Below are 56,519 nucleotides of genomic sequence, written 5' to 3' on the forward strand. Positions count from 1 at the left end.
GGGCGTCCCGACGTGCTCATCACCCCGCACGTCGCGGGCGTCGGGCCGCACGCCGAGGAGCGGCGCTTCGCCGTGTTGCTGGAGAACGCCCGGCGCTTCGTGGGCGGGCAAGAACTGATCAATCTGGTGGACAAGTCGGAATGGTACTGAGCATGAGCGAACTCTCGGATCGGGATGCCCGCCACGTGAACCGGATAGCACACGTCGAGACCTTCACCGTCGCCCTGCCCTCGCTACGCGACTTCTCCGTCGCGGGCGGAGCCGTCGTCCAGGGCGGCCGCCCGGCCATCAGGGTCCTGGTGAAGGTCACGGCCGACGACGGCGCCACCGGGTGGGGCGAGGCCACCCCGATCCCCTCCTGGACGTACGAAACCACCGAGTCCATCGTCTCCACCATCGAGGGATACCTGGCCCCGGCGGCCGTCGGCCGTCCCCTGTGGGACCTCGACGGGCTCTGCCGCACCTTCGACCGCACCATCAGCAAGGGTTTCTCGATCGGCATGCCGCTGGCCCGCGCGGCGGTCGACGTGGCCTGCCACGACGCCTTCGCCCGCAGCCTGGACCTGCCCCTGGGCGAATTGTGGGGCCGGCGCCGGCGCGACACCATCGACCTGGCCTGGATCGTGGCCACCGAATCGGCGGAGGTGGCCGCCGACTCCGTGGCCGAGGGCCGTGCGCACGGCTACCGCCACGTCAAGGTCAAGCTCGGCCTGCACACCGAGGACGAGGACGTCGCCATCGTGACCGCCGTGCGCGCCGCCGCCCCCGACGCCGTGCTCTGGGTGGACGCCAACCAGGGCTACACGGCCGCCGCCGCGCTCAGGGTGGCCGGGCGCCTGGCCGACCTGGACGTCGCCGTCTTCGAGCAGCCGCTGCCGTCCAACGACGTCGCCGGCCTGCGCCGCCTGCGTGACGCCAGCCCCATCCCGGTCGCCGTGGACGAGAGCCTGCGCCACCCGAGCGACCTGGCGACGTTCGTCCGGCTCGACGCCATCGACGTCGCCGTCGCCAAGGTGCAGCGCTGCGGCGGCCTGACCCTGGCCCTGCGCCAGTGCCAGCTAGCCGAGGACTGCGGCCTGGCGATCATGGGCTCGGGGCTCACCGAGTCCGACGTCGGACTGGCTGCCTCGCTGCACCTGTTCGCCGCGTTCGGCGTGGACACGCCGGTCGACCTCAACGGCCGGCAGTTCATCACCAGCCCCTACACCACGGATCCGGTCATCACCGTCGCCGACGGCGTCGCCCACGTGCCCACCGGCCCCGGCCTGGGGATCGGCGTGGACGAGGACGCGGTCCGCGCACTGGCTCTCTGAGCGGCCGGAGTATCAGGACCGGGCGACCTCGGCCCTGCGCTGCCGGAGGAACGCGCGCGTCTCCTCGATGAAGTCCCGCCGCCTCCTGGCGCAGCCGCAGCCGGTGGAGAAACTTGACGAAGACACCCAAGGAGGTGTTGGCCCTGCCCGTCTGAGGCTCCTCGCCTTGATCAAGCACCGGTCAGCTAGGGTCACGGCTGAGCGGGGGCGTATGGTGCAAGACCGTCGCCGAACGGTGTCTTGCCCGGAGAACCATCCCACCATTGAATGGGGACTTATGTTGCTCCGCAGCCCCAGGTCCCACAAGGGCCCCCGCTCCACCGAGATCCTGATCGGGATCGGGTTCTTCGTGGCGATCGCCGCGTGCGCGATCACCGCACTGCTGGTCCCGGCCGCCCAACTCGAGACGCGGTTCGCCGTCATGGGGGTGGTCGGCTGCCTGTACGCCGTGGTCGCGGCCGACCTGTGGGCCGCCGCGGTGATGGGCGTCCTGACCTGGATGCTGGCCACCGGCTTCCTCGTTCACCCCGCCGGCGAGCTCACCGTGACCGGCGGCTCCGACGCGATCCGCCTCATCGCCATCGTGGGCATCTCCCTGGCCGGCGGGCTCTACGGCATCTCCCGCCGCCGCCGCGCGGACTAGTCGTCGTCGGGTTCATCCGAGGCTTCCTCAAGAAGCCCATGAAGCCCGAGGGCGTCCGCGGCGGTCATCGCCGCACCGGCTGACCGAAACGAGGCGAGCGGCCGTCACCCGAAGGGTGGCGGCCGCTCAAGGTTCTCCGGACCGGCCGTCATCCGGGCCGGCGCTCGGTGGTGACGGGTGCGGGGAGCAGTTTGCCGAACGGGACGGCGCGCAGGACCCGGAGGCGTTCGGCGGCGCGGGGGTGGCCGTGGTCGGCGGCGAGCCGGTAGTAGAACCTGGCGATGTCCTGCTTGGCCGGGCCCTCCTGCTCGTAGGCCTGGCCATAGTCGAAGGACAGGTTCGCCGCGAACTCGATCGGACGCCGATTGACCGCGAAGGCTTCGGCGTCAGGGTGACGTCGCCGGTGTGCGGCGTGGATCCAGTAGCGGGCCGCCGCGGAGTCGCCGGTCAGCACGTTGATGATCGCCAGACGGAAGGCTGCCTCGGCGTCGCCGTCGCCCGCCAGGCGGACCAGGCGCGCGGTGGTTCTGTTGGTGCGCCGCTCGGCCTCGTCGGCGGGTGTCGTGTAGAGGTCGAAGGAACCGGTGGCGTGTTCGTTCCTGGCGGCGCGCCAGCGGACCTGCCACCGCTCCACGGTGCCGAGGGCGTCCGTGGGCAGGCCGGTCTGCTCGGCGTGGCGATGACAGACCATCACGAACGAGGCGACCAGCTCCCAGTCGGGCAGGCGTTTCCGCTTGCCGTTGAGGATGTCGCTGAGGGTGCTCTCAGGCAGTTCCTTGGGGATGCCCGGCGCGCGCGACAACCGTTGCATCCGGGAATAGCTCGGCTGGCCGGCCGATTCCCGCAGCTCAATGAGCGCAGCTATGAAGGGGGAAGGGGATCCTGCCCTGAGAGTGTCAGTCATCGTCCTTGGGGGAGTCGCTCGCTAATCAACCAATGGCGACATATTTTCAGAAAAATTCTCGCGGTCCACGACAAATCCCAGATTCCATCTCATCCGGTTGCTGTGGTCACTTCAGATGATCTTTAGCTCATCAGCCCCAGGAGCAGCGCCGGGCGTCGATGTGGGGGCCTACCAGCGCTTATAGCCGCCTCTTTCCGGATAAATCCGGATGAAGCCGGACGATGTCGGAAGGTTGCGGAAGTTTACGTCCCGGCGGTTCATTTCCGGTCTTGTTCGGTCCCGTCCGAGCACGTTTGGACCGCTGGCTGACGGCCCTGCCAAAGACGCATGGTTGGGCACATTCATCGCCGCTCTTCGGGAGGCCATCGCCCCATGCCGTTACTCACGGCCCGTCCGTCAAGCATCGTGTACCGCGCCGACGCTGCCTGCCTGGCAGACGAGCACCTGCTGGTCACGCTCTTGACGACCTGGGTGCTCGCGACGGGACGCACACCGCCCGCCCTGCGCCCCGGCGACCTCACCCCCGAAGAGCTCATCGACTTCTGGGCCGACGACCGGATCTGAAAGAAGAGGACCCATGTTCACCACGCACCAACTGCTCACGCTCACCCTCACGATCATGATCGCCGCGATCACCTGCGCGCTCGTCCTGGCCACCGGCGCGGAGTGGCCGTACGCACTGCTCAGCGGCGGCGGCGCGGGCGGAGCGACACTGGCGGCCCTGCCCAAGCTGCTGAACAGGCGCGACTCGTGACAGCGAGCGGCCCCGGGCCACTGGACCCGGGGCGCCCGGAATCAGGAGGTGCGGAACGTGGTCAGGACGGCGGCGTGGTCGGAGGACCAGGCGTTGCCGCGGTGGTTGGGAACGGCCGTCGGCGTGCCCTCGACCAGGGCCTTGGAGTCGGTCACGTGGAGCGGGCCCGCGTAGTAGACGAAGTCGATCCGGTCCTGCGGCTCGGGCTCGCCCTTGTGCGGGTCGTAGCCGTAGCCGCCGGTGAACACCGGATAGATCGGCGACCAGGTGATGCCCGGCGAGGTCACCGGGTTCGGGTGCGCCACCCGGTAGGAGTCGCGCAGCCCGGCCTGCGTGGGCAGCACCGAGGTCGGCCACGGGACCGTGGTGTAGCCGCACCGGCTCGTGGCCTTGGTCCAGTCCAGGTGGGAGGGGGCGTTGAAGTCGCCCGTCAGCAGCACCGGCGTGCGCCGCGCCGCGGCCAGGTCCGGACGCATCTCCTGCAGCACGGCCTTGATCTGGGGCGTGCGGCCGGAGCGCTCCTCCTTGGCGAGCAGCTCTTCCTGCGTCAGCTTGCCGAAGCACGCGTCGTACGGGCCGTACGGGTTGTAGCCAAGGTGGACGTTCCACACCACGACCTCCCGGCGCTCGTCGAGCCGCACCCGGACCTTCGTCGCCACCGACAGCGGGCCGCTGTCCACATGCGCCTTGCGCTCGACGATCGGGTACCGGCTGATCACGCCGAGGTCGGTGCCCGCCTGGTGGTAGTCCCAGCCGAGCGACTCCGCCAGCTCGCGGGTGGAGACGGCATTGGTCTCCTGGAGGCCAACGACGTCCACGTCGGACTGAAGCAGGAACCGCAACTCCTTCTCCCTGCCGCCGTCGACCTGGCTGCCGCTGTGCCACAGGTTGAAGCTCATCGTCTTGAGTTCTGGCACCAGGTCGTGGCCGGGCCGCCGGACCTCGACGCCGATCGTGGCCGTGCTGGTCTCGGCGCGCGCGTTGCGGGCCTCGACGCGCAGGGGCGCGGGGCGCAGCGAGTCGGTCACGTGTGGTGTCCCGGTGACCTCGCCGTCGGCCGACACGTTGATCCACTTCGGCCCGTCGACCTTGCGGAAGGTGAGCCCGTCGGTGTCCCCGCGGACCAGACCCCCCACCTTCGCCTGGTACGGCGCGAGGGCGCGGGCGTTGCGCAGGTCGAAGGCGTCGGCGATGAAGTGCAGCGGCGCGTCGCTGATGACGCGTACCTTCACCGGCGTGGCGAGCCACTGGTAGCCGTCCTTCGCCAGGGCGAAGACGACGTAGTCACCGGGCTCCAGCCCGTCGGTCGGCAGCGTGGCCTCACCGCTTCCGCCGGTGATGTAGGTCCATCGCACCGACGGGCCGACGTACTTCTCCTCCACCGGGCCGTCACCGGGGTCGGTGTAGAGGCCGAGCCAATTGGTGGGGTCGGGGCGCGGGGTGCTGTAGGACAGCTTGATCGGCTCGCCGCCGCGCACCGTCGCTGAGGCGACGCTCAGCGTGCCGTCCGGCGCGGCGGACGCCCACGCCGGGATCACGCTGGTGAGCAGGACGAACATCGCTATGACGAGCGACTTGAGCCAACGCATCCGCGCCTCCTTGACCGACCTCGTGCAGCCTGGACGGGATTGGTGACGAACATGTGTACGGATCGTGGCAACTCGCTGGCGGCCGAGGGAAACCCCTGGGTTAAGCAACATGGGTTGACTAAGCTGAAATTAGTCAACTATGGTTGCTTGCAACGATCCGCTGACCATAGAGGGCTGTGATGACGACAGACAGGCAGGTCGTGCTCGATGTCGAGGGCCTGCGCATGCGCTACGGCACGACCGACGTCCTGCGCGACGTGGGCCGTGCTCGGCCTGATCCTGGCGCCGATCGTGCTGCGCGGGATGGCGCGCAGGGAGTCGGGCTCCAGCGTGGCCGCGCGCCGCGAGAAGGCCCTCCAGCGCATCGGATGACCTGACCCGCCAGGCGCCGCTCAGAAGTCGGAGACGAACAGGGTCTCCTCACCGGACATGATGGCGCCGAACGGATAGCCCTCGGTGAGGAAGTCGTGCAGGAACTCCGACAGGCTGACGCCGAAGTCGGAGAATTCGAGGTCGCGGCCCTTGTGGAGCATGATGGTCCAGGCGTCGGGGTCGTCGGTGGCGGCGAGCCAGTAGCCGGTGTCGCCGTTGTCGGTGATCAGGCAGGGATAGAGCAGGCCGGGAATCGCGGCGTCGTCCAGGTGCTCGTGCTCGTGCTCCCACACGGTGCCGTCGGCCATCGCGTGCACCGTGGCGATCAGCTCGGCCTCCCTGCCGAGCAGGCTGGCGCCATCGGCGCCGAGCGGGTGCTGCAGCCACAGGAATTCGTGGAAACGACCCGGCGGCACCTGGTCGCACAGCCGCTTGTAGTCGGCAGGCAATCGGTGGCCCAGCTCGGCCTCTATCGCGTTCCAGTCGATCGTCCAGAACGAAGGGCGCGGCAGACTGGGGGTCAGGAGCGCGAGGACCTCGTCGATCATGCCGGCTGACAGTACCCGACAATTACCACAATCGCCGATTAATTTGCGCGAAGTCACGAAGACACCGGCGGCCGGCGGGTCGTATCGTCCAAGGACCTGATCGCCGGAGGGTGCTCGTGGACGATTCGACGGGGGACAGCCGCGCGCGGCGGATCGTGGCCGGGAAAGCGGACGAGCTGCCGGGCTGGCTGCTCGACGGCATGTTCCGCCTGCGCCACACGGTGTTCTACGAACGTCTGCGCTGGGACGTCCACAGCCTCCACGGACGGGAACACGATTTCTACGACGACTGCGACCCGGTCTACGTGATCAGTTACGACCGCCGGGAGGTCACGGGCTGCGTCCGGTTGTTGCCCACCGACGGTCCCTACATGCTGCGCGACGTCTTTCCCGAGACGTTGCGCGGCGGCCAGGCTCCCCGCGATCCGGCCGTCTGGGAGGCCAGCCGCCTGGCCACCGGCCACGCCTGGTCCCGTGCCACGACCGCGGGTTTCGGGTCCCTGGCACGCGCGCTGGTCTGGGAGGTCTTCCGCTGGGTCGATCGGCACGGCGACACGGTGGTCGCGGTCTCCAGCGTGGCCGTGGAACGCAACCTGAAGGCCATGGGCGTACCCACCCGGCGCCTCGGCGACGGCGGAGTCACGCGGGTGGGAACGCTGCTCTGCTCCGCCTACACCATGTCCACCAGGCAATTCCTGGCGAACGCCGGTTCGGCGCCGGATGGGTGAGTGGCGGACTAGGCCGGGACCAGCGTCGTCCTGCTCTCGGCGTTGCGCTCGACCGCGGCGCGGCTGTAGAGCAGCGGCGCGTAGCCGTCGAGGAGGTCGTCGTAGTGGGGGCTGGCGGGGTCGCCCGACTGGCCCGGCGTGTTGGTGAAGCGGGAGGCGTCCCAGTTGCCGACGTCCAGGACCATCTTGAACGTCGCCGCCGTCGTCGACCGGTAGGCAGGCGGGCTGTACTGCGAGGCGTCGACCGTGTACGGCGAGCCGCCGCGCGGGAAGGGCCCGACGTTCGCGCCGAGCGGGTGGGTGAACAGGACGTGGTGCAGTCCGCCCCACCGCCAGGCCCCGGGGTCGGCGCCCAGCTTGGCGCGCACCTCGGCGTAGGCGGCCTTGAGCGTGTCGAGCAGCAGTTCGTCCCTGACCTTCGTCCCGTCGGGGCCGAACCACAACTCGGGCGCTTCCACCGCCTCCATGAGCAGCATCACGTCGGAGCGCGGGACGTTCGCGGCGAGCTCGGGAGGCAGCACCTTGGCCAGGAACCCCGGCGTCAGGTGGCCGGTGAACCACGGCTCGAACAGCGCCGCCCCGGCCGAGCCCGCGCTCACGGTGCCGTCGTAGCCCCGCAGCAGCTCCAGCGCCCGCCGGGTGTCGGGATCGTCGCTGGTCAGGTTCTTCAGCACGGCCAGCACCCGCCGGGCGGGGATGGACACCTGGTCGCCCTGCAGCCGCATCGCGTCGTCGAGCGAATGCCGGGGATCGGCGGAGAGCACCTCGTCGATCCGCTGCTTGCGGTAGGGCGCCTCCCATTCGAAGCCCACCCGCGGCGTGGGCGGCAGGTTGAACTCGTTGGCCGAGGCCACGAACCCCTGCCGCGGATCGCGCACCCGTGGCAGGCGGGAGCCGTCCAGGAAACCGCGCCATTCGTAGCGGCCGTCACCGGGCACCGGCAGCAGCCCGTCGTAGCCGGACCGCAGGGGCGCCATCCCGCCCGGCACCCAGCCGACGGTTCCCGAGGTGTCGGCGTACACCTGGTTCTCCGGCGGGCCACCCCAGGTGCGCATGACGTCGGCGAACTGGGAGAAGTTGCGCGCCTTCATGTACCGCAGGCTCCCGAAGTACGGGGAGTTGCCGGGCTCCGTCCAGGTGGTGCGCAGCGCGAAGGCGAGGTTGCGGGCCGCGTCGATCTTGATCACCGGTCCGTGCCTGGTGAACGTCAGCTCGACCTCGCGCGGGGCCTGCCCGGCGACCGGCACGCTCTCCTTGACCGTGGTGAACGGCTCCCAGCCGTCGCCGTAGCGGTACCTGCCCCGGTCATCGGGGTCGAGCCGGTAGACGTAGAGGTCCTCCTGGTCCACGCTGAACACCGTCAGCCCGAACGCCGCCTTGCCGTTGTGCCCCATGGAGATGCCGGGCAGCGCGGGCTCGCCCGCCCCGATGACGTCGAGGCCGGGCGCGGACAGGTGGGTGACGTAACGCAGTGACGGCGCGGCCACCGACCGGTGCGGGTCGGCCGCCAGGATGGGCCGCCCCGTACTCGTGCGGTGCGGCGCGACCGCCCACGCGTTGCTGCCCTCGGCGGCCGGCGTCTGCGGCGGCACCGTGCGTACCCGGCCGTTCTGGAAACTCACCCTGGTTCTGGCCAGTTGGTAGGTGTTCAGCACGTTGGGCGGCACGGAGCAGGGGTCGAGGCCGTCGGGAACCTTCGTGGTCCACTCGGGCTGGTGCTTGACCAGCGCCTTGGCCGCCTCGATCCCCGCCTCGCAGACCACGATCGACCGGGCGACCTCGGCGTAGAGGTTCACCGCGAGCCCGTTGCTGCGGATCCTGACGACGTCCTCCGGCTTCCAGCGCGACGGCCGGTAGCCCAGCGTGCGGAACTCCTGCGGCAACCGCGCGGGGTCCAGCGCGTCGATGTAGGCGTTGATGCCCTCGGTGAACTTGGTGGCGGCGCGGCGGGCGTCGGGGCCGTAGGCGTCCCACTCCTTGCGCATGTCGCCTCGGTAGAGGAACAGGCGGGTGGCGCGGTCCTGCTCCACGTAGGAGGGGCCGAGGACTTCGGACAACTGCCCGAGCCCGCGCCTGCGCCACAGGTCGATCTGGAACAGCCGGTCCCTGGCCGCGTTGAAACCCTGGGCGAGGAACAGGTCGTCGGTGTCGCGGGCGTACAAGTGCGGCACGCCCCATCGGTCGATCACCTGCTCGACGGGGGCGCGTAGCCCCGGGACGACGAGCTTGTCTCCCGCCTGCGGCGGCGGGGTCTGAAGTGTGGCCAATAACATTCCGGTCGCCAACACCCCGTGCGACGCTTTCATGATCCTCCTCGTCGAAGGCGGGCCCCCTTGTGGCGAGGAGATCACTCGGCGTTGAACCGGTCAACCCTTGAGTGACCGGCGGCACGACGTGTACGAAGCGTTATGAGATGCGGGCGGCCGCGGCGCTATCCTGGAGCTGAGTCCGGCACACTGTTCCTGTGCCGGACTCAGCCCAAGACGGCCGGCCGCGACGTCGCCGGAGCCTGCTGATCGGGTGATCTTCCACCGGTCGGGGTGCTTCGGCAGCGGCCGGGCCATTGCGTCCGTCCGAGCACCGTGGCCACCTCCCGCTGACGCGGAAACGGCCGGACCGGCAGCGTTCTGTCCCCAATGTCGATCACCCGGCAGATCACCGGTTCCTAACGCTTGCTCCAGATCGAAGCGATGATGCCGTTCTCGGCGCTCAGAATCTGCGGGGTGTAGCCCAGCGCCTTCATCTGAGTGGCCTTGACCGTGTAGGTCACCTGCGACAGGTTCAGGTACTCCTTCAGGCCGGTCGAGCTGCCCTTGCTCCACACGGTGGTGTAGAGCTTGCCGGGCTCGACGGCCATGGCGATCGGACGCAGACCCTCCTTGGCCTTCGCCAGGAGTTCCGTGCCGCGCTGCTCCACGGTCTGGCCAAGGGTCACCTTGACGGACGCCGCGGCGCCGCTGGCCACCCAGACGGCCGCGTAGATCGGCCGCTCCGCCGTGCCGTACACGTCCAGCGATGCGACGCTGTAGCCGGCGGCGGTGAGCTCGGTGTTGACCTTGGCGAAGGTCTCCTTGGTCATGCTGAGCTGCGACTTGGCCAGCTGCGTGGTCTTCTCGAAGACCACGGCGAAGATCGCCTGCGGGCCCGTGCCGGTGCCGCTGATCAGCTTGGGCTGGAAGCCCAGCTTGGCCTGCTCCTGGATACGGGTGGGCAGGTCCGTGACCGACAGGCCCTGCAGCAGGTTCACCTTACTGGTGGCGTCCTTGACCCACGTCGTGAGGTACTGCGGGTTGGCCGCGTTGGTCACGTTCAGGGACGACGGGACGTAGCCCTTGCCCAGCAGGTCCTTGGCACGCTGCAGCAGCGCGGTCCCGCTGAGCGCGTCAAGGGAGAGCCAGTCCAGCGGCAGGTTCTGGGCGATCTGGGTGGTCTTGGTGGGCTGCGCGGCCATCGCAGGGGATGAGAGGGCGAGCAGCGGCACCGTGGCAGCCGCCAGAGCCGCGGTCAGGGCGACGGCTTTCTTCGTGCTCCGCATGTTCCTCCTAGGGAAGTAAAGGGCGTCCCAATAACGGACAAGACGCGACCATAACAGAGCATGAGGGATAAGCAACCTTGCGTTACCGCGATCGTGACAAGGCTGTGTCAAAGCTCCCGACTCATGAGGGCTACTCACCTTCTGCGGACGTCTCGGACGCTCTCACGCCCGTGGAATTACGTATGCTCCAGTGCGGCGCCCGGGTGCCGAACACGCGGAGCGAGGCTTCCGTGCGGCTGGTCGCGCCGAGCTTGGCGTAGATGTGCTCCAGGTGCTTCTCGACCGTGCGAGAGCTGATCCGCAGCACGTGGGCGGCCTGCGCGCTGGTGCGGCCGTTGGCGACCAGCCAGAGCACATCACGCTCCCGTGAGGTGAGACCGGCGTCCGTGATGGCCGGCGGAGCCGCGGAGTCCGTCTCCGACAGCAGCAGCGCGGTGCTGGTGTGGTGGTCGAACGCGCTCACGGTCAGATGCCGGGAGCCGCGCGAGACCCGGTAAGGACGCCCCGGCTCGGAGCGCTCCACGATGGACGCGCGGCGCTGCGCGGCCAGCCAGGAGGCCAGGTCGTCGGGGAGGGTGTCGCCCTCCCGGCCCGACCTGCGGAAGTAGGTGTCGAGCAGCAAGCGCGCCGACCTGTTCATGATCCGGACCTTGGCCAGCGGGCCCAGCAGGATCACGCCGTAGGAGGTGTCGTCGATGGCGTCGAGCGCGGCCAGGGCGGAGTCGAACCAGTAGTGCGCCTCCGAGGTGGCCAGCAGGTTGGCCAGGTAGGGCCTGGCCAGGAGGAGGAGTTGCCGCTCCGCGTGGGTGAAGTCGGGCAGCCCGCGGTTGAACACCAGGATGTTCATCACGCCGAGATCTGAGGTCAGCAGGCAGGCCATCTGGTGATGGATGCCGAGCGGCCGGTAGAAGTCCTGGTAGATGCCCAGCCGGCGCAGCTCGCGCCGGCTGACGACGTCGCTCGTCCTGACCGAGTCGCCGTCGCCGGTGCGCAGGAAGTAACGCAACAGCGGATGCTCGGGCAGATGCCGGCTGAAGGCCTGCTCGAACTCGGCGGTCTCCCACGAGTCGGGGTCGGCGAGCTGCTCGCTGCGGCCCGTGGCGGGGTCGATGGCCTGGAAGGCGATGATGTCGCTCGGGACGAGCTTGGCCACGATGGCGATGAGCTGCTCGCGGACGTCGCCGGACGGGTTTTGTCCGGTTTCACGAATTGCGCGGAGGAGCTGTTGGACCTGGTTTTCGCGGATCCGAACCACAGGCCCACATTAGACAAGTGGATCTTCGGTTTCTTCTACGTAATTCTACGAATCCTGGCCCCAATTCTTGGCAGACATACTGTGCGAAGATCCTGCGGAATAATCCTTTGTGTCCGTATTCGGCGTGCCAGCCAGGAGGCAACCGGATGGCGAATACCGGAGTCACGCAAGGGCGGCCGATCCGCTTCGCGGCCCTCGCCCCGGCGCGGTCGCCGGCCCCGCCTGGTTCGCCACGTTCGACCGTGCCAGGTGAGGAGTCGTAGATGGGTGTGGAACTCCGAGTTCTGGGCCCGTTGCAGGTGCGGGTTCCCGGGATGCGGGTCGACGGAGGCCCGCTCAAGCAGCGGCTCCTGCTGGCGATGCTGCTGTGCCGGGCGAACAACGTGGTGTCCAAAACAACGCTGGCGGCCGACCTTTGGGACGAACTTCCGCCCGCCAGCGCACGCAAGAATATTCAGGTCTACGTCTCGCAACTGAGAAAGGTGCTCGGCGACCGAATCCAAAACGCGGGTTATGGTTATGCCCTTTCCGTGCAGGCCGACGAACTCGACCTGTTCAGATTCGACAGCCTGGTGCTCGCCGGCCATAAATGCGCGCGGGCAGGCCGGGTTGCAGCCGCGGCCAAACTCCTGTCGGAGGCGGTGTCCCTGCGCACGGCCGAGCCGCTCGCGGACCTGCTGCAGAACTCCTGGGCGGCGGCGGAGTCCGAACGGCTCGAACGGCGGGTGGTGACCGCCTACGAGGACTGGGCCGACCTCGCGATCGAACTCGGGCAGTACGAGAGCGTACTGACCGGCGTCGACGACGTTCTGGTCAGACATCCGCACCGCGACCGCGTCCGCGCCGCCAAGATGGCGGCCCTGGCCGGTGCGGGGCGCGCCCAGGAGGCGCTGTCCTGCTACGAGGAGCACCGCCAGAAGCTCGCCCACGACCTCGGCCTGGATCCCAGCCCCGCACTGCGCGCCGTCTACGACAAGATCCTCTACCAGAGCTTGGGCCCGGCGAAGCCGGCGCGGGCGGACAACCGCACGCTCGACCCGGTCTACCTCCCGCCGAAGAACGCGGACTTCGTCGGCCGCGCCGCCGAGACCCAGGCGCTCGCGGCCTTTCTGGACAGCCGTTCCTCCTCGGCCGGCCCGGCCGTCATCACCGGGCCCATCGGCATCGGAAAGACGGCGCTCGCCGTTCACGTCGCGCACATGATGCGCGACCTCTTCCCCGACGGGATCGTGGTCGTCAAACTGCACGACGCCGCCTCCCACCCGCTGCCCGCCTCCGAGGTGCTGCGGCAACTGCTGCACGCCGTCGGGCTGGAGGAGTGCGAGAACGTGGACAGCGCCATCGCGCTGTGGCGGTCGTGGCTGGCCCAGCAGCGCATCCTCGTCATCGTCGACGACGCCCCCGACGAGGCGAGCGTCAGGTACCTGCTGCCCAGCTTCGGGGCCAGCAGGGTCCTGGTCACCAGCAGGATGCGGCTGAGCACGCTCGACTCCGTCATGCGCCTGGAACTGGCCGTCCTGTCCCCGCAGGAGGGCCTTGAGCTGCTGGGCCGGATCATCGGGCTGCACCGGGTGATGCGGGATCTCGACGGAGCCGAGCGGCTGCTGCGTGCCTGCGCCCTGCACCCGCTGGCCATCCGCGCCGCCGCCGCGCGCCTGGTGGCCCTTCCCTACCTGTCCTGCGACCGGCTCGCCGCCCGCCTGGAGGCGGCGCCGGAGTTCGATGACTTCGACATCGGGGACATCTCCGTCGGCACGCTCTATTCGAGTGGATTGCTGAGGCTTCCTCCCGCCTGGAGAGAGGCCGTCAGGGGGCTGGCGGCCCTTCCCGGCCGCACGTTCACCCTCGACGCGGTCGGCTCGCACACCGACGTGTTCGAGGCGCTCATCGAGGCGAACATCGTCACCTGCCCGTCAGGAGACGTGGGCGCGCATTCGGTAATGTTCTCGATGGCGCCCCTGGTCCAGCGGTACGCCCTGCTGCTGCGCGAGACCTAGTCGGAGCCGGCGCGGTTGCGCAGGGTGCGGCCGACGATGCCGGCGCCTTCGAGGATCATCCGCGCGAGCGGCCCCGGAGGGTTCCGCGCCGCCAGGTAGTCGTGCGCCGCCCGGACGGTCTCCGGCTCGGCGACGAACCTGGGGAAGCAGCCGAGCGCGAAGGTCTGGGCCGCGTCCGGCTCCCATTCACGGTAGATCCGGCCGACCGCCGCGAAGTAACGTTCCCGATAGGGGGCCAGGAGTTCGGGGCGGTGCGCGTCCTGGAAGCCGTCGACGGTGTGACGCAGCACGTCGCCGGCCAGGGCCCCGCTCACGATCGCCGCCCACGTGGCCGCCTTGGCCTCGGCGGTGGGCACGGCCGCGCGGCACCTGGCCGCCCAATACGTTCCTGTCGCGGTGGGATCGCGGCGCGATTCTTCCGCGATGTCCGCCTCGCCGAGACGCCCGCCGCCGACCAGGGCGCAGAGCAGCCTCCAGCGCAGGTCCGCGTCCACCGCGAGCCCGTCGGGCACGGCGGCGCCGCTCCAGATCCCGTGGAGACGTTCCAGGTCCAAGGGCCTGATCGCGACCGAGGTCAGGGCCCTGACGTAGACGAGTTGCCGGTCGCTTCCCGGCTCCGCCACGGCCAGGGCGGCGTGCAGGGCGTCCGCGAGCCGGGCCAGGCACCGCCGGCGCCACGTGGGGCCCTCGTACATCACCGCCGCGTTGCGGGCCTGGGTCAGCAACGCCTCCAGCACGGCGACGTCCAGGCCCGCGCCCGGCGCGGCGCTGTTCATGCCCGCTTCCGCGCCCAGGCCGGAGACGACCAGGCTGACGTAGTCGCGGGCGCGCAGTTCGCCGTCGCGGGTCATGTCCCAGGCGGCCGACCAGCACAGAACGCTCGGCAACGGGTCCTCGAAGGCGTTGACGCCACCGCCGAGCAGCGTGGCCAGGGAGCCCTCGTCCAGGCGGATCTTGGCGTAGCCGAGGTCGTCGTCGTTGAGCAGCACCAGGTCGGGCCGCTCGACGCCCACCAGCTCCGGCACCGCCGTACGGGCTCCCGACACCTCCAGCTCCACCCGTCGTGTCCGTCTGAGCACGCCGTCCCGCGCCGTGTACAGGCCGATGGCGATCCGGTGCGCGCGCAGAGCAGGCCACTCGGGACGGGCCTCCTGGAGCACCGCGAACTCGCTGAACCTGCCCTCCAGGACGGCGAAGTCCGGGCGCAGCGTGTTGACGCCCGCGGTCTCCAGCCACTGCCTCGACCAGGCGGACAGGTCGCGCCCGCTCGTCCGCTCCAAGGCGCCGAGCAGGTCGGGCAGGGAGGTGTTGCGCCACTTGTGGGCCTCGAAGTAGTCGCGCACCGCGGCCAGGAAGTTCTCCTGCCCCACGTACGCGGCCAGCTGCTTGAGCACGCTGGCGCCCTTGGCGTAGGTGATGCCGTCGAAGTTGACCTCGACGGCGCGCACGTCGGGGATGTCGGCGGCGACCGGGTGCGTGCCGGGCATCTGGTCCTGGGTGTAGGCCCAGGTCTTGCGCACCTTGGCGAAGGTGGTCCACGCGCCCCTGCCCCAGCGGGTGGCCTCCGCCAGGCACAACACGCTCGCGTAGGTGGCGAACGACTCGTTCAGCCACAGGTCGCCCCACCAGCGCATGGTGACCAGGTCGCCGAACCACATGTGCGCCAGTTCGTGCAGGATCACCTCGGCGCGGCGCTCGACGTCGGCGTCGGTGACGCGCGAGCGGAAGAGCAGACCCTCCTGGAGGGTGACGCATCCGGCGTTCTCCATCGCCCCGGCGTTGAACTCGGGCACGAAGAGCTGGTCGTACTTGCCGAACGGGTACCAGATGCCGAAGATCTTGTGGAAGAAGTCGAAGCCCTGCCGGGTGAGCTCGAAGACGTCGCCCGCGTCCAGGTGCCCGGCGAGCGAGGCGCGGCAGTAGAGGCCGAGCGGGATGCCGGCGTGCTCCGACCTGACTTCGTGGTAGGGCCCCGCGCACAGGGCGGTGACGTAGGTGGAGATGGCCGGGGTGGGCGGGAAGTGCCAGCGGCCGTCGCCGACGTCGTCGGGCGCGGCGTTGGAGACGACCTTCCAGTCCTTCGGCGCGCGCACGGTCAGTTCGAAGGGGGCTTTGAGGTCGGGCTGGTCGAAGCAGGCGTACACGCGGTGCGCGTCGGCCGTCTGGAACTTGGTGTAGAGGTACACCTCGCCGTCCAGTGGGTCGACGAAGCGGTGCAGGCCCTCTCCCGTGCGCGAGTAGGCGCAGGTGGCCTCGATGCGTAACTCGTTGTCGTCCGCGATGCCGGGGAGGGGGAGGCGGCCCTTCGCCGGGTCATATGCCGAAATATCAAGGTCTGCGCCGTTGAGCGTAGCCTTGTGGATCTCCGCCCCGTGAAGGTCGATGAAGACCGTCGCGCCGGGCCGGAACCCGGAGAACCGGACCGTGGTGACGCTGCGGAAACGGGTTTCGCCAAGGCGCAGATCGAGCTCCACCGCGTACGACGCGACCCTCAGCGACCCGGCCCGCTCCCGCGCCTCCTGCCTGGTCAGGTTACCGGCCATGCTGCCCGCCGCCTCCCGCGAGGAACGTCACCACGTCGACCGTCGTCTCGGGCGCGTGACGGGCGCGGATCATCCGGACGGCCGCCCGCGTGACCGGCCCGGCGCCGGACTCCAGCCACCTCCAGTCGCCGTCCGGATTGGCTTCGAGAAAGACCGGCTCCTGCGCGCGGACCAGGAAGTCGAAGGCCGCGTAGACCAGCCCCCACTCGCGGGCCAACGCCAGCGTGGCGGCCCTGACCGCCGGCGGTGCCTCGACGAGACGGGCGCGCACGCCGGCCGTGTCGCGCCACGGGTCGGCGGGCGCGCGCTTGTCCACCTGGTAGGCGACCAGCTCTCCGGCCAGGTGGTACACCCGCAGCTCGCGGTCGTGCTCGACGTACTCCTGGAGCAGGACGGGGGCGTCGAGCCGGTGCCCCGCCCTGACGAGGTCCGCCCGCTCCCGGACGTCGGCGAAGATCCCGTTCAGTATCCCGGGCGGCGACTCGACGAAGTGCCGGTCGAGGCTCTTGAGCACGACCTTGGCGCCCGCCAGCGCCGAGGCGTCGGCCAGGCAGGTGGTGATGAGGGTGCGTGGCGTGGCGATGCCCAGCCGGGTGGCCGTGGCCAGCTGCTCGGCCGCGCCAGGGCCGCTCGACCCGATCAGGGTCGCCGACACGCAGGCGAGCTGCCGGGGGAGGGCCGACCACGACTCCCGCCGCCAGTGGGTCCGAACCGCCGAGTGCCGGCCCGCCAGCGCCTCCCCGCCGAAGTGCCGTATCCAGGTCACGGTGGGCCTGAACAGGGCGGCTCCCAGGCGCACGGTGCCCGCGGCGAGATCCACGCTCAGCTCCAGCGCCTCCAGATCGTCGGCGTCGAGGCGGACCACCGGGATCCCGACCTGGCGCAGGGTGTGCTGGAGCGCGCCGAGCTCCAGGTCGGCCGACCTGCTGAGCAGCAGCACCGCGGCGGTCGGGCGGGCGTCGGGGGAGCTCGGTGGCGCCGCGCGCACGACGGGCGCGCGCGGGCGCAGATCGAGCTGGAATCTTCGCGCCTCATCGAGCTGGCCGACGAGCGGGATGCTCATCGCCGCTGCGCCAGGAGCTCTTCGGCCAGGGCCAGGGCGCGCAGCGCGGCGTCGTCCACCGGCCCGTCGGCGTGCGCCGCGATGCGCTCGATCACCGTACGGGCCTGCGTGGCGGCCGTGTCCCGGCCGCCGCGCACCCGGAGCAGCAGTTCGAGCCCCAGCGCCGCCTGGGTGGCCAGCAGGGACAGCAGCTCGATGTCGGCGAGCTGGCCCCGGCCGCCGACGCCGCTGTCCAGCACCTCCAGCACGCCGATGCACCGGCCGTGCCGGATGAGCGGCGCGGCCATGATGCTGGAGGGCAGGAACCCCGTGGAGGAGGCGGCGTCCTTGGCGAAGGCCGGGTTCTTGGACACGTCGTCGACCATCATGGGCTGACCGCTGATCGCGACCCAGCCGACGATCCCCGTCCCGGCGGGGAAACGGCTGCCGAGCAGATGTTCCTCGCCTTCTCCCGCGACCGCCTCGAAGATCAGGTCACCGCTCGTCTCCTCCACCACGAAGATCGACGAGGCTGCCGCGGCGAACACGTGCCGCGCCACCTCCACGATCGACTGCAGCAGTTTGGGCTCGGACATGTCGGTGTCGCGGCCGTGCAAGGGGATCTCGCTTGACATGTGCACCTCCTGTCATAGGGCGGCCAGCCTGGCTCTGGCCGACCGGGCGGGCAGTTCGGCCCCCTTGCCGGCGTAGTCGGCCGTGGCGCGTTCCGCCGCCGCGCGGGCCTCGGCGGTCATCCCCAGGATCTGGTAGGCGTGGGAGAGCTCGATCAGGACGTCTCCCAGCAGGCAGGGATCGTCGGTCATGGCCAGCAGGTCCCCGGCCTGCGCCGCCCGCGTGACGGCCTGCGCGCGAGGGCCGGTGAGCGCGGTGCACCGGGCGCCGAAGGCCGCCATGATGAGTTTCGCGCGTACGTGTCCGGCCGCGCCCGCTTCGAGCTGCCGGAACCGCTCGACGGCCGCCTCCTGCCTGCCCTGGGCCATGAGGCCGCGTGCCGCGTAGACGTCCAGGACGACCGCCGTGTCGGCCATGCCCGCGGCGCGCAGCGCACCCGCCGCGCGGTCGAAGCACGCCACCGCCTGCGCGTTGCGGCCGTCCAGCCAGTCCAGCAGGCCCGCGACCTGGTCGACGGTGATGATGGCCCGTTCCATGCGCAGGTCTGCGGCGTGCCGCCTGGCCACCTCCACCAGGGCGCGGGCCGCTCCGGTGTCCCCGGACAGAGCGGTGAGGCGGGCCCGGGTGAGCAGCACGGGAACGAGCATGCTGCGGTCGGCGGCGAACCGCTCACCGAGGTGGGCGCAGAGCTCCAGCCCCGCGTCGAGGTGGGTCGGCGACCACTGCGCCAGCTCGCACAGGGCGACCAGCAGCCGATCCTGCTCGTAGGCGTCGCCGGCGGCCCTGGCCAGTTCCAGCCCTTCACGCAGCGACCGCTCGGCCAGCCCGTACTCGGCGCGGCTCAGGTGGCGCAGGCCGCGCAGGTAGCACGCCCGGCCTCGGCCCAGCTCCCCGCCGGTGCCGTCGTCCGCGGGCTCCGCCGTCTCGTCGAAGTCGGTGTCGGCGAGCACGGCGACGATGCCACGCTGCGCCGCGCAGGTCAGCGTGTCGGCCTCGGCGGCCTCGGCGGCGTCGAGGGCCGCCAGCCCTCTGCCCGGCTCGCCAAGACCTACCGCGATGTCGCAGATCAGCACGGCCAGCCTGTCGTGTTCCCGCCGGCCCGCCGGCAGCAGCTCCTGCCCGCGCTCCAGGAGCATGATGGCGGCGTGCAGGTCCTTTCTGCCCAGGACGCGGGCGCCCGCCTCGATCAACGCCAGTGCCGCCCTGGTGGCCAGACCGGGCAGCGCCGGATCGTCGGGCCGCAGCTCCTTCCTGAAGACGTAGGCCGCCTCCAGGTGATCGACCAGGTCGGAGCTCTCGTGGAGGGGGTGCAGGTCCGCCAGGGTGAGATGCCAGGCCGCCCGATCCGCCTTGCTGGTCAGCGCGTACGCGGTGTCGCGGAAGAGCGTCTGGGCGAAACGGTACGCGCCGGGCGCGCCGGCCCGGCTGATCAGCCGCGAACGCAGCAGCCGGCGCAGCCGGGACTCGATCATCTCGCCGGCTTCCTCGTCGTCGAGCAGCGGCCGCAGGTCGTCCCTGGTGAAGGCCAGGCCCACGGTCGCGGCCCGCTCCAGCAGGTCGCGCTCGCCCCTGCCGAGTTGGTCGAGGCGGGCGGACAACACCGAGCGCACCGTCATCGGCACGGAAGTGGCCGAGTCCGTCAGGTCCCCGGTCGCCAGGACCATCTCGGCGAACAGCGGGTTGCCCGCGCAGACGGTCAGGGCCCGCTGGGACAGCTCGTCCGCGCCGTGCGCGGTCACCTCGCCGGTCGAGACCATCCTGGGCACGAGGGCGGCCACCAACTGGGCGCATTCCGCTTCGTCCAGGGGTTCGAGCTCCAGGGTCGTGCTGCAGGGCAGGCCGCCGCCCCAGCCGGCCCGCAGCTCCAGGAGGTCGGGACGGGCCAGGCACAGGAGCAGCACGGGCACGTCGGCCAGCCAGGCGGCGACGTCGTTGATCAGGCCGAGCAGGCCGGGCTGCGCCCATTGCAGGTTCTCCCAGACGACCACGAGCGGACGCTCGGTGGCCAGCGCCTCGAACAGCAGGCGAACCGCGTAGGAGACCTCCTCCACGCTGACGGGCTCGGCCGGCTGCGTGAGCATCGCCGACAGGCCGCGCACCACGCGCTCCTCCTGCTCCAGGCCGGCGACCGCGGCCCGCCAGTCGTCTCCGAGCGATTCGAGCATCTCGGCGATCGGACGGAAGGCGGCGGCCCGCCCGTAGGAGCGGCAGACGCCGCCGATGACCCGGACGTCCGGGCCGCAGTTGGTCTGGACGAACTCCCGCACCAGGCGTGACTTGCCGAGCCCGGCCGCGCCCAGCACGGTCGCGATGCAGCAGCGGCCCGCCAGCACCCGCCGGTAGATCCCCGCGAGCTGCGCGAGCTCGCCTTCCCTGCCGATGAAGTCGACGAGTTCGGCCTGGTACTCGGGATCCTCCCGTTCGAGCGAGATCAGCCGGTAGGCCTGGGTCACCCCGCTCTTGCCCTTCAGCGTCAGCGGTGTCGTCGGCTCCACGCTGGCGTACGGCCTGGCCATGGCGGCCACGTTCACATCCAGCAGGATCTCGCCCGCCGCGGCGGCCCCCTGGAGGCGGGCCGCGGTGTTGACCACGTCGCCGATGACCCGCGGATCGACGTTCCCCGAAGAGATCACGACCGCCTCGCCGGCCGCGATCCCGCCGTGGATGTCCAGCTCGATGCCCCACGAGGGGCCGGGTTCCGCGCCGAGCCCGCGCACCGCCGTGCGGATGGCCTCGGCCGCCCGCACGGCGCGAACCGCGTCGTCCTCGTGTGACACCGACGCGCCGAACACGGCCATCACGGCGTCTCCGATGAACTTCTCCACGGCGCCGCCGTACTCGCCGATCGTGGCCGTGCATCGGCTGTAGTAACGGTCGAGCACCCGGTGGAGCAGTTCGGGGTCCAGCCTTTCCGCCAGCGCGGTGGAGCCCACCAGGTCGACGAAGAGGATCACGACGTTCCGCCGGACGGGCCGGGCAGGCGGATCCTTCATGCGATCTTGACCTCGTGTCCTTCCACTTCGGGCGCGACCGTGTCCAGCCGGGCCTTGATCGAGTTCAGCACGGAGACCTCGGCCTCGGTCAGCGTGGCGAACACCGCTCGCTGCGCGTCCGACAGCAGGTCGATCGGGTGGCCCATGCTCCGCAGGGCGTCCAGGGCGTCGAAGGACATCGTCACTCCCCGATCTCGGCGATCCCGAGTTCGTTCAGCACCAGCCCGCAGCAGTCCACCTCGTAGACGTCCTCGCCGCTGATGCCCTTGGGGTGCACGGTCGGGGGCGCCTCGAAGGTGGCCAGGTCCAGCGGCTCGGGGTCGTCGTCGAACCAGACCCGCGCGCCGTCGGTGATGAGGTCCAGGTGGATGTCGGCGTAGTGCAGGCCCCGGTCCGGGCGCTGGTTGTGCTGGCCGAAGCCGATGTGCACGCCGACCCGGCGTTCGTTGATGTGGGAGTTCATCGGGATGAAGCGGGGGATGCCGTCATTGGTGCCGAAGCCGAGCTCGCCGACCTGGTGCGCATGGGGGCGGTCGAAGCACAGCTCCAGCAGCCTGCGCGAGGTCGGGTCGGTGCAGTCGAAGGAGACCGCCTTGCTGTCGACGATCTCCACCCGCGCCGGGTGATCGGCCAGCCGGGCGTCGTGGGCGGTGGTGACGTTGGCGTTGAAGGCGCCGTCGGCGACGAGCAGCCCGTTGATCGACCCGGGATAGGTGGCGATCTCGCCGGCCGGCAGGAGGAACGTCCCGCCGTCGCGGCGGGCTCCCCGGTTGCTGATCCACTCGTAGGCGTCGTTGTTCAGCGTGATCTCCAGGTCGGTGCCGCCGTCGGCGGTTACGCGCAGCCTGGTCGACTTCAGCATGCGTTCCAGCAGGTAGGCGTTGCGATGGGCCAGGGTCTCCGAGGACCTGTTGAACGCGTAGGCGAAGAACTCGTCGCTGGCGCTGATGACCCGGCACAGCGTGCAGCGCGAGCGGGGGTAGCGCTCCAGCACCGCCTCGAAGTGCCGTCCGTGCGACATGGTGGACTTCTCCAGGACGATCACCATGAACCGGCCGGGGAAGCTGTCCGGCTGCGGCACCACGGCGGCGAGCCGGGAACGGAACGTGGGGTCTTCGAGCGGCCTCATGCCGATCGACGTCACCGGGATCCCCCGGCTGCGCAGGGCGACGATCAGTTGAGCCGCGGGGTCGCGGCTGTCGGGCGTGTAGGCGATCAACGCGGCGTCACCCGGGCTGATCGCCAAGTAGTCATCCAGCAGGGCGTCAAGGCCCTTGTCGATCTCCGCCTGGGTGATCTGCGCCAGCATGCGTCTCCTCGCTCCTCTCATCACGGTGAAAGATGGGGGAGGCGATGCCTCGCCTCCCTCACCCGATGTCTCAGTAGTCGATGTCCCGCGGCTGGGCCGTCTCGTAGCTGATCTTCCAGGCGACGTCGGCGGCCTCGTGTGCGAGGACGTCCTGGGTCTCGTACTTGGTGATGAGGTCGGGCTCAGAGTCCCGGAGTTCCTGCATGGCGGCGGCCAGGTTCGCGGCGGCGGCGCTGACCTTGGCGCGGGCGGCTGCCTTCTGTGCGTCGGACATGGGTTCTCCTTCTGCCGGTGATCCGGTTGCCTTGCGAGGCCCAGTGAATTCCGAAGGGTTTAAGGAATGGAATACGCCCCCTTAAGCAGCTATATGTGCTGCTTGAAGGGCATATGTGTGCCCGTCTGACTCGCTGCTGCTGGCGTCCTATCAGGCGATATACCGGGTGTTAACCGGCTATGTACCGACGATCTTGACCCAACCCCGGCAAAGCTTGACGATCGGTGAATAGTGATTGTCTTCGGAGGAGTGGGGTCGGAAAATCGGATGAGCTCTCCGCCAGTACGCCTGACCTGGTTTCTCGGCGACCGAACCCCCGACGACATCACTGTGCCGGCCGACGGCTTCGACCCCGTGACACCGCAGTGGGCGTGGGGCGGGGCCACCGGCTCTGGCGTGCGGGTCTGCGTGATGGACAGCGGGGTCGATCCCGAGCACCCGCTGGTGGGCGAGGTGCAGGCCGCCTACGAGATCAGCGAAGGAGAGGTGGTCAAGGCCCCGTCCAGGGACCTGCACGGCCACGGGACCGCCTGCGCGAGCATCGTGCGCAGGCTGGCCCCCGAATGTGAGATCCACAGCCTGCGCATCCTGGACAACACCGGCGCGACCACGGGCCGGATGCTGCTCGACGCGCTGCACTGGGCGGTGACGCAGGATTTCCACGTCATCAACCTCAGCCTCTCCACCGCCAAAGAGCAGTTTCGCGCCCCGCTGCAGGAGCTCGCCGATCTGGCCTATTTCCACCGGGTGCTGATCGTCGCCTCGGCGCACAACATCCGGATCGAGAGTTTCCCCTGGCGCTTTTCCTCGGCCATCTCCGTCGGCAGCCACAAACAGGACGATCCAGATCTGTTCCTGTACAACCCCGAACCCCCCGTCGAGTTCTTCGCGCCGGGCCAGGCGGTGCCGGTCGCCTCTCCAGGCGGAGGCGTCACCAGGAACACCGGCAACAGCTTCGCCACGCCGCACATCACCGGCCGGTGCGCGCTCATCCTGAGCAAACATCCGCACCTGACCCCCTTCCAGGTGAAGAGCGTGCTGTATCTGACCGCCGCGAACGTGCTGGCCGTCTCATGAGCCGCCGCGGCTATCTCCGCAGCCCCCACGTGGCCGGCGATCTGCTCGCCTTCGCCAGTGGCGAGGAGCTCTGGCTGGCCCCGGCGGAAGGCGGCACCGCGTGGCGGTTCCCGCCCGGAGGCGGCGGCGCCCAGCCGCGCCTGTCACCCGACGGGTCGTCGCTGGCCTGGGTCGGCGGGCAGGAGGTCTGGGTGGCCCACGCCGACGGCTCCGCGCCCCGGCGGCTGACGTACTGGGGGGACCCGCACGTCCGCCTGCACGGCTGGTTCGGCGACGGCGGCGCGCTGCTGGCCTCCTCGGCGACGGGGCAGCCTGATCCCCGGAGCCTGTGGGCGCACCGGATCCCCCTCGGGGACGGGCCGCCGGGGCGGCTGCCGTACGGGCCTGCGGGCTCCATCGCGTGCGGCGAGACGATCACCGCGCTGATCGGCGACCAGGCGCTCGCCGATCCGGCCAAGTGGAAACGGTACCGAGGCGGCGGGACGGGCCGGCTGTGGATCTCCCTGGAGAACGGCCCCTTCCAGCGGATCCTGGCCGGCCACCCCGGCGCGATCGCCTCCGTCATGCTGGTGGACGAGCGGGTCGCGTTCATCTCCGACCACGAGGGCTGCGGCAACCTCTACTCGTGTCTCCCCGACGGCGCCGACCTGCGCCGGCACACCGACCACACCCGCTTCTACGCCCGCGCGGCCACCTCCGACGGCACCAGGATCGTCTACCAGCACGCCGGCGACATCTGGCTGCTGGAGAGCCTGAACGACGTCAGCCGCCCGATCGCCGTCGACCTCCCGGGCAGCACCCGACGCCCCAGGACGATCACGACCAGGGACGGAATCGACGACGTCGCACTCGACAGAACCGGGGACGCCTGTCTCGTGGAGATCGCGGAAACCGTGCACCGGGTGGACCTCCGAGGCCGCGCGACCCCGCTCGCCGACGGGGCCAGGCTGGCCAGGTTCGCCGGCGACGACGCCGTCTGGGTGACCAGGCAGGACGGGCTCGACGTCCTGGTGGCCGACGGGCGTCCGCGCTGCGCCCCCGGCGAACTCGGCAGGATCAGCGAGGTCGTGACGGCCCCGGACGGGCGCAGCGTCGCCGTCGCGTCGGCTCACGGCCGGCTCACCCTGGTGGAGATCGGCTCGGGAGCGCATACACGGGTCACCTCGATCGTGGGGGCCATCGGCTCCGTCGCCTACTCGCCGGACTCCCGCTGGCTGACCTGGTCGGAGGTGCACCGGCATCGGGGCTCCCGCGTCAGGCTGGCCAGGCTCGGCGCCGCCGTGGAGCAGGTCTTCGACGTCACGGACGGCAGTCGCTACGACCTCGACCCGTGCTTCACACCCGACGGTCGCTTCCTCGCCCTGCTGTCGTTCAGGGACTTCCGGCCCGTCTACGACCAGCAGGTGCTGGGGCTGAGCTTCCCCCTGGGGTGCCGCCCCTACCTGGTGCCCCTGGACGGCGGCACCCCCTCACCGTTCGCGGGCTGGGGACGTTCGCACACACCGGTCGCGGAAACGGGCGCGCCGGGACCGCTCATCCAGGTTCCGGTCCCCGAAGCGATCTACACCTGCCTCCGCCCGGTCGCCGACGGCCTGGTATGGCTGCGGACAGGCATCGGCGACCGGGCGGGGCCGACACTGGAGAGGTTCAGCCTGACCAGCCACGACACCAGCGAGCTGGCCACGGACGTCCGGGCGTTCGCCGTCAGCGGGGACGGCCTGCGGCTGGCCACCCGCGACAGGACGTCCGTCGAGGTGCTGAGCCTGCGTTCCGGCGCCGATCCCGTACGACCTGACCTGTCGGGGATCGAGGCGAAGGTCGATCAGGGGACACGCCGGCGGTGGGCGCTGGAACAGGCCCGCCGGATCGTGCCCGAGGAGTACTGGGCCGAGGGGATGGCCGGCCTCGACTGGGACGCGGTCGTGGCCGCCTACGAGCCGCTGGTCGAGCGGCTGGCCGGGCCGTCCGACTTCAGCGACCTGCTGTGGGAGGTCAACGGCGAACTCGGCTGCTCGCACGCCTACGTCAGGCCCGCCACGCGCGGCCGTCCTGGCCGGGCGGCGTGGCTCGGCGCGGACCTGACCGTGGACGGCGCCGGGCAGTGGCGCGTCTCGGACATCCTGCCCGGCGACCCCGGCGGCGCGCGCTCCCCGCTGGACGCTCCCGGCCTGGGCGTCTCGGTCGGCGACGTCATCACCACCGTGGACGGCACCCCCGTCGATCCCGCACGCGGCCCGCTCGCGCTCCTGGCGGGCAAGGCCGGCCGGGCCGTGCGCATCACGCTGGGCAGCGGGGCAGCAATCGAGGTCTTCCCCCTGGCCGAGGAGTTCCCGCTGCGCTACCGGCGCTGGCTCGCCCGGCAGCGGGCCGTCGTCGCCGAACTGAGCGGCGGGCGCGCGGGCTACCTGCACGTGCCGGACACCGAGCCGGAAGGCTGGGCCGACCTGCACCGCGACCTGTTGGCGCAGCTCGACCACGAGGCACTGATCGTCGACCTGCGGGGCAACCGCGGCGGCCACGCCTCCCCGCTGCTGCTCGACCGGCTGCGCCGCAGGATCCTGGCCTGGGACCGGCCGCGCCACACCGCCCATGTGAGCTATCCGCCGCAGGCGCCGCGCGGCCCGCTGGTCGCCCTCGCCGATCACCGCACCTTCTCCGACGGCGACCTGACGACCGCCGCCATCCGCCTGCTCGGGCTCGGCCCCGTCGTGGGCACCCGGACCTGGGGCGGCGTGATCGGCCTCGACCGGTTCCACCGCCTCGTCGACGGAACCGAGATCAGCGTGCCGTCACGGCCCTTCTGGTTCGAGGAGTGGGGCCTGAGCCTGGAGAACAGGGGCGTCGAGCCCGACGTGGAGGTCGTGATCTCACCCGATGACTGGGCCAAGGACGCCGACCCCCAGCTCGACGTCGCGGTCCGCCTGTGCGTGGACGCGCTGAACCGGAGGCACGATGGCTGAGGCCGCGACCAAGACGCTCAACAGGAACTTCGTGGCCTACTGGACGGCGGTCGGCACCTCGCAGCTCGGCTCGGCGGTCAACCTGGTCGTCGTCCCGCTGGTCGCGGTCGTCACGCTGCGCGCCGGGCCGGTCGAGATGGCCTGGCTGGCCGTCATGGGGACGCTGCCCGTCCTGGTGATCCGGATTCCGGCGGCCATGTTCGCCGACAGGCTGACGAACCGCGTGCCGTACATGATCGGCTGCAATCTGGCGCAGGCCGCCATCGTGGGCGCGATCCCGCTGCTGTGGTGGCTGGACGCGCTCACCATGCCGCTGCTCCTGGGACTCCAGGCGCTGGCCTCGGCCGCCCTGGGCGTCTACGCCTCGCTCTCGACGCCGGTCGTGGTGCAGATCGTCCCGAAAGAGCGGCTCGTCGACGCCAACGGCAAGCTCAACACGACCCGGAGCGTGGCCGACATCAGCGGATCGGCCATCAGCGGCGGGCTGCTGGCCATCCTGGCGGTGCCGCTCGTCCTGCTCGTGGACTGCGTGTCGTTCCTGCTGTCCGCGCTGCTCCTGCGGCGGATCACGCTCGCGCCGCGCGAGCAGGCCGAACCGGGAACCAGGCCGAAGCACGACCTCGGGGCGCTCGCCAGGTTCCTGGCCCCCCGCTCCGGCCTGCAGGCCCTGGTCCTGGTGTCGCTGGTCCAGGGGGTCGTCGAGACCATCCTTGTGCTCTACCTCGTGCACGATCTGCGGATCGCCCCCTCCCTGATCAGCGTGCTCATCTCCCTGGGTGCCGTCGGCGGCGTCTGCGGCGGGCTGGCCGTCGGCTTCCTGCTGGAACACGTCGGGCCCGCGTACACCATGACGCTGAGCGCCCTCGTCATGATCGTGTCCATGGCGGGCCTGCCGTTCGCAGGCCCCGGTCTGACGGGTGTCGCGGCCGTCGTCCTGTACCAGCTCACGTGCAGCTTCGCCGGAACGGTCCTGGTCTCCACGGTCTTCGGAACCCTTCAGGGCGAGGCCCCCGGCGACCGGGTGGCGCAGGTGATGGCGATGGCCAGCACCTGCCTGCAGATCGGCGGGCTGGCGGGGGCGGGGCTCGGCGGACTGCTGAGCGGCTGGTTCAGCCTGCGGGCCATGATGGGCATCGCGGCGGTGGCGATGCTGGCCGGGCTGCTGGTGCAGATCACTCGCTGGCTCTTGGGAAGGGGCTGACATCATGGGCTGGACGGCCGATCTCGTACCCGCCTATCTCGCGCACACCAGGAACCTGGCGAGCTCCGTGCGCTTCGCGCTGGTCACGCGGGCGCTGCTGGGGAACCTGCCCGACCGGCCCTGTGAGGTCATGGACGCGGGCGGAGGGCACGCCGTCCAGGCGATCATGCTCGCCCGCGCCGGCCACCGCGTCACCGTCGTCGACCCCGACCCGCTCATGATCGACGAGGCCCGCGCGAACCTGGCCGGCCAGGACGCCGCCGTCCGCGACCGGGTCAGGCTCGTCCATGGCCATGTGGACGACGCGGCAGGCGAGTTCGACGTGGTCTGCTGTCACAGCGTGCTGGCCTACGTCGAGGACCCCCAGCCGATGCTGACGCGGCTGGTCGCGCTCACCCGGCCCGGCGGCCTGCTGTCCATCCTGGCGCTGAACGGGGACGCCATCGCCATGCGCAGCGGCCTGAGCGGCGACTGGGCGGAGGCGCTGGCGAGCCTGCGCGCCGGGCGGCAGGTCGGCGCGCGGTACCTGTCCTCGCGCCCCGACACGGTCGGCGACCTCGGCGGCCGGCTGGCCGCGCTCGGCGCGCAGGTCAGGACCTGGCACGGCGTCCGCGTGTTCACCGACCACATCGACGACGACGTGAGCGGCGCCGAACTGGCCGACGTCGTCGAACTGGAATGGCAGGCCGGCCTGCGCGATCCCTACCGAGGGGTGGCCCGGCTGTTCCATCTCATCGCCGAACGCGACGCCTGAGCTCTCATGGGGCGAACGACAGCAGCACCTTGCTCGACCCGCTCGCGTCGGCCGCCTGCTTGAACGCCGCCGTCGCGTCCTCCAGCCCGAAGACCGAGGTGATGATGGGGGAGAACCGCCAGGGTTCGGCTTCCATGATCTCCAGCGCCTCCGGCATCTCGTGGTAGAAGCGGCTGGAGCCGGCCAGGGTCAGCTCCCTGGTGACGGCGAGGTGCAGCGGCGCCGTCACGCCGCCGGCCGGCAGGTGCCCGACGTTGACGAGGGTCCCGCCGGGGCGCAGCGCCGTCAGGGCGGCGACCAGGCCAGCGGGTGAGCCCGAGGACTCCACGGCGACGTCCGCGGCCGGGACGGGCGCGCCGGAGCCCACGCGGACCGTGTGCGTGGCCCCCACCCGCATCGCCTGCGCGAGCGGCTCGTCGAAGACGTCGGTGACGGTGATCGTGGCGGCCCCGGCCGCGCCCGCCATGGCGACGCTCAGCAGGCCGATGGGGCCCGCGCCGACGACGAGGACGTCGGCGCCCTCGACGCGGCGGCCGGTCTGCCGTACGCGCCGCAGCCCGTGCAGCACCACCGAGGCCGGCTCGGCCAGCGCCGCCGTCTTCATGTCGAGCCCGCCGGGGATCGGCACCAGGCGGTTCGCGGGCACGACGAGGCGTTCTGCGAAGCCGCCGTCGGTGTGCGGGACGCGGGCGGCGCTGCCGAGGTAGCGCAGGTCGTCGCAGAGGTTCTGCTCCCCGCGCAGGCAGTGGTCGCAGCCGCCGCACACCTGGGCCGGATGCACGGCCACACGGCGGTCGGCCGGCGGCCCAGAACCGTCGGCGGCCGGCTCGGCGACCACGCCGACCACCTCGTGCCCCAGCACCATGGGCGCGCTCACAACGAAGTCGCCGACCCGGCCGCTGCGCCAGTAGTGCAGGTCGGAGCCGCAGATGCCGCCGTAGACGACCTCGACGACGGCCTCGTTCTGGGCCGGCGCCGCCAGGGGCCGCGTCTCGACCGCCATCGTCTCCGGCCCGGACACGACGAGCGCTCTGGTGTCCACTCAGATCACCGCCGTCAGAAACGCCATAGCCACCACCACACGATAAGGCCCGCCGCCGCCGCGACGACGGCGGCGATCGACACGCCGATCAGGATCTTCCCGGCGACGGGGGGCGGACGCCGCCGGAACCACTTCTTCCTGCCACCGCCGTCGTCCTCGGGGGCGGCCATCCGGCCGAAGGCGTCCTCAGGGGTGGCCATCCGGTCGAGGCCGTTCTGGACGTCGTCGGCCGTGGGCGTTCCGATCAGGCCCTGCTCCCGCATCGCGCCGGCCGCCGCCGCCCGCAGCAGGGCCGAGGCCGTTCCCGGCGCGCTCTCCACCACCATGGCGAGCAGGAAGGTCTGGGGCGGGCGGTCCAGGTTCGGCAGGATCTCCTCGATGTCGGCCGAGGTGAGCTGCCGGCGGTAGCTCATCCAGAACATGTCCCGGTGGGCGCGGACGCGCTCCGCAGCGTGGCAGATGGAATCGATCGTCTCGATGAGGTAGCGGTGCCGCGTCAGCGCGTGCTTGACGGCCTCCATGCCGCGCGGATCCTCGGGCAGGGCGCGGCGGTCCAGTTCCTGGAGGGCGATGCTCAGCACGTTGCGGTTGCGGGACTCGACGGTGATGTGGCACAACTCGTCCTCCGACATGGGAGCGAGGACCGTCTGCAGGTGCTCGGGGCCGCGCAGGTTCGCCAGGAGCAGCCGGCCGGACGGGGCGCTACGCGACTGGATCTTGCCCAGCGCGGCCACCAGCGCCGGCGGCAGGCTGAGCTCGGGGTCCAGATCGAGCAGCATGTCCTCGACGTCGGACGCGCGCATCCGCTCGGTGTACAGCAGCCGCAGCACCTGCTCGTAGAAGGTCCGCACGGCGACGAAAGCGGCCGGCCGGTTCGGCGGGTGAATCGGGTTGGCCCTGATGAAGGCGCGACAGGCCTTGCGATCCCGGTCCGTCACGCGGGCGGGCGCCCGCCGCGCCAGTTGCGCGATCAGGGTGCCGAGCCGCTGGTCGTCGCCGTTCGCGATGCTCTCAAGGCACTCCCGCAGCAGGTCCTGGACCGACATCGGGGTCTGCCGCGCGACTTGGACGGGACGGCCGCCGCGCAGCATGGACGCCGCTGCGGTGCGATGGGAGACGTTCTCGAAGTCACGCGGCTCGGTCAAGGTGGCGAGCCCTCTCATCAGCTCGCAGAGGTCCTCGCCCTGGTAGCGTGCCAGCTCCTGTTCGTATAACTGCGCCTGCGGCGGGTACTCCGCGGGCGCGTCCTCCCAGGGCAGCTCCCACGTTTTGCGGGTGGGCGGCACGTCGGAGAACGACAGGCGGATCCGGTGTATGGAGGCGCTGTTGGTCCAGGTGGAGACCGCCAGCGTGGCGCGGAACCCGTACGGGAGCAGCGCCGCCACCGCGTCCAGGAAGTCCAGCCGCTGCTCCATGGGCAGATGGTCCGCCCCCACCACGCACACGGGCCGTCCGGTGAGCAGCAGCGCCGCCGCCCGCCGTGCCGTGGCGTTCACCTCGCGGGCCAGACGGCGTTCGTCGTAGGGCGCGGGGGAGAGCTGGAAGGGCGCCTCGCCGGAGAAGTTCTCCTCCAGCAGCGCCTCGAACAGGGCCCGGTACGACACCGGCTCGGCGACGGCGTCCGCCCAGCGGGCGCAGACGTAGTACGTCATCGCGTACGGGCGCTGGAAACCGTCCTGGGACTCCGGCTCGACCTGGAAGGACAACCCCAGCCACGGCTCGGCGTCGGGGCCGGCGGCGAAGTGGCTGGTCGCCACCCGGGGCAGCGCCTTGGGCTCCATCGTGCCCGAGGTGAACGCCTTGAGCCACGTGCCGAACTCGCCGCTGGTGATCGCGCCCGTGCTGCAGCCGACCACGCCGTAGTCGTCCAGGCTCTCCGGCGTCTTGCCGAGGATCGCCCAGTGGGCGGTCAGCCGTCCCATCGTCTGCTCCTCATCGCGCCGGGCCGGATCATGCTGCCGAGCCAGATCACGGGCTCCATGACGTTCAGGGGACGCACGGCCCCGCGGATCGTCAGCCCGCCGCCCGCGTTGTCGATGACGTTCAGGAAGTCGTCCGGGTCGAAACGGCCGTGGTCCTCGTCGATGAACACGCCCACGGAGGACGTCACGAAGTACCTGATGCGGTCGGCGTGGAAGAACGCCTCGATCAGGTCGACGATCATCTCGGCGTTGTGGTCCTGGGCATCGCGGCACAGCAGCCGGAAGAAGTCGCGCACCCGGTCTTCAGGCACACGGGGGATGCGCAGGTCGTCGCGGGGGTCCCGCTCCGTGTACCCCCGTTCCATCGCGGTTCTCAGCACCTTCGGGTCGTCGAACTTGGTGACGCAGACCGCGATGTAGTGGGGCAGTTTGCCGTCCTCGTACTCGTCGCCGGTCAGCATCCGCCCGGCGACCTCGTGCAGCGCGGCGTCCAGGTGCTTGAAGGCGTCGCCGACCCTGGCCTCCCGGTCAGGGTCGAACATGTAGATCAGGCCGCGGCTCTGGACCAGGCTGTCGACCAGGGTCTTCTTGTCGATGTTCGACTCGGGCTCGGCGAACAGGTCACCGCGCAGGTCCAGGAAGTCGAGCTTGACCTTCGGCGCCTTGGCCGTGCGCGTCGCCCACGGCCACCACCACCGTCTGCGCGGCGCCGGCGCCGGGCCGAGGATCAGCCAGCTGTAGTGGGTCAGCGCCTCGGTCGGGGCCGGGAACGTACGCGCCTGCAGCAGCGTGTTGCGCAGCTTCGCCAGCTCCGTCCTGGACACCGCGTTCTCCCCGATGAGCCGCCAGCCGGAGTCGCGGGCCTTGTTCAGCGCGACGCTCAGTGCCGCGAGGAAGGCGGTCTTGCCGCTGCCCGAGGCCCCCCACATCGCGATGTCGGGCTCGCGGTCGCGCTCGCCGTCGCCGGGGGTGGAGTCACTGTCGGCCACCGAGGTCCTCATTCTGGGAGACGAAGGGAAGGGAGAGCGCGCCGGCGGACGGCGTCACCAGGCCGAGCCGGATCGCGAGTTCCTCCGCGTTGACCGCGTCCACCTGGAACAGCGCCGCCGAGCCGAGCCGATGCCAGGGGGAGGAGCGGGTCGCGGGCGGGCTGTCGCAGATGGCCGCGCTCCTCAGGCCGTGCCGCTGTTCCAGCTCGCGCAGCAGGTCCAGCCAGTGGTACCGCCAGGGGCAGGGCGGAACGCGGTCGAGAGCGGATCCCGGAGGCGGATGCGGGGGCCGCGCCCCGATGGTGAGCAGCGCCGCCCGCGTGCCGCCCGGCTCCGGGAGCAGCCGCTTGCGCACCTCCGCCAGCACGTCTTCGAGCTGGGCGGCGTTCGGGTACGTCGGCTCAGTGGGCCGCAGGGACTCGAGCGCGGCCCGCGCCTGTGCCGTGGAGGCCGACCAGGCGGCCAGAGTCGGCCGGGATCTGTCCGCGTGCCTGGTGCCGAACACGTGGGTGCCGTACCCCACGACGGACACCTGGAGCTGCTGGGGGTCGGGAACGCGCTCGGCGAGCAGGTCGATGACGTAGCCGGCCCAGTGGGAGCGCGCCTCGAACTCCTTCGCCGTCCCCGAGGTCTCTATGGCGCACACCAGGTGGGCGGGCCGGGGCGCGGAGCGCAGCCGGGCAGGCAGCGCGGCCACCACGTCCGCCCACGCACGCGTGTCAGGCCGCAGGCCGGGGATCTCGGGGAAGCGGACGACGCCGGGGCGCTCCAGCACCGCCCGCAGCAGGTGCCGTCCCGGCGAGAGCGGCGCGTGGTCGACGGACACCAGCCCGGACGGCTGCAGCGGCCCCGACCAGGCGGAGATCGCCAGCAGCAGGCCGCCCGTGTCGGTGCAGGTGACGGTCACATGGGCGTCCTCGCCCGGCTTCGCGCCGGAGGCGAAGAGCGGCCGTCCCGCCAGTTCGAGCCGGCCGTCGGCGCGTTCCCTGGCCACGACCAGGTCGTACGCGTGACGCAGGGGCGTGCCCGCGATCACCTCGGCGAGCAGGTCCCCGACCTTGACCCCGGACGCCTCGACGACCGGGGCCGCCGGACGGCGCTCCCGCAGCGCGCGCAGCGCCGCCTCCTGCTCGGGGCCGTCGGCGGAGCACGCCACCACCACCGGGTCGCCCTCGTCGGCGGAGATCAGGTCGCCGGCGACCCTGAGCACCGCGTCGAAGACCTCGTCGCCGGAGGAGGTCAGGGTGGACCATTTGGCCGAGGCTCTGCGCGTGTAGTACGGCGTGCCGATCTCGTCGATCCGCACCTCGAAGATCCGTATGCCGGCGGCGTCGATCTCCACGACGTCCAGCCGGTTCCTGAACGAGCCGATCAGATCGGCGAGAGCGCCCCGCAGCCCGCCATCTGCGAAATGGTTCAAAGAATCTCCCCGCCCGTTTTAAGCCTTTATTCGTTATGAATCCTCTTATGCGTAAATAAGGGCAGATTGTCCGATAATTGTGTGATTTTTGGTGGTTTGCGGTTGGCTGTGGGGGAGCCGTCCGTGGCGGGCTGTCGGACACAACTTCCGTGAGTTGCCATCTGTCCTCTTGCGATAAATCAGGATTGCCGGTTGTTTATGGTAGTCAGTGGATTACTCACGGGGTAGGGCGTTCGGCGCCTTGTCCTCTCCTCCCGGAGCCGCGCGTGGTCGGTAGATGGTTGATCGTCTTGTCAGGTGCCCGTGCGGACGTGCTGGAGCAGTGCAAGGGGGAGCGCGCCAGGTTTCACGGCCTCGGCGGCGCCATCCTGACCACGGCCTGCATCGCCGCCATCTCCATGACGTTCGCGCTCGCCTCGGCGCTCAAGGTGTTCGCGCCGCTCGCCGTCGTGATCGGCCTCGTCTGGGGTGTGGCGATCCTGAGCCTGGACCGGTGGCTCGTCACGTCCCTGCCGACACAGGGCGGACGGCGCTTCTGGCTCGCCCTGCCCCGCGTGCTCCTGGCGCTGCTGCTGGGCGCCGTCATCTCCACACCGCTGGTGCTCCAGATCTTCAAGCCCGAGATCGACGCCGAGATCGTCGACATCCAGCAGGAGAGGACCGACGCGTTCATCCGCACGCAGCAGGGCGGCGAGACCGGTCAGCGCATCGCCGAGTTGGAGAAGTCCGCGGCGGCCCTGCAGGCCGTGATCGCCTCCCGCGGTGAGAGCCCGCTCGATCCGGCGGCCGACTCCCGGATCCAGGAACTGACCAAGTCGCGCGATCAGGCGGTCAAGCAGCGGGACAGGTTCTACCAGGAATGGCAGTGCCAGCTCTACGTCGGTCCGCCCAAGTGCGCGAAGAAGGGGCCGGGGCCGCTCGCGGACGCGGCGGAGCAGGCGTACATATCCGCCCGTGACCGGGCGAACGACATCGACGCGCAGATCGCGCAGCGCAGGAAGCAGCTCAGCGTCACCCAGGAGGCCGGAAAGGCGAGCAACCTGGCCCAGGCGGAGCGGGACCTGCGCGGCGTACAGGCAGAACTGGACAAACTGACCAAGCAGCAGGCGGGCCTCAGAGACGGCTTCGCCACCGAGAACCAGGGATCCGACGGCCTCATGCTGCGACTGGAGGCGCTCGGCCGAGTGTCGCAGGACAACGCGACGCTCAACATGGCCAGGCTCCTGCTGTTCCTGTTCATCCTGCTCATCGAGTGCCTGCCCGTGCTCGTCAAGCTGATGCAGCGGCCCGGCAGCTACGACACGATCGTGGCCGTGCTGGAACGGCGCGAGGTCAACGCGGCCATCGACCAGATCCACGACGCCGACAGGCGTCCGCCGCCCCGGTCCGACTGGCGGGACGGCACGACCCGGCCGTACACCGCCGACGAAGCGCGTACCGACGTCCTCTACGACCAGCCCCCGCCCGCCGACCACCACGAGGGCAGAAGCTTCGAGGACGAGGCGCTGCGCGGCCTCAGGGACGACCGCGCCCCCCGGACGGCGGGCCACGACCGGCAGGCCCAGTACGCGGGGATGAACGATGATTGGTGATCACATCGCCGGCCGGTACGTCATCGAGGAGGAACTGGGCAAAGGCGGCATGGGACGGGTCTGGCGCGGCCGGGACCTCAAACTCGGCCGCCTGGTGGCGCTCAAACAGGTGCGCGCCGACGTCGGACGACTTCCCGAGCTGAGGAAGCGGGCCGAACGGGAGGCGCAGGCGCTGGCCCGGATCGACCACCCGGGCATCGTCCGGGTCCTCGACGTGCTCGACCACGACAACGGCCCGTGGATCGTGATGGACCACGTGCGGGGCGTCATGCTCGGCGCGCTCATCAAGCAGGCGCCCCTGTCCGAGCCCGCCGTCGTGCGGATCGCCGCCCAGGCGCTCGACGCGCTCGCCGCCGCGCACGACGTCGGGGTGCTCCACCGCGACGTGAAACCGGACAACATCCTGCTCACCGCCGCCGGCAAGGTCATCCTGGTCGACTTCGGGATCGCCCACATCGAGGGGCACGAACACATCACCACGCTCGGCCAGGTGATCGGCACCCCGGACTTCATCGCCCCGGAACGCCTGCGGGGCGACTCGGTCGGCAAGGCGGCCGACCTGTGGTCGCTGGGCGCCACCCTCTACACGGCCTTGGAAGGGCGTCCACCCTTCCAACGGGGCAACGAGGTGGCCACCAGGTTCGCCATCCTCAACGATCGTCCGGATCCCATGACCCGGACGGGACGGCTCGCGTCGATCATCGATCGGCTGCTCGCCAAGAGTCCGGCGAATCGGATGACGGCGGGTGAGCTGGCGGTGCGGCTGGAGCGGGTCGACGCGGGAGAGCGGTGGAGGCAGCCCCCGCCTTTCCAGGCTCCCCAGGGGAACGGGGCCGGGAGGACGTCGGATTCTTCCGGCGCTTCTGGCAGGGGCGGCGGTGCCTCTGAAGGTAGCGGCGCCTCCAGATTGTGCGGCGGCGCCTCGAAGGGGAACGGCTTCTCTGAAGGGAGCGGCTTTTCCCGGGGGAGCGGCTTCTCTGAAGGGAACGACGTCTCCAGGAAAAATGGTTCTTCCAGGGGAAATGGCGCGGAGTCGGGCGGCAGCGCCCGGTCTGGCGAGGGTGCGGCGGCGCAGCGTGTGCGCCGGGCGCTCGCCGTCGCCGGTCCCGCGGAGAGAGGGTCGATGGTCCTCACGCTGACCGCCGCCGAGGCGGCGGTGCTCCTCGCCGAACGGTGGCAGTTGTTCACGACCGCCGCGGTGGAGGAGATGTGCCGTCAGGCCGCGAAAAGCGCCAAGATCCTGCAGATGCTGCTCCCGCGCCGTGTGGGCTGGCTGCTGGACCAGGTACGCGACCCGAACCTCGTGGCCGAGGTCGTCCTGGCGATGGACCCCCACCACCGCGGACGCGTGCTCGGCAACATGCACGACCGGCATTCCGCGGCCGCCATCGAGGCGATGGCCGCCGTCGACACCCTCCAGACCGGCCTGGCCGTCGCCGCCATGCCGGAGGACCCCGCCGGTCAGGCGCTCGGCCGCCTTCCGCCCGCGACGATCGCCGGGCTGCTCGCGCACTGCTCGCATGCCTCCCGCGACCGGCTGCTGCCGCTGCTGCCGTCCGCGACCCGCGAGGACGTCGAGCGCAGGCTGACCGCCGAGAAGTAGCATCACGCACCCGGGCGACGAAAGAATTTCTACAAGGCATAGAAGATGCCTGAACCGGGCCCGTCCACGCCGCGTACCTCCAGACATGCGTTCCAGGGCGCCGCTGCTGTACATGGCCTGCGTGGTGAGCGCGGGGTTGGTGGTGCTGGTCGCCGCGGTGGGGTTCGGCGGCGCGGGTGCGCAGCCCGCGATCGCCGGACTGCCCACCGCCGGCCCGATCACCGAGTGGGGCCTGCCGCTGGTCAGGTTCTGCTACAACCTGTGCGCGGTGGCCACCGTGGGGACGTTGCTGGCCGCCGCCGTCCTGGCCCCCGCCGGTTCGCCTGAGAAGCCCCGGTGTGTACGGATGGCGCGTCGTTGGGCGCTCGGCTGGGCGGTCGCCGCGGCGCTCAGCTACCCGCTGACGATGTCCAACGTCCTCCCGCTGCCGGTCACGGACCTGCTGGCCGACCCCGGCCTGCTCCGCTACGGCCTGACCATCCCGCAGGCGCGGGCCATGTTGCCGGTGCTGGGCGCGCTCGGCACGGTGGTGCTGGCCACGCGGGTGCCCCGGCTGCCCGGGTGGGTGCCGCTCGCGATCGCCGTGTTCGGGCTCCTGCCCCCGCTGTACGTCGGCCACGCGGCCTCGGCCGCCGATCACGACCTCGCCGTGTCCGCCCTGGTGGCGCACCTGATCGCGGTGTCGGTGTGGGCCGGCGGCCTGGGCGCGGTGGTCGTGCACTTCCGCCGCTCCCGCGATCTGGCGATCGTGCTGTCCAGGTTCAGCACGATCGCTTTGTGCTGCTTCGCGGGCGTGGCCGTGTCCGGTCTGGCGAGCGCCTGGGTGCGGCTGGGTGCCGTGTCCGACCTCTGGCAGAGCGAGTACGGCCAGTTCCTGCTGGCCAAGACGGGCACGCTCGCACTGCTCGGCCTGTTCGGCTGGACCCACCGGCGCCGTACGGTCGCCCGCGTCGCCGATCGCGGCGTGCGCCACGTCTTCGTCCGGCTGGCGGCGGGCGAGATGATCGTGATGATGGTGGCGATGGGGCTGGCCGTCGGCCTGGCCAGGACCCCGCCGCCGGCCGCGGGTGGCGACGACGGCAGGCACGACCGCATGCTGGAGTACGACCTGGCGCCCTTCAGTCCCGGCGCGTTGTTCACCGAACTCCGCCCCGATGCGCTGATCGTGCTGCTGCTGGCGTTGCCCGCCGTCGGCTACCTGGTCGGCCTGCGCAGGGCCGGTTCCTGGCCGCCCGGCCGCACGGCGGCCTGGTACGCGGGGCTGGCGTTGACGGCGCTGGCCCTGGTCGGCGGGGTCGGCGGCTATGCGCGGGCCATGTTGTCGCTCTACGCGCTGCAGCACGTCGTTCTCGCCGTGGTCGCGCCGCTGCTGCTCTGCCTCGGCGCTCCGCTCACCCTCGCCGCGCGGGCGACCACCGCTTCCTCGCAGTACGGCGACGCATGGCTCAAGCCGCGCGGGCTGACGTTTCTCGCGGTCCTACCGCCCGTCTATATGGTGGCATTTCCGCTTTTATATCGAACTGGTTGGCTGCCGTGGTCTTTGTCCAGCCACGCCGGTCATCTGCTGACCGCGTCCCTGTTCTTCGGCGCCGGAGTGCTGATCCTGTGGGTCCTGGTCGGAGCCGACCCGCTGCCGCGCCCGATCTCCCGGCGGGTGCGCCTCGCACTGCTGGCGGGAGTCATGCTGGTGCAGGCGGCCGTGGGCCTCTTCCTGCTGCTCGGCCCGCCGGTCGCGGCCGAATGGTTCTACCTGGTGACCCCGGAGAACGCCCCGGACCTCGTCAGTGACCAGCGGCTGGCGGGGCTTGCGTATCTGCTTGCGCTCGCTCCTCTGGCCGCACTCGCTCCCGGGCTTCTGCGGCCCGCGCGCGCCCTTCTGACCGCATCAGCTTGACGACGCCGAAGACGAACGCCGAGCCCACCACAAGGGGAGGCAGCAGGGCGGACACGATCTCGAACACGGCATCTCCTGGTCTTTCTACTGCATGTAGAAAATATCGTACGCCGTTGGCCTACCGGCCAGGACGGCGGATGGGCAGATAGACGGCGGCGAGGTCGTCGCGCTGCTTCGCCCGGGGCCAGCGTTCACCGGCCGGGTCGCCGGCCTCCGCCGCGCGTACCCGGTCGAAGAGCCGCTCGGGGGCGGCCGAGTCCAGGAGGTCGAGAGCGTCGGAGAACGTGCCGAGGCCGAATTCGACGAACCGGGTGGCGCCATCCGACAGCAGGGCGATCCGCCGCACCCGCGCGGCGGGGAACGTCCCGGTCAGCGCCTCGTATGCGGCTTGCGGGTCGTTCGAGGCGATCGGGTAACCGTCGGGCCGCTTGTTCCGCATGCGCCGCTGGTGTTCGACGTACCGGATGCGCGCGGCCTGGTGCTCCGGCGTCCCGGTGGGCAGGGCGGCCATGGCCTTCCACAGGTCGGCGCCCACCGCGTCGATCCGCCGGTCGCAGACCATGACGATCTCGCCGGCGACGTCGGCGACCAGGGTGGAGTCGCCGAGCACCAAGTACTCGACCTGCTCGGCCGCGTGCCGCAGCATGACGACGGTGCTGGACGGCGTGCCGGGATGAAGCGGGTCGCAGGAGAGCTCGTGCCTCTCGGCGACGGAGCCGATGGCCTGCGCGAGCGCGGTGGTCAGCGGGGTGCGCGGGTCGCGCATGCCGGCCAGGGCCGTGTCGCCGAGCTCGCCGACGTACCACGGAGTGCCGTGGTGACAGCCTGTGGGGAGCTCGGACGGGCCGCCGGCGCCGTCGAGCAGCACGGCGTGGGCGGACGTTCCGAAGGTGACGCCCACGTAGTCCTCGTTCGGCCTGCCGTCGCGGCCGGGGCGGGTGTCGAGGTACAAGCGCGCTCCTTCGGCTGGGCTACCAGGTCACAGGGAGGCACTGTACGCCGTATCGCCCTGGCCGGGATCAGTACCCGTATCCGGTCTGCGTGGTCGACCAGCGCATGCCGCCGATCAGGTGCTCCACGTAGCTCGCATCGCTCACCGTCGCCGTGAGGTCCACGTACGGACGGCTGCTGAAGGGGCGTTCGCGCAGCAACACCCACGTCCGGTACTCGGACAGATCGGCCGGCCCCTCCAAGCCCGCGAACTTCTCCCGCTCTCCCGGCTCCCAGGGCTCATCCGGGTCGTCGAACGCCGAGACCTCGCTCCAACTCGGAACGTTGTGAACGGGGCTGACGGAATGGGACGTCACGATGGTGGCGGCGCGCCGATAGAAGTCCGCCGGGTCGTACCCGGGGGTGCGCCCTCCGCGCTTGAGCCGGTAAAGCTCGTGGAATTCCTCCCCGCGCCGCATGCCCATGACGACGTCCTTGCCCCGTTGGGCGGAGAAGGGGTATCGGTCCCCTCTGCCGTCTCTGGAGGCTTCGTTGCGCAGATACCCGTTCTTCAGCAGGAACCAGGCGTCCACCAGCAAGGCCAAGGGGAAAGCTGCCTCGTCGGAGACAAAGGGGACGTCCGGGTTGATGATGTGGACTCGTGCGCGGAGCGTCGAGCCTTCAACCGCGTGGATGGACACGGTGAAGATGTCAGTCATGAGGGCCTTCCTATGGATTGTGGTGGCGCGCCAAACAGTAGGCATTCCCACCGACAAACCTCAGCGGATCCTCAACAGGTTCTCAACATCTCCCGCCTTACCTTTCTCTCGTCGATCAACATGAGAAGAGAGGAAGACCGTCATGACCACCGCCTTCACTCGCCTCCGTACCGGACTCGCCGCCCTCGCCGTCACCGGTGCCGCCGTCGGCGTTCTGTCGGCCGCTTCCCCGGCGAACGCGGCCACCGCCCAGAGCGTCACCACCGCGGCGGGCACGGCTCCGGGATGTGTGGCGCGCTACGTCGCCAAGCCGGTCGGGACCATCGTGCTGCGCAACAAGTGCGGCAAGACCATGCGCGTCAAGGTCATCGTCAAGCGGGGGCCCGACAGCCCGTGCTGGACGGGTTTCCGGCCGGGCCAGGTGCGGGTCTGGAAGTGGCTCGACTCGACGTTCGCGTCCTACCAGAAGACCGTCACCTGCTGAGGGCCGCCGCGCGCACGCTGATCGGGTAGCCTGGGCGCGTGCATTTGTACTTCCTCTGAGGACGACCGCCTCGGCCGCCTGTGACGTCCCTGCTCATTCCTGTTGAGCGGGTCTCCGGGCGCGGCCGAGCGCATCTGCCGTCGTCTCTCACTTTCCAGGCTCCGCCTCGCCACGCCATGCGCCGAGGCGCGCGCGAGCCTGCTCTCGGAGGAAGTATGTCCACCCCCACTGCTCTACCGGCCCGTGCGCGGGCCCATCTCAACGCCACCGACCTGCACCTGGCCCGTGGTGGCCGTCCGGTTCTGACCGGCGTGGACCTGACGGTCTCTCCCGGCGATCGGCTGGGCGTGGTCGGCGAGAACGGCCGCGGGAAGACCACGCTGCTGCAGGTGCTCGCCGGAAGCCTCGTTCCCGACGCGGGCACGGTGCACCGGGCCGGCACGCTGGGCGTCGCCGACCAGGAGATCCCGGTCGACCTCGGCCGCACGGTCGGCGACCTGATCGACGTCGAACTCGCCCAGGTGCGCGCCGTCCTCGGCGCGTTCGAGTCGGCCGTCCTCGCGCTCACCGAGGAACGCCCGGGTGCCGAACAGGCTTACGCGGACGCGCTCGAAGCCGCGCAGTCCCTCGACGCGTGGGACGCCGACCGCCGCGTCGACATCTCGCTCGCCGCGCTCAACGCGGTGGACGACCGTTCCCGGCCGCTGGCCGACCTGTCCGTCGGGCAGCGTTACCGCGTCAGGCTGGCCTGCCTGCTGGGCGCCGGGCACGACCTGCTGCTGCTGGACGAACCAACCAACCATCTCGACGCCGACGGCCTGGACCACCTGACCGCCCGGCTTCGCGCACATCCCGGCGGGGTGGTGCTGGTCAGCCACGACCGCGCGTTGCTGGCCGACGTCGTCACCACGGTCCTGGACCTCGACCCGACCAGTGACGGGCGTCCCCGGGTCTTCGGCGGCGGATACGCCGGATACCGGGAGGGCAAGCGCGCCGAACGCGAACGCTGGGAGAACGCCTACCGGGATCAGCAGAGCGAGCGGCAGCGGCTCGCGCAGGACCTGTCCGCGGCGCAGAACCGGCTGTCCACGGGGTGGCGGCCGGAGAAGGGAACCGGCAAGCACACGCGCGCGACGCGGGCGCCGTCACTGGTCCGGGCGGTTCACCGCCGGCAGGAGGAACTGGAGGCGCACGTCGTCGACGTGCCCAAGCCGCCGATGCGGTTCCAGATGCCGCCGCTGGAGGCGCCGCCAGGGGTGACGCTCCTGCGGGCGGAGGCCGTCACGGTGCGCGGCAGGATCGACGCGCCTCGTTCGGTGCACCTTCGGGCCGGCGACCGCCTCGTCATCACGGGTCCCAACGGCTCGGGCAAGTCCAGCCTGCTCTCCGTGCTCGCGGGGAAGCTGGCGCCCGATTCGGGGGACGTGCAACGCAAGCGGGGCGCGCGGGTACGCCTGCTCGCGCAGGAGTCGCCGCCGCCGTCGCGGCGACGCGCCTTCGAGGTGTACGACGCCGCCGTGGGCCGCCTCGTCAGCTCGAAGGAGCTCGACGAGGCCGAGGTCCTCGGGCTCACCCAGCTCGGGCTGCTGCCCTCCGGCGCCGCCCACAAGCCGGTGACGGAGCTGTCGGTCGGCCAGCAACGGCGGCTCGACCTGGCCCTCCTGCTGGCGGCACGGCCCCAGGTGGTGCTGCTCGACGAGCCGACCAACCACCTGTCGATGACCCTGGTCGAGGAGCTGACGCAGGCGCTGGCCATGACGGGAGCCGCCGTCGTGCTGGCCACCCACGACAGGCAACTCCTGCGCGACACGGCGACCTGGCCCCGGCTCCACCTCTGAACCCGCCGCGATGCGAACGCGGCGCGGGCCATGACCGGCGCCGCGTTCGCTCCGCCGGTCATGGCGGCGGGAGCTCGGTCCGTGGCTCACTTGCGGTAGACAATCTCCTTGTCGCCGGGAGCCGGGTAGGCCATGATCAGCAACCGCTGGGCGGCCTGCTTCTCGCCCTTCCAGGGGAACCAGGCGTGGTGCACGCGGATCCGGTAGTGCCCCGCGCGGCCGTTGAGCGACAGATCGGGCAGCTCGGTGCCGCTGAGGCTGTCGGAGAGCACGATCTTGCCCGTGGGGCTGTGGTAGCCGACCTCGACGACCTTGTCCCAGCCCTTGGTCTCGACGGGCGGGCGGCGCGCGTAGGTTTCGACGGTGGTGCAGAGGTCGAAGTCGGGGTCCGTGATGACGACCAGGGTGCCGGGTTCCGAGGAGACCAGCCCGTTGCGGGGGTCCAGGTTGGGTTCGTCCTCTTCGCCCTCGTACGTCTGCAGCACCCCGTAGTCGGTCCACTGGGGCTTCTTGATCCGGATCGCCTTGGCCGGCTTGATGCGCGGCCGGTGACGCGGCGTCGCATCGCACACCCGCTGGGCCTCCGCCTGGAGCTCCGCGACCTCCCGGTTCTGCTCGGCCCGCTCGGCCTTGATGACGGCGGCGGCGCTGGGGCAGATGCCGGCGATCGGGTTGGTCAGGGCCTGGCGGGTGGTCTTCCAGCGGGCCAGCTCCCGGACGTCGTTCCTGGTGTACAGGTCGCACATCCGGCGTCCGAAGGCGAGCACGACGGGGTCGGGCGCGGCGGCGGAGAACTGGGGTAAACCGGTGCCCGGGCTGCGCAGAAAGCAGATGAACCTCTTCTCCGGGGTCAGCTCGTGGGGCTCCTCAGGTTCTTCCACCTCCCAGGGTGCGGGCGGCTCACACTCCTCAGCGGTGGTCACGGGGCCGGGGGCCTGGTCCGCCGCCGGGAGGAGGCAGAGCGCGACGGACGAGGCCAGGCCCGCCACGAGCACGCGGTGGCGGACGCGTCGGGCGGGCCGGTCGGCGTACCCGAACAGCAGGACGAGAGCGGAGGCGGTGAGCGCGAGGCCGAACCACAGCGGGGAGATCCCGGCGGAGACGAGCGCGCCGTCCTTGACGAACAGGCTGTGCGGATAGAAGGGCAGCTCCCCGTGGAAGTCGGAACTCGCCTCGATGGACGCGCTCACGACCCCGACGGCGGCCAAGAGGAACAGGGTCAATGCGGTGAACCGCAGCACGGCCTGGGAACGGCGCGTGACGGCGATGAGGATCAGGAGCGCAGGGACGCCGAGGCCCACCAGGAGGTCGAGGACGAACCAGACGACGAGCAGCTCGAAGCTGCTGATCTCCCGCACGGCCTCCCACAGGACGATCTTCGGCCCGAGCCAGAACGGCGTCCCCTGCGAGAGGTTGACGGCGGCGGGGACCAGCGGGAGCACGATCGCCGCCGCGGGCAGCGGCCATCGCCGTGCGGGCGCCCGCACGGGCCGGGGCGCCGGGGGCAGGAGGCTGCCCAGGTCGTGCGCGGATCGGGCAGCCCAGACCATCCAGAAGACCGACAAGGCGTCGAAGAGGTGGTAGAACAGCAGCGTCCAGGGCACCTCGTTCGCGAAGCCGAACGTGAAGAGCTCGCTGGGCCGCAGGAGCGACATGACCACCCCGACCACGCCGATCCGCACGGTCGTCCGGCTCCAGCGCGGATCCCGCGCCTGGGCGGCCAGCAGCGACACCGCCCACGCCGGCCAGATCAGCTCCTGCGCCAACTCCAGGGCGAACCCTGCTTCGTCCAGCTCGAAGCCGACGTTGACGACCAGGTCGTGCACCCCGGCGAGCGCGCCCGTCACGAGGATGAGCAGCCGCAGCCATCGAGGGGTGGTGCCGCGCAGCACGCGGAAGAACAGCCACGCCATGGCCAACTGGATCACAGCGAAGACCGGCACGAACCACCAGGCGAAGACCGGCCCAAGCCACGAGGCGAGCTGGAACGCCAGGACCAAGACGAGCAGGCTGAGCCCGGCCATGACGTAGAGCGCGACCCGCAGCAGGCGGACCTCCCCGCCGTGCCGCGCCGGCGCGCGGCGTTCCGGGCCGCGCAGAATCTGCAAGAGCGCCCATGCCTGCGCCGCCGCGACCAGGACCAGCACGACTATGAGCAGCCCCCACGGCCGGACGTCGTCCCTCGAGAAGCCCTGCCGGTCCACGACGACCGTCCAGATGAGGCTGACCTCGCCGGTGACCTGCGCGACGACGGCGAGGACGACCACGGCGACCAGGTAGACCGCCGCGAGGGCGGCCGCGACGAGGCCGAAACGGTGCCGGCGCATGGGGACACTCCTGGGGGGCGAGGTGAGGAGCGAAGCGCCCAACCTTAACGAGCCGCCGCCACGTCGATCAAACGTCAGTTCGGTAACGAGGGGTGTGGTCAGGCGTCGCGGCGTTTCGTCGTCACCACGGCCACCCCGAGAAGGGCGAGCGCGACGGCCGCGTAGTACGCCAGCGCCCACCATGGGCCGAGCACGGAGGTCGACGGGGCAGGGGCGGGCGGGCCCGTCGGCGCCATGGCGGGATCGGGGGCGCCGATGAGGAACTGCTTGCCGACGTTGAACGGCAACCACCGATGGATCTCGACCCCGGCGCCGGGCACCGCAGGCACCAGGGCCTCGGCGAACATGGCATACCCCAGCAGCAGCGTCAGGGCCGCCGCGGTGTGCCTGACCATCGTGCCGACGGCGACCGCGATCACGGCGGCTACGGCGTAGTACGCGGCCAGGCCCGCCACGTTCCGCCAGTCGGCCCCCGTGTCCAGGGCGAGGTCGGCCTCCGGCGCCATCAGGGCCGAGGCGCCGAGCGCCCCGAACGCGGATACCAGGCCGATCGCCCCGGACACGAGCCCGGCCACGGCCGCCTTGGCGGCGAGCACCGAGCCCCGTCCCGGCGCGGCCAGGAACGTCGCCCTGATGGTCTCGTAGCGGTACTCCGTGGTGACCGAGGCCATCGCCAGCGCCAGGATCGGCGCGATGCCGAGCTGGAACCCGGCCTGGCTGACCCCGACGGTGACCGTAGAAGGATCCTCCGCGGCGCCCGCGACCAGCGCCGCGAACACGACGGGGACGATCACCGCGGCGGCGGCGAGCACCTTGGGCGCGGGGGTGGACAGAAGCTTGATGCGTTCGGCGGCGACGAGGTTCACCGGCCGGCCCCTTCCTGTTCCTGGACGGCCTGGTAGTCCAGCGCGTCGCCGGTCAGCCGCATGAACGCCTCCTCCAGCGACCCGCGCAGGAGGCTCAGTTCGTGCAGCACGACCCCGTTCGCGGCGCACATCTCACCGATGAAGGAACTCTCCGCGCCGGTGACGATCAGCGCGCCGTCCTCGTCGTGGACGGCCGCCCCCTCGCCTTCCAGCAGCGCCCGCAGCCGGGCCGCGTCCGGCGTGCGGACCCGGACGCTGCTCTCGGTCGCACGGGCGACGAACTCCTCCACGCCGCACTGGGCGATCAGCCGCCCGCGTCCGATGACGATCAGGTCCTGCGCGGTGAGCGCCATCTCCGACAGCAGATGACTGGAGACCAGCACGGTACGTCCCTCATCGGCCAGCCGGTGCATGAGCCCCCTGATCCACCGGACGCCCTCCGGGTCGAGCCCGTTGACCGGCTCGTCGAACAGCAGCACCTCGGGATCGCCCAGCAGCGCGCCCGCGATGCCGAGCCGCTGCGCCATGCCCAGCGAGAAGCCGCCCGCGAGCCGGTCGGCGGCGGGGGCGAGCCCGACCGCCTCCAGCACCTCCTCGGCCCGGCCCGCGGGAATGCCGTTGGACCTGGCCAGCCAGCGCAGGTGGGTGCGGGCGGAACGGTTGGGATGCACCCAGGCGGCGTCGAGCAGGGCCCCGACCGTCCGCAGGGGACGGCGAAGGTCCCGGTACCTGCGGCCGGCGATGAGGGCGTGTCCCGCCGTGGGGTTGTCCAGGCCGAGGATCATCCGCATCGTGGTGGATTTTCCCGCGCCGTTCGGGCCGAGGAAGCCGGTGACCCGGCCGGGCGGGACACTGAAGGACAGGCCGTCGACCGCGACCGTGTCCCCGTACGTCTTGGTCAGGCCGACCGCCTCGATCATGATCGGCCCCGCCCGTCGCACGACAGCCGTGTTCTGTTTCGCGCTCGTGTTCTGTGTCGCATGGGACGCACTCTGCCGCCGCTCCGCGTGGGAACGCCTCGGCCAGGAGTCGATGCGGAGGGCTCGCGAGCTGCGACTTTCGTAGGGGGCGGCGTGTCGAACGGACCGCGTCGACGGGTGCTGCCCGCGCATACGCTCGACACGTGGGAAGTACGCCGTTCGAACGCCGCGTGCTCGGCGAGGCCGTCCGCGTCGTCGATCGCGTGGCCCCGTGGGCCGTCGGCCTGACCGTGGCCGTGTTGTCGATCCTTCTGCCGGCCGCCGACCAGGCGTTCGATCCGGTGCGGGCGCTGTTCGCCGTCGCGTGCGGCGCGGCGGCCTGGGCGGGACGCGGGCGGCACTGGCCCCTGATCGTGCTGGGCGCGGCGGCGTGGCTGCTGTTCGGCCAGTGGCACGTCTTCACCGCCGCGACGTACTACGTGGTCACGGCCGCGCCGTGGCGGCGCTTCGTCCCGGCTTACGTGGCGGCCGTGACCGTCCTCGTCGTCGCACGGCACGGCCTGCCGCCGCAGGACATGGGGGCGGTCGGGGCGCACCTCGTCTGGGCGGTCGCGCTGCCCCTCGTCGCGGGCCTGTGGGTGGGCGCGCGCCGTCAGGTGCTCGCCGGGCTGCGCGAGCGCGCCGAGCGGCTGGAACGCGAGCAGGCCGCCAGGGCCGAGCAGGCGCGGGCACAGGAGCGTACGCGGATCGCGCGCGAGATGCACGACGTGGTCGCCCACCGGGTGTCGCTCATGGTGCTGCACGCAGGAGCTCTGGAGGTCAGCGTGCCCGACCAGCGCACGGCCGCCGAGATCGCGAACATCAGGGCGACGGGCCGGGAGGCCCTGGCGAACCTGCGCGAGGTGCTCGGCCTGCTGCGCACCCCCGAGTCCCTCGACGGCCACGCCCCGCCGCCGACGCTCGCCGACCTCGACCGGCTGCTCGGCCAGTCACGCTCCGCCGGGCTGCGCGTACGGCGCACGGACGAGGGCGAGCCCGGGCCGGTGCCGGAGGCCGCGCAGCGCGCCGCGTACCGGGTCGTGCAGGAGGCGCTCACCAACGTGCACAAGCACGTGGGGGAGTGCGACGTCGACGTCGTGCTCCGTCACTCGCCCGGGACGCTGGAGGTGATCGTGGAAAACGGCCCGCCCACGGCCGAGCCCCTCGCCGGGCCCGTTCCCGGGTGCGGCCTGGGGCTGGTCGGGCTGCGTGAGCGGGTCGCCCTGCTCGGCGGCCACTTCCGTACGAGCGCCAAACCCGGCGGCTTCACGGTCACGGCCGGCATCCCCACCCAGCCCGTCAGGGAGAGGGCATGATCAGGGTCCTGGTCGTCGACGACGAGCTCATGGTGCGCTCCTGGCTGCGGATGATCCTGGAGTCGGCCGGTGACATCTCCGTCGTCGCCGAGGCGGGCGACGGGGACGAGGCGGTCGCCACGGCCGCCCGCTGCCGTCCCGACGTCGTGCTCATGGACGTGCGCATGCCCGGCACCGACGGCCTGGCCGCCGCCGCGCGCATCGCGTCCGCGCCCGGCGCGCCGAAGATCGTCATGCTCACGACGTTCGACCTCGACGAGTACGTGCACGAGGCGCTGCAGGCCGGCGCCGTCGGGTTCCTGCTGAAGGACACCCCGCCCGGCGACCTCGCCGCCGCCGTCCGCACGGTCGCCGCCGGGAACGCCATGCTCGCCCCCACCGTGACCAGGCGGCTGATCAGCACGTTCGCCGAGCGGCGCGACACCTCGAAGTCCGAGGTTTCCCGGCGGCTCCTCGACGAGCTGACCGGACGCGAACACGAGGTCGTCCTCGCCGTCGCCCGCGGCCTGTCGAACCGGCAGATCGGGCGCGAGCTGTCCATGACCGAGCCCACCGTCAAGGCGCACGTCAGCCGAGCGCTGGCCAAGCTGCGCCTGGAGAACCGGGTGCAGGCGGCCATCCTCGTGCACGACGCGGGCCTGCTCTGACAGAGTGGCCCGCATGTCCGAAAGTGAGGACCGTTTCTTCGCGGCCGTGACCGCGCGCCGCCTGGTCAGGGTCAGCGTGCGTTCGATCATCCTGGACGGGGACCGTGTGCTGCTGCAACGCCCCTCGGACGCGCCTCCGGGGCGCCACTACGCCTTCATCGGCGGCGAGTACGAGATCGGCGACACCTTCGAGGAGCGGCTGCGCAAGGAGATCGACGAGGAGACCAACGCCCGTCTGATCGACTGGCGCTACCTCTTCGTGGCCGAGAACCGTTTCATTCACAACGGCCACCGCGTCCACGCTCTGGAGCACTACCTGCTGGCCACCATCGACCGCGTCGACGTCGCCAGTCGTGAGGAGCTTCTCGTCCAGGAATGGGTGCCGCTGGCCGACCTGGCCACGACCGACGTGCGTCCGTACGCGGTCCGGGACGTCGTGGCCGCAGGACGCCACCACGAAACCCGGCACCTCCTCATCGACGGCTGGTCTGAGCAGCACTGACATGTCGCCTCCTGGGCGGTCAGCCGGTTGAGGCCGACGCCAGCTCCCTGACGGTCTGCTCGAAACGCCGCGCCTGCTTCGCATCCACGGCGAGGTCGATGGGCTTGCTCTTCTTCCACGCGGTGAGCGGCTCGGCCGGCGGCCGGTCGATGAGCGCGGCGATCGGCGGCACGGCCTTGGCCACGGGCTGGGCGAACAGCGCCGACACCGCCCGTACGACACCACGCAGTGGCTGCTTGAAGGGCTCGTGCAGCGATGTCGCCACGAACACCGGGTTGTAGAGCACGTACTTCACCCGCTCATCGGCGTAGGCCATGCCCAGCAGTTCGCTCGCCTTGGCTCCCTGCATGGTCGCGGTGGCTCCCCGGTAGTTCGCCTCCAACTGGAGGTCGTCCCAGTGGATCCGGCCCCCCTGCCCGGCGCCGCACAGGTTGACGATCACCGGTGCCGGCGCCTTACCCATAGGTTCCCGCAACCCTTCCGCCATGAGCCAGCGGTTAAGAACATAAAGGGCGAATGTGTGCTCGAAACCCTCATCAGTCCTGATCCGCGAGGGGTTGAACCTGAACGCGGCCAGCACCAGGGCGTCGATCGCCGGGTACTCGGCACTGAGCCGTTCCACGAGGTCCCTGGTCTGGTTGACGGAGCTGAGATCCGACCGGACGAAGTGGGCCTGCGGCACCTCCTCGCGCAAACGGCGTCCGCCCGCTTCGCTGCTCCCCACGGCCACGACCTGGTCACCGGCCTGCGCGTAGTGGCGAGCCAGTCCGAGGCCGATACCGCTGGTGCCGCCTGTGATCACGATGGTGCGACCCATAACTTGAGGCCCCCCTTAACTTGAGATTGACCTCAACTTAGCTAGGCTTGCCCGTATGCGCAAGGACGCCGTACAGAACCGCGAGAACCTCCTGCGAGCGGCCCGGGAACTTTTCGCGGACCGAGGGCTCGACGTACCCCTGGAAGAGATCGCGCGGCGGGCCGGGGTGAGCATCGGGACGCTCTACAACCGCTTCCCCACCCGCGACTCCCTCGTGGCGGCGGTCTTCGCCGACCGGGTGGCGACCGTGGCCGAACTGGCAGAGCAGGCGCTGGCGATGGACGACCCGTGGGAGGGATTCGCCGCGTTCCTCACCGGCGTGTGCGAACTGCAGGCGGCCGACCTCGGCTACAACGACCTCGCCGTACGCGGCGCGGCCCTGGAAGGAGACCGAGGGTACGGCCTGATGCGCGAACTCCTCCGGCGTGCCCAGCGCTCCGGGGACGTGCGCGACGACGTCACGCTCACGGACATGGCCTTCGTGGTCTGGGGGGTAGCGGCCACCGTCAAAGCCACGTACCAGGTCTCGCCGGGAGCATGGCGCCGTCACCTGGCCCTGACCCTGGACGGCCTGCGCGCCACCGCCGCCCACCCCCTGCCGGTCCCACCCATGTCCACAACCCAGACCCGGGCCGCGATGCACTCCTGCTGAAGCGCCCTGGCCCAGGGTGCGTCCTCGCTCTGGTCCTGCGCGTCGGCTGTCGAGCGCCGGCGCGCTGCTGGGGTGGGCGAGTTGACAGGGATGGATGACGTCTCCCATCATTCCACTATTCAATTAGAGAAAGGGTGTTGGTGGTGATCGACTTCCACCTCGACCCGGGTTCTGGTGTGGCGACGTATCTGCAACTCGTGCATCAGGTCAAGCACGCCCTGCGACTGGGCGTGCTCGTGCCGGGCGATCAGCTTCCGACCGCCAAGGAGGTCGTCGAGAGGCTCGCGATCAACCCGAACACGGTGCTCAAGGCGTACCGCGAGCTGGAACGCGAGGGTCTGGTCGTCGGCCGTCCCGGGCTGGGCACGTTCGTGCAGCGGTCCCTGGGCGGCGCGTCCCTGTCGGAGCACACCCGGCTGCGTGGCGATCTGGCCCGGTGGGTGCGCGACTGCCGGGCGGCAGGGCTCGACCAAGAAGACATGCAGGCGCTGTTCACCTTGGCGCTCACCGACTCCTTTCGGGAGGAGACCGCATGACGGGGGAACACACCGCACCGATGTCCGCCCACTCGACGACAAGCCCGGCGGTCCTGGAGGCCACGGGGCTCGGTAAGCGCTATCGGGGCACATGGGCGTTACGCGACTGCTCGCTGGCCGTCCCCGCCGGGCGGGTGGTCGCACTCGTCGGGCCCAACGGCGCGGGCAAGTCCACACTGTTGCACCTGGTCGCCGGCCTGATCGCCCCCACCCAAGGGGTGGTGCGGGTTTTCGGCGAGCCGGTCGGGCAGCGGTCGTCGGCCCTGGCCCGGGTGGCGTTCGTGGCCCAGGACAAGCCGCTGTACGACGGGTTCACCGTCGCCGAGATGCTACGTTTCGGCCGCCTGCTCAATCCGCGCTGGGACGACGCCCTGGCCAGGCAGCGGGTGATGGAGCTGGACATTCCGCTGAACCGCAAGGTCGGCAAGCTCTCCGGAGGCCAGCAGGCACAGGTCGCGCTGAGCATCGCCGTGGCCAAGCAGCCGGAGTTGCTGGTCATGGACGAGCCGCTGGCCAACCTCGACCCGCTGGCCCGGCACGACGTCATGCGCTCCCTCATGGCGGCGGTGGCCGAGACCGGGCTGACCGTGGTGCTGTCCTCTCACGTGGTGTCCGACCTGGAGGAGACCTGTGACTGGCTGATCGTGCTCAACCGCGGCAGGGTCCAGGTCAGTGGCGACATAGACGATCTGCTCGCCGCCCACCGGGTGCTGTCCGGCCCGGCCGCACTCGCCGACACGGTCACGGCCCGGATTCCGGTGATCAGCGACAGCCGTACGGAACGGCATGTCACCCTGCTGGTCCGCAACGGTCAGGGAGCACCGACGCTCGACCCGCGCTGGAACGCCCGCGGCGTGAACCTGGAAGAACTGGTGCTGGCCTACCTGCGCCGGCCCGATGCCGCCTCACTGCCCCGCCCGGTCCTCATCGATTCCTGAACTCCAAGGAGACGTAGACGTGTTGTGGCTTACCTGGCGGCAGCATCGCATGCAGGTGCTGGTCACCACGGCGCTGCTGGCCGCCATCGGCGTCACCCTGCTCATCAACGGTCTGGGCGCGGCCGACTTCGCCGCACGGAACACCCAGGCGGCGATTGACTGCGCGTCTGCCCCTGGGACGGACGCGTGCGCCGTCTACACCGGCGGGATGATGGAGTGGATGTGGTCGGTGGGAGAGATCTTCGGCTGGCTTCCGCTGCTGGCCCCGGCGTTGATCGGCGCTTTCTGGGGCGCTCCGTTGCTCGGCCGCGAGTTCGAGCGAGGCACGCACCAACTGGCCTGGACCCAGTCGGTGTCGCGAAGCCGCTGGCTGGCGGCCAAAGTCGGCGGACTCGGCTTCCTGGTGACGCTCGGAGGGCTGGCGCTGGGCGGCGCCGTGAGCGCGTGGCTCGCCGTTTTCGACAGCGCCGAATTCCCCGTCAACTTCCTCAGCCAGAGCTGGTTCCGGCTTGTCGGCATCGTTCCTGCGGCCTGGTGGCTGTTCGCGTTCGTGCTGGGCGTGGCCATGGGTGCCGCGTTCCGCCGGACCGTGCCGGCGATGGCGCTGACCCTGGCGATCTGCGCGGGCCTGTTCTTCGGGCTCCGCACGGTCCAGCCCATGTACGCCAACCCCCAGTTGGCCGTGCAGACCACCGTCGTCAACGACGTCGTTCCGGATGACGTCCTGACACTGAACCTCTACTGGATCGACAGAAACGGTTCGGTGTTAACCGGCCCCGACATGGATCTCGCGCTCGCCCGGCCCTGCGGGACGGACCCGACTGCGGCGAAGTACGACGAGTGCTCTTTCAAGCAGGGTTACCGGCAGGTCACGGTATTCCAGCCGGCGGACAGGTTCTGGCGATTCCAGTGGACCGAGACCGGCATCCTGCTCATCGCCGCGGCCGTCGTGGGCGGCGTCACCGTCCGACGCGCCCTGCGACCGCGCATCTAGCTCACGGCGCCAAGAGGATCTCCTGAGCCGAGGCTGGCGTTGCGGATCGCGCCGGCTTCGCGGGGGCGTAGACGAGGTTGAGCACGCCCGTCTTGAACGTCTCCGAGGAGATCAGCGTCAGCGGGATCACGGCCTCCCCTTCGTCGAACAGCCGCATGCCCTTGCGGACGGCGATCGGGTGCACCAGCAGGTGCAGTTCGTCCACCAGCCCGGCGGCCAGGAGCTGACGGACGACGGAGACCGATCCGCTCATCCCGATGACGCCGTCGCCCGGCTCGTTCTTCAGCGCGTGGACCGCCTCGACGAGGTCGCCGCTGAGCTGCTCGGAGTTGCGCCAGGTGAACGCGAGCCGCCGGTTCGACACGACGATCTTCCTGGCGTCGCCGAGCGCCTTGGCGAAGGGGGCGTCCTCGCCGCCGGCCTGCTCCCGGCCCGGCCAGGCGCCGGCGAAGCTGTCGTAGGTCCTGCGGCCGAACAGCAGCGTCCCGGCCGGCCCGAGGGATGCGTTGACGGCCGCGCCCATCTCCTCGTTGAAGTAGGGGAAGTGCCACTGGTCGGGCGCCTCGACGACGCCGTCGAGCGCGATGAAAAGCTGCGCGACGATCTTCTTCATGCTGACCTCCACCGGAGCGTGGTGCGTGCTTGCCAGGGATAGACGACGCGCCCTGCCAGAACTCATCGGTGGGTCGTGTCGGCATTAGCCTGACATGAAACGTCCGTCCGTACGTGCCCCTGTCGCCCCCAACGGAGAGATCACCTTGTACCTCATGCGCATCGGCGCCCCAGGCGCGGAGAAGCCCGTCGTCCGCGTGGACGAGGCCCACTACATCGACGTCTCCGACGTCACCCCCGACTTCGACGAGCGTTTCTTCGGCTCGGGCCGCATCGCCCTGCTCGCCGACCGGGTCGCCCGCGGCGACGTGCGCGCCTTCGACGGCGAGCGCGTCGGCGCCCCCATCGCCCGCCCCCACCAGATCCTCTGCATCGGCCTGAACTACAGCGACCACGCCGCCGAGACCGGCCAGGCCGTCCCGGACGAGCCCATCCTGTTCACCAAGTCCCCCAACACGCTCATCGGCCCCAACGACGACGTGCGCATCCCGCGTGGCTCGACCAAGACCGACTGGGAGGTCGAGCTGGGCATCGTGATCGGCAGGCGCACCTCCTACCTGGACTCGGTGGAGGAGGCCCGCGACTGCATCGCGGGCTACCTGGTGGTCAACGACGTCAGCGAGCGCGCCTTCCAGATGGAACGGGGCGGCCAGTGGAGCAAGGGCAAGTCGGCCGAGACGTTCAACCCGGCCGGCCCCTGGCTGGTGACCCCGGACGAGATCGCCGACATCACGAACCTGGGCATGTGGCTCGACGTCAACGGCGTACGCCGCCAGACCGGCACCACCAAGACGATGATCTTCGACCCGTACGTGATCGTCCACCACCTGAGCCAGTTCATGGTGCTGGAGCCCGGCGACCTGATCAACACCGGCACCCCGCCGGGCGTCGGCATGGGCCACGACCCCCAGATCTGGCTCCAGCCCGGCGACGTCATGGAGCTGGGCATCGACGGGCTGGGCAGGCAGCGCCAGCGGGTCGTGGGACCCCGATAGTGCGCGCGCTGGTCCTGACCGGCCCGGGCAGGGCCGAGGTCCAGGAGGTCGAGCCGCCCGTCGCCGCGCCGGGACAGGTCGTCGTGGACGTCGAACGCGCCGGCGTGTGCGGCACCGACGTGGAGCTGTTCACCGGCGAGATGAGCTACCTGCACACCGGGCGCTCGTGGTATCCGCTGCGCCCGGGCCACGAGTGGTGCGGGCGCGTCACCGCCGTCGGGGAGGGCGTGGACGCCGTCTGGCTGGGCCGCCGGGTCACCGGCGACACCATGCTCGGCTGCGGGCGGTGCGAGCGCTGCCGTTCCGGACGCCATCACGTGTGCGCCGAGCTGGCCGAGATCGGCATCAGCCTCGGCCGTCCCGGCGCCCTGGCAGAACGGCTCGCCGTCCCCGCGACCGCGCTGCACGCGCTTCCGGACGCCGTGGACCCCACGCTCGGCGCGCTGGTCGAGCCGGGCGCCAACGCGCTGCGCGCCGTCCAGGGCACGGGCCTGGGACGGGGCGAGCGGATGCTGGTCCTGGGCACGGGCACGATCGGCCTACTGGCGGCGCTGTTCGCGCGATCACAGGGGATCGAGGCGCACCTGATGGGCCGCGACCCCGAGGGGCTGCGCCTGGCGCGATCACTGGGTTTCGCGGCCTGGACCCGGCCGGAGCTGCCCGGATTGCCGTGGAATGCGGTGATCGACGCCTCCAACGCCCCCGAACTGCCCGCCCTCGCCCTCGATCTTGTCGAACCCGCAGGCCGCGTCGTCTACATCGGCCTGGCCGCAGCCCCGTCCACCCTCGACACCCGTGATCTCCTGCTCAAGGACGTCACAGCCGTAGGTATTCTGGGAGGTTCCGCAGGGCTGCGAGGAGCAGTCGCCGCCTACGCCGACGCCTCGGTCGACGCCCGCCCGCTCGTGGCCGCCACAGTGGGGCTGGCCGAGACGGCGGCCGTCCTGGCAGGCCACCGCCCGGCAGAGGCCGGACCCGGCCCGAAGATCCACATTGATCCCCAGCGATGAGAGCACCAGCGTGACCCACCCAGAACCTCGGCTGATCGCCCCAGACCCCACCGTCCTGTCGGCGGTGGAGGCCGCCGTGCCGGGCATCGCCCGCACCCGGGCGAGCGACCGGCTCGGCATGGCGCACGACGCCTCCCACTACCTGCTCACCCCGCAGGCCGTGCTGGTGCCCGAGAGTGCCGAGCAGGTGGCGGCGCTGATGCGGACGGGGCTGCCGCTGACGTTCCGCTCGGGCGGCACCAGCCTGAGCGGCCAGGGGGTGAGCCGGCACCTGCTGGTCGACACCCGGCGGCACTTCCGCGGCATCGAGGTGCTGGACGGCGGGGCGCGGGTGCGGGTGCAGCCGGGGGCGGTGCTGCGCCAGGTCAACGCCCGGCTCGCGGTCCACGGCCGCAAGCTGGGCCCCGACCCGGCCAGCGAGTCGGCGTGCACGATCGGCGGCGTCGTCGCCAACAACTCCAGCGGCATGACCTGCGGCACGCACGCCAACA

Annotated in this window: 49 protein-coding genes and 1 pseudogene (2 of these 50 running past the window's edge); 26 read left to right on the plus strand and 24 right to left on the minus strand. The window is 70.8% G+C overall.

The genetic code is table 11. From position 1 onward, the window contains the following. The 3 genes from ACFOY2_RS17760 to ACFOY2_RS17770 all read left to right on the plus strand — a co-directional run. On the plus strand, positions 1-150 hold the end of the coding sequence (locus ACFOY2_RS17760) for a D-2-hydroxyacid dehydrogenase (RefSeq protein ID WP_379529146.1). The gene continues 822 nt to the left of window position 1, outside the view; 150 of the gene's 972 nt are visible here — the last part of the coding sequence; its start codon lies beyond the left edge, outside the window; its stop codon occupies positions 148-150. A gap of 2 nt (positions 151-152) precedes the next feature. After that, complete coding sequence (locus ACFOY2_RS17765; RefSeq protein ID WP_379529147.1) at positions 153-1,313, plus strand: mandelate racemase/muconate lactonizing enzyme family protein; 1,161 nt, start codon at positions 153-155, stop codon at positions 1,311-1,313. A gap of 277 nt (positions 1,314-1,590) precedes the next feature. Then, positions 1,591-1,956 carry a hypothetical protein gene (locus tag ACFOY2_RS17770; RefSeq protein WP_379529148.1) on the plus strand — a complete coding sequence of 122 codons (366 nt, stop codon included), beginning with the start codon at positions 1,591-1,593 and terminating at the stop codon, positions 1,954-1,956. Between the two features lie 148 nt (positions 1,957-2,104). Here ACFOY2_RS17770 and ACFOY2_RS17775 read toward each other — a convergent pair whose 3' ends face one another. Next, the gene (locus ACFOY2_RS17775) at positions 2,105-2,767 is read right to left on the minus strand and encodes a hypothetical protein (RefSeq protein ID WP_379529149.1); all 663 of its coding nucleotides are present in this window, start codon (positions 2,765-2,767) and stop codon (positions 2,105-2,107) included. Positions 2,768-3,232: 465 nt separating this feature from the next. Between ACFOY2_RS17775 and ACFOY2_RS17780 the strand changes: the two genes are divergently transcribed. Together ACFOY2_RS17780 and ACFOY2_RS17785 are read left to right on the plus strand one after the other, a co-directional pair. Further along, a complete protein-coding gene (locus ACFOY2_RS17780) occupies positions 3,233-3,424 on the plus strand; it encodes a hypothetical protein (protein ID WP_379529150.1) in 192 nt (63 codons plus the stop codon). A gap of 13 nt (positions 3,425-3,437) precedes the next feature. Next, positions 3,438-3,614 carry a hypothetical protein gene (locus ACFOY2_RS17785; protein ID WP_379529151.1) on the plus strand — a complete coding sequence of 59 codons (177 nt, stop codon included), beginning with the start codon at positions 3,438-3,440 and terminating at the stop codon, positions 3,612-3,614. Positions 3,615-3,655: 41 nt separating this feature from the next. Here the strand turns inward: ACFOY2_RS17785 and ACFOY2_RS17790 are convergent, their stop codons facing one another. Both ACFOY2_RS17790 and ACFOY2_RS17795 read right to left on the minus strand, forming a co-directional pair. Beyond that, positions 3,656-5,203 (minus strand): endonuclease/exonuclease/phosphatase family protein, encoded by a 1,548-nt coding sequence (locus ACFOY2_RS17790; protein WP_379529152.1) that lies wholly within the window; start codon positions 5,201-5,203, stop codon positions 3,656-3,658. A 392-nt stretch (positions 5,204-5,595) separates the two neighbouring features. After that, positions 5,596-6,123, minus strand: coding sequence for a hypothetical protein (locus ACFOY2_RS17795; protein ID WP_379529153.1), 528 nt, complete (start codon positions 6,121-6,123; stop codon positions 5,596-5,598). A gap of 116 nt (positions 6,124-6,239) precedes the next feature. On the opposite strand from ACFOY2_RS17795, the gene ACFOY2_RS17800 reads away from it, so the two are divergent. Beyond that, positions 6,240-6,851 (plus strand): acyl-homoserine-lactone synthase, encoded by a 612-nt coding sequence (locus tag ACFOY2_RS17800; RefSeq protein WP_379529154.1) that lies wholly within the window; start codon positions 6,240-6,242, stop codon positions 6,849-6,851. Between the two features lie 8 nt (positions 6,852-6,859). Here ACFOY2_RS17800 and ACFOY2_RS17805 read toward each other — a convergent pair whose 3' ends face one another. The 3 genes from ACFOY2_RS17805 to ACFOY2_RS17815 form a co-directional block, all read right to left on the minus strand. After that, the gene (locus tag ACFOY2_RS17805) at positions 6,860-9,157 is read right to left on the minus strand and encodes a penicillin acylase family protein (protein ID WP_379529155.1); all 2,298 of its coding nucleotides are present in this window, start codon (positions 9,155-9,157) and stop codon (positions 6,860-6,862) included. 359 nt (positions 9,158-9,516) lie between these two features. Then, positions 9,517-10,386, minus strand: a complete 870-nt coding sequence (locus ACFOY2_RS17810) for a hypothetical protein (RefSeq protein WP_379529156.1) — start codon at positions 10,384-10,386, stop codon at positions 9,517-9,519. Between the two features lie 130 nt (positions 10,387-10,516). Beyond that, positions 10,517-11,641 (minus strand): helix-turn-helix transcriptional regulator, encoded by a 1,125-nt coding sequence (locus ACFOY2_RS17815; RefSeq protein ID WP_379529157.1) that lies wholly within the window; start codon positions 11,639-11,641, stop codon positions 10,517-10,519. Positions 11,642-11,904: 263 nt separating this feature from the next. On the opposite strand from ACFOY2_RS17815, the gene ACFOY2_RS17820 reads away from it, so the two are divergent. Continuing rightward, positions 11,905-13,638, plus strand: coding sequence for an AfsR/SARP family transcriptional regulator (locus tag ACFOY2_RS17820; protein ID WP_379529158.1), 1,734 nt, complete (start codon positions 11,905-11,907; stop codon positions 13,636-13,638). Here the strand turns inward: ACFOY2_RS17820 and pepN are convergent. The 7 genes from pepN to ACFOY2_RS17855 form a co-directional block, all read right to left on the minus strand. Next, positions 13,635-16,181, minus strand: a complete 2,547-nt coding sequence (gene pepN / locus ACFOY2_RS17825; protein ID WP_379529159.1) for an aminopeptidase N — start codon at positions 16,179-16,181, stop codon at positions 13,635-13,637. The two genes, ACFOY2_RS17820 and pepN, sit on opposite strands and share 4 nt — an antisense overlap. Further along, positions 16,171-17,244, minus strand: coding sequence for an ATP-grasp domain-containing protein (locus tag ACFOY2_RS17830; protein ID WP_379529160.1), 1,074 nt, complete (start codon positions 17,242-17,244; stop codon positions 16,171-16,173). Before ACFOY2_RS17830 ends, pepN begins: the two co-directional genes overlap by 11 nt. Then, positions 17,241-17,858, minus strand: coding sequence for a GAF domain-containing protein (locus ACFOY2_RS17835; RefSeq protein WP_379529161.1), 618 nt, complete (start codon positions 17,856-17,858; stop codon positions 17,241-17,243). The genes ACFOY2_RS17830 and ACFOY2_RS17835 overlap by 4 nt, the downstream gene beginning before the upstream one ends. A gap of 12 nt (positions 17,859-17,870) precedes the next feature. Further along, positions 17,871-20,849: an ATP-binding protein gene (locus tag ACFOY2_RS17840; protein WP_379529162.1), complete on the minus strand. Its 2,979-nt coding sequence runs from the start codon at positions 20,847-20,849 to the stop codon at positions 17,871-17,873. After that, on the minus strand, positions 20,846-21,028 hold the full coding sequence (locus tag ACFOY2_RS17845) for an aroma-sacti cluster domain-containing protein (RefSeq protein WP_379529163.1): 183 nt from the start codon (positions 21,026-21,028) through the stop codon (positions 20,846-20,848). Before ACFOY2_RS17845 ends, ACFOY2_RS17840 begins: the two co-directional genes overlap by 4 nt. Positions 21,029-21,030: 2 nt before the next feature. Then, positions 21,031-22,158 (minus strand): hypothetical protein, encoded by a 1,128-nt coding sequence (locus tag ACFOY2_RS17850; RefSeq protein WP_379529164.1) that lies wholly within the window; start codon positions 22,156-22,158, stop codon positions 21,031-21,033. A 70-nt stretch (positions 22,159-22,228) separates the two neighbouring features. Beyond that, positions 22,229-22,432, minus strand: a complete 204-nt coding sequence (locus ACFOY2_RS17855) for a hypothetical protein (protein WP_357814488.1) — start codon at positions 22,430-22,432, stop codon at positions 22,229-22,231. A gap of 267 nt (positions 22,433-22,699) precedes the next feature. On the opposite strand from ACFOY2_RS17855, the gene ACFOY2_RS17860 reads away from it, so the two are divergent. Genes ACFOY2_RS17860 through ACFOY2_RS17875 form a run of 4 tightly spaced genes read left to right on the plus strand, consistent with a single transcriptional unit; the run spans position 22,700 to position 28,424 of the window. Further along, entirely contained in the window at positions 22,700-23,509 is an 810-nt protein-coding gene (locus ACFOY2_RS17860; RefSeq protein ID WP_379529165.1) for a S8 family peptidase, read from the plus strand. Next, entirely contained in the window at positions 23,506-26,469 is a 2,964-nt protein-coding gene (locus ACFOY2_RS17865; RefSeq protein ID WP_379529166.1) for a S41 family peptidase, read from the plus strand. Before ACFOY2_RS17860 ends, ACFOY2_RS17865 begins: the two co-directional genes overlap by 4 nt. Then, positions 26,462-27,670, plus strand: a complete 1,209-nt coding sequence (locus ACFOY2_RS17870) for an MFS transporter (RefSeq protein ID WP_379529167.1) — start codon at positions 26,462-26,464, stop codon at positions 27,668-27,670. The genes ACFOY2_RS17865 and ACFOY2_RS17870 overlap by 8 nt, the downstream gene beginning before the upstream one ends. A 4-nt stretch (positions 27,671-27,674) precedes the next feature. Then, on the plus strand, positions 27,675-28,424 hold the full coding sequence (locus ACFOY2_RS17875) for a methyltransferase (RefSeq protein ID WP_379529168.1): 750 nt from the start codon (positions 27,675-27,677) through the stop codon (positions 28,422-28,424). Between the two features lie 4 nt (positions 28,425-28,428). Here the strand turns inward: ACFOY2_RS17875 and ACFOY2_RS17880 are convergent, their stop codons facing one another. Genes ACFOY2_RS17880 through ACFOY2_RS17895 form a run of 4 tightly spaced genes read right to left on the minus strand, consistent with a single transcriptional unit; the run spans position 28,429 to position 33,797 of the window. Then, positions 28,429-29,466 (minus strand): alcohol dehydrogenase catalytic domain-containing protein, encoded by a 1,038-nt coding sequence (locus ACFOY2_RS17880; RefSeq protein WP_379529169.1) that lies wholly within the window; start codon positions 29,464-29,466, stop codon positions 28,429-28,431. Positions 29,467-29,480: 14 nt separating this feature from the next. Beyond that, positions 29,481-31,388 (minus strand): hypothetical protein, encoded by a 1,908-nt coding sequence (locus tag ACFOY2_RS17885; RefSeq protein WP_379529170.1) that lies wholly within the window; start codon positions 31,386-31,388, stop codon positions 29,481-29,483. Continuing rightward, positions 31,376-32,377 carry a hypothetical protein gene (locus ACFOY2_RS17890; RefSeq protein ID WP_379529171.1) on the minus strand — a complete coding sequence of 334 codons (1,002 nt, stop codon included), beginning with the start codon at positions 32,375-32,377 and terminating at the stop codon, positions 31,376-31,378. Before ACFOY2_RS17890 ends, ACFOY2_RS17885 begins: the two co-directional genes overlap by 13 nt. After that, the gene (locus tag ACFOY2_RS17895) at positions 32,364-33,797 is read right to left on the minus strand and encodes a hypothetical protein (RefSeq protein ID WP_379529172.1); all 1,434 of its coding nucleotides are present in this window, start codon (positions 33,795-33,797) and stop codon (positions 32,364-32,366) included. The genes ACFOY2_RS17890 and ACFOY2_RS17895 overlap by 14 nt, the downstream gene beginning before the upstream one ends. 290 nt (positions 33,798-34,087) lie before the next feature. Between ACFOY2_RS17895 and ACFOY2_RS17900 the strand changes: the two genes are divergently transcribed. The 3 genes from ACFOY2_RS17900 to ACFOY2_RS17910 all read left to right on the plus strand — a co-directional run bounded on the left by ACFOY2_RS17900 (position 34,088) and on the right by ACFOY2_RS17910 (position 38,886). Further along, on the plus strand, positions 34,088-35,389 hold the full coding sequence (locus tag ACFOY2_RS17900; protein WP_379529173.1) for a DUF4407 domain-containing protein: 1,302 nt from the start codon (positions 34,088-34,090) through the stop codon (positions 35,387-35,389). After that, positions 35,379-36,992: a serine/threonine-protein kinase gene (locus tag ACFOY2_RS17905; protein WP_379529174.1), complete on the plus strand. Its 1,614-nt coding sequence runs from the start codon at positions 35,379-35,381 to the stop codon at positions 36,990-36,992. Before ACFOY2_RS17900 ends, ACFOY2_RS17905 begins: the two co-directional genes overlap by 11 nt. A gap of 85 nt (positions 36,993-37,077) precedes the next feature. Next, a complete protein-coding gene (locus tag ACFOY2_RS17910; RefSeq protein WP_379529175.1) occupies positions 37,078-38,886 on the plus strand; it encodes a cytochrome c oxidase assembly protein in 1,809 nt (602 codons plus the stop codon). Between the two features lie 118 nt (positions 38,887-39,004). On the opposite strand, the gene ACFOY2_RS17915 is transcribed toward ACFOY2_RS17910, so the two are convergent. Next, complete coding sequence (locus tag ACFOY2_RS17915) at positions 39,005-39,838, minus strand: protein phosphatase 2C domain-containing protein (protein ID WP_379529176.1); 834 nt, start codon at positions 39,836-39,838, stop codon at positions 39,005-39,007. A gap of 67 nt (positions 39,839-39,905) precedes the next feature. After that, positions 39,906-40,535, minus strand: a complete 630-nt coding sequence (locus ACFOY2_RS17920; protein ID WP_379529177.1) for a hypothetical protein — start codon at positions 40,533-40,535, stop codon at positions 39,906-39,908. Positions 40,536-40,677: 142 nt separating this feature from the next. On the opposite strand from ACFOY2_RS17920, the gene ACFOY2_RS17925 reads away from it, so the two are divergent. After that, positions 40,678-41,019 carry a hypothetical protein gene (locus tag ACFOY2_RS17925; protein WP_379529178.1) on the plus strand — a complete coding sequence of 114 codons (342 nt, stop codon included), beginning with the start codon at positions 40,678-40,680 and terminating at the stop codon, positions 41,017-41,019. Positions 41,020-41,234: 215 nt separating this feature from the next. Then, entirely contained in the window at positions 41,235-42,857 is a 1,623-nt protein-coding gene (locus ACFOY2_RS17930) for an ABC-F family ATP-binding cassette domain-containing protein (RefSeq protein ID WP_379529179.1), read from the plus strand. Between the two features lie 86 nt (positions 42,858-42,943). On the opposite strand, the gene ACFOY2_RS17935 is transcribed toward ACFOY2_RS17930, so the two are convergent. The 3 genes from ACFOY2_RS17935 to ACFOY2_RS17945 all read right to left on the minus strand — a co-directional run bounded on the left by ACFOY2_RS17935 (position 42,944) and on the right by ACFOY2_RS17945 (position 46,970). Continuing rightward, positions 42,944-45,184, minus strand: coding sequence for a hypothetical protein (locus ACFOY2_RS17935; protein ID WP_379529180.1), 2,241 nt, complete (start codon positions 45,182-45,184; stop codon positions 42,944-42,946). A 98-nt stretch (positions 45,185-45,282) separates the two neighbouring features. Continuing rightward, positions 45,283-46,050, minus strand: coding sequence for a hypothetical protein (locus ACFOY2_RS17940; protein ID WP_379529181.1), 768 nt, complete (start codon positions 46,048-46,050; stop codon positions 45,283-45,285). Next, complete coding sequence (locus tag ACFOY2_RS17945) at positions 46,047-46,970, minus strand: ABC transporter ATP-binding protein (protein WP_379529182.1); 924 nt, start codon at positions 46,968-46,970, stop codon at positions 46,047-46,049. Before ACFOY2_RS17945 ends, ACFOY2_RS17940 begins: the two co-directional genes overlap by 4 nt. Before the next feature lie 203 nt (positions 46,971-47,173). Between ACFOY2_RS17945 and ACFOY2_RS17950 the strand changes: the two genes are divergently transcribed. From ACFOY2_RS17950 to ACFOY2_RS17960, 3 genes are read left to right on the plus strand one after another with little or no spacing between them, the layout of a single operon-like run. Further along, positions 47,174-48,325 carry a sensor histidine kinase gene (locus ACFOY2_RS17950; RefSeq protein WP_379529183.1) on the plus strand — a complete coding sequence of 384 codons (1,152 nt, stop codon included), beginning with the start codon at positions 47,174-47,176 and terminating at the stop codon, positions 48,323-48,325. Beyond that, positions 48,322-48,972 (plus strand): response regulator, encoded by a 651-nt coding sequence (locus ACFOY2_RS17955; protein ID WP_379529184.1) that lies wholly within the window; start codon positions 48,322-48,324, stop codon positions 48,970-48,972. Before ACFOY2_RS17950 ends, ACFOY2_RS17955 begins: the two co-directional genes overlap by 4 nt. A 13-nt stretch (positions 48,973-48,985) precedes the next feature. Continuing rightward, on the plus strand, positions 48,986-49,474 hold the full coding sequence (locus ACFOY2_RS17960; protein ID WP_379529185.1) for an NUDIX domain-containing protein: 489 nt from the start codon (positions 48,986-48,988) through the stop codon (positions 49,472-49,474). Positions 49,475-49,493: 19 nt separating this feature from the next. On the opposite strand, the gene ACFOY2_RS17965 is transcribed toward ACFOY2_RS17960, so the two are convergent. Continuing rightward, positions 49,494-50,291: an SDR family NAD(P)-dependent oxidoreductase gene (locus tag ACFOY2_RS17965; RefSeq protein WP_379529186.1), complete on the minus strand. Its 798-nt coding sequence runs from the start codon at positions 50,289-50,291 to the stop codon at positions 49,494-49,496. 55 nt (positions 50,292-50,346) lie between these two features. Between ACFOY2_RS17965 and ACFOY2_RS17970 the strand changes: the two genes are divergently transcribed. From ACFOY2_RS17970 to ACFOY2_RS17985, 4 genes and pseudogenes are all read left to right on the plus strand, one after another. Further along, positions 50,347-50,943: a TetR/AcrR family transcriptional regulator gene (locus tag ACFOY2_RS17970; protein WP_379529187.1), complete on the plus strand. Its 597-nt coding sequence runs from the start codon at positions 50,347-50,349 to the stop codon at positions 50,941-50,943. 143 nt (positions 50,944-51,086) lie between these two features. After that, on the plus strand, positions 51,087-51,479 hold the full coding sequence (locus ACFOY2_RS17975) for a GntR family transcriptional regulator (protein ID WP_379529188.1): 393 nt from the start codon (positions 51,087-51,089) through the stop codon (positions 51,477-51,479). A gap of 128 nt (positions 51,480-51,607) precedes the next feature. Then, positions 51,608-52,417: pseudogene (locus ACFOY2_RS17980) on the plus strand (ABC transporter ATP-binding protein); the annotation flags it as partial. Between the two features lie 19 nt (positions 52,418-52,436). Then, the gene (locus tag ACFOY2_RS17985; RefSeq protein ID WP_379529190.1) at positions 52,437-53,411 is read left to right on the plus strand and encodes an ABC transporter permease; all 975 of its coding nucleotides are present in this window, start codon (positions 52,437-52,439) and stop codon (positions 53,409-53,411) included. A gap of 1 nt (position 53,412) precedes the next feature. Here ACFOY2_RS17985 and ACFOY2_RS17990 read toward each other — a convergent pair whose 3' ends face one another. Continuing rightward, the gene (locus ACFOY2_RS17990) at positions 53,413-54,024 is read right to left on the minus strand and encodes a dihydrofolate reductase family protein (RefSeq protein ID WP_379529191.1); all 612 of its coding nucleotides are present in this window, start codon (positions 54,022-54,024) and stop codon (positions 53,413-53,415) included. 145 nt (positions 54,025-54,169) lie between these two features. On the opposite strand from ACFOY2_RS17990, the gene ACFOY2_RS17995 reads away from it, so the two are divergent. The 3 genes in view from ACFOY2_RS17995 to ACFOY2_RS18005 are tightly spaced (at most 10 nt apart) and all read left to right on the plus strand, a layout consistent with a single transcriptional unit that may run on beyond the window. Next, positions 54,170-55,018 carry a fumarylacetoacetate hydrolase family protein gene (locus tag ACFOY2_RS17995; RefSeq protein WP_379529324.1) on the plus strand — a complete coding sequence of 283 codons (849 nt, stop codon included), beginning with the start codon at positions 54,170-54,172 and terminating at the stop codon, positions 55,016-55,018. After that, positions 55,018-56,028: a zinc-dependent alcohol dehydrogenase gene (locus ACFOY2_RS18000; RefSeq protein WP_379529192.1), complete on the plus strand. Its 1,011-nt coding sequence runs from the start codon at positions 55,018-55,020 to the stop codon at positions 56,026-56,028. The genes ACFOY2_RS17995 and ACFOY2_RS18000 overlap by 1 nt, the downstream gene beginning before the upstream one ends. Before the next feature lie 10 nt (positions 56,029-56,038). Then, positions 56,039-56,519, plus strand: partial view of an FAD-binding and (Fe-S)-binding domain-containing protein gene (locus ACFOY2_RS18005; protein WP_379529193.1) — the start only. The gene runs 2,312 nt beyond the window's last position; 481 of the gene's 2,793 nt are visible here — the first part of the coding sequence; its start codon is at positions 56,039-56,041; its stop codon lies off the right edge, out of view.

It is taken from the genome of Nonomuraea purpurea (assembly GCF_042650645.1).
GTDB lineage: Bacteria > Actinomycetota > Actinomycetes > Streptosporangiales > Streptosporangiaceae > Nonomuraea > Nonomuraea purpurea.

Excerpts from the sequence above, each read along its gene's own strand:
- ACFOY2_RS17870 (WP_379529167.1), top strand. The coding sequence starts at position 26,462 with ATGGCTGAGGCCGCGACCAAGACGCTCAACAGGAACTTCGTGGCCTAC.
- ACFOY2_RS17790 (WP_379529152.1), bottom strand. The coding sequence starts at position 5,203 with ATGCGTTGGCTCAAGTCGCTCGTCATAGCGATGTTCGTCCTGCTCACC.
- ACFOY2_RS17905 (WP_379529174.1), top strand. The coding sequence starts at position 35,379 with ATGATTGGTGATCACATCGCCGGCCGGTACGTCATCGAGGAGGAACTG.
- ACFOY2_RS17910 (WP_379529175.1), top strand. The coding sequence starts at position 37,078 with ATGCGTTCCAGGGCGCCGCTGCTGTACATGGCCTGCGTGGTGAGCGCG.
- ACFOY2_RS17850 (WP_379529164.1), bottom strand. The coding sequence starts at position 22,158 with ATGCTGGCGCAGATCACCCAGGCGGAGATCGACAAGGGCCTTGACGCC.
- ACFOY2_RS17835 (WP_379529161.1), bottom strand. The coding sequence starts at position 17,858 with ATGTCAAGCGAGATCCCCTTGCACGGCCGCGACACCGACATGTCCGAG.
- ACFOY2_RS17960 (WP_379529185.1), top strand. The coding sequence starts at position 48,986 with ATGTCCGAAAGTGAGGACCGTTTCTTCGCGGCCGTGACCGCGCGCCGC.
- pepN (WP_379529159.1), bottom strand. The coding sequence starts at position 16,181 with ATGGCCGGTAACCTGACCAGGCAGGAGGCGCGGGAGCGGGCCGGGTCG.
- ACFOY2_RS17775 (WP_379529149.1), bottom strand. The coding sequence starts at position 2,767 with ATGCAACGGTTGTCGCGCGCGCCGGGCATCCCCAAGGAACTGCCTGAG.
- ACFOY2_RS17820 (WP_379529158.1), top strand. The coding sequence starts at position 11,905 with ATGGGTGTGGAACTCCGAGTTCTGGGCCCGTTGCAGGTGCGGGTTCCC.
- ACFOY2_RS17955 (WP_379529184.1), top strand. The coding sequence starts at position 48,322 with ATGATCAGGGTCCTGGTCGTCGACGACGAGCTCATGGTGCGCTCCTGG.
- ACFOY2_RS17990 (WP_379529191.1), bottom strand. The coding sequence starts at position 54,024 with ATGAAGAAGATCGTCGCGCAGCTTTTCATCGCGCTCGACGGCGTCGTC.
- ACFOY2_RS17945 (WP_379529182.1), bottom strand. The coding sequence starts at position 46,970 with ATGATCGAGGCGGTCGGCCTGACCAAGACGTACGGGGACACGGTCGCG.
- ACFOY2_RS17810 (WP_379529156.1), bottom strand. The coding sequence starts at position 10,386 with ATGCGGAGCACGAAGAAAGCCGTCGCCCTGACCGCGGCTCTGGCGGCT.
- ACFOY2_RS17830 (WP_379529160.1), bottom strand. The coding sequence starts at position 17,244 with ATGAGCATCCCGCTCGTCGGCCAGCTCGATGAGGCGCGAAGATTCCAG.
- ACFOY2_RS17770 (WP_379529148.1), top strand. The coding sequence starts at position 1,591 with ATGTTGCTCCGCAGCCCCAGGTCCCACAAGGGCCCCCGCTCCACCGAG.
- ACFOY2_RS17845 (WP_379529163.1), bottom strand. The coding sequence starts at position 21,028 with ATGTCCTTCGACGCCCTGGACGCCCTGCGGAGCATGGGCCACCCGATC.
- ACFOY2_RS17840 (WP_379529162.1), bottom strand. The coding sequence starts at position 20,849 with ATGAAGGATCCGCCTGCCCGGCCCGTCCGGCGGAACGTCGTGATCCTC.
- ACFOY2_RS17865 (WP_379529166.1), top strand. The coding sequence starts at position 23,506 with ATGAGCCGCCGCGGCTATCTCCGCAGCCCCCACGTGGCCGGCGATCTG.
- ACFOY2_RS17925 (WP_379529178.1), top strand. The coding sequence starts at position 40,678 with ATGACCACCGCCTTCACTCGCCTCCGTACCGGACTCGCCGCCCTCGCC.
- ACFOY2_RS17885 (WP_379529170.1), bottom strand. The coding sequence starts at position 31,388 with ATGGGACGGCTGACCGCCCACTGGGCGATCCTCGGCAAGACGCCGGAG.
- ACFOY2_RS17785 (WP_379529151.1), top strand. The coding sequence starts at position 3,438 with ATGTTCACCACGCACCAACTGCTCACGCTCACCCTCACGATCATGATC.
- ACFOY2_RS17855 (WP_357814488.1), bottom strand. The coding sequence starts at position 22,432 with ATGTCCGACGCACAGAAGGCAGCCGCCCGCGCCAAGGTCAGCGCCGCC.
- ACFOY2_RS17765 (WP_379529147.1), top strand. The coding sequence starts at position 153 with ATGAGCGAACTCTCGGATCGGGATGCCCGCCACGTGAACCGGATAGCA.
- ACFOY2_RS17805 (WP_379529155.1), bottom strand. The coding sequence starts at position 9,157 with ATGAAAGCGTCGCACGGGGTGTTGGCGACCGGAATGTTATTGGCCACA.
- ACFOY2_RS17780 (WP_379529150.1), top strand. The coding sequence starts at position 3,233 with ATGCCGTTACTCACGGCCCGTCCGTCAAGCATCGTGTACCGCGCCGAC.
- ACFOY2_RS17875 (WP_379529168.1), top strand. The coding sequence starts at position 27,675 with ATGGGCTGGACGGCCGATCTCGTACCCGCCTATCTCGCGCACACCAGG.
- ACFOY2_RS17860 (WP_379529165.1), top strand. The coding sequence starts at position 22,700 with ATGAGCTCTCCGCCAGTACGCCTGACCTGGTTTCTCGGCGACCGAACC.
- ACFOY2_RS17795 (WP_379529153.1), bottom strand. The coding sequence starts at position 6,123 with ATGATCGACGAGGTCCTCGCGCTCCTGACCCCCAGTCTGCCGCGCCCT.
- ACFOY2_RS17935 (WP_379529180.1), bottom strand. The coding sequence starts at position 45,184 with ATGCGCCGGCACCGTTTCGGCCTCGTCGCGGCCGCCCTCGCGGCGGTC.
- ACFOY2_RS17965 (WP_379529186.1), bottom strand. The coding sequence starts at position 50,291 with ATGGGTCGCACCATCGTGATCACAGGCGGCACCAGCGGTATCGGCCTC.
- ACFOY2_RS17920 (WP_379529177.1), bottom strand. The coding sequence starts at position 40,535 with ATGACTGACATCTTCACCGTGTCCATCCACGCGGTTGAAGGCTCGACG.
- ACFOY2_RS17930 (WP_379529179.1), top strand. The coding sequence starts at position 41,235 with ATGTCCACCCCCACTGCTCTACCGGCCCGTGCGCGGGCCCATCTCAAC.
- ACFOY2_RS17970 (WP_379529187.1), top strand. The coding sequence starts at position 50,347 with ATGCGCAAGGACGCCGTACAGAACCGCGAGAACCTCCTGCGAGCGGCC.